Below are 55,422 nucleotides of genomic sequence, written 5' to 3' on the forward strand. Positions count from 1 at the left end.
TGAACTCGGCAAGCGTATCGAATTCGCTGACATCCTTCGCGAACTCGTCGTCCAGTTCAGGCAGTTGTTTGCGTTTGATTTCATGAACTTTCACTTTGAATACGGCTTCTTTGCCAGCCAGTTCTTCCGCATGGTACGTATCCGGGAAAGTGACCGTAACGTCTTTGAAATCGCCGGTAGCCATTCCTACAACTTGATCCTCGAAACCTGGAATAAACGAGTTGCTTCCAAGTTCCAGAGAATAACGTTCTGCTTGCCCGCCTTCGAAAGGCACGCCGTCTACGGAACCGTCAAAGTCGATGACAACCGTATCTCCGTTCTGAGCCGGCTCTTCGTCAACAACGACAAGCTCTGCATGACGCTGTTGCAGACGCTCCAGTTCGCTGTTCAGTTCTTCTTCGCTAACCTCGACGCTAACGGCAGGAACTTCTACGCCTTTGTAATCGCCAAGCTTCACTTCAGGCTTCACCGTAATTCTGGCTTTGAACTTGAAAGGTTGTCCTTTAGCGAATTGCTCAACGTCCACTTCAGGGCGATCCACCGGGAAAATATCCGTTTGGTCGACAGCTTCGCTGTACACTTCAGGCAGCAAGATGTCGATGGCATCCTGATACAAGCTTTCCACGCCAAAACGCGCTTCAAAAATCGGCCGAGGCACTTTACCTTTACGGAAACCAGGTACGTTGGCTCTCTTCGCTACTTTTTGAAAAGCTTTATCCAGTGCGGCGGCGACACGTTCCGCCTCCACTTCAACCTCGAGAACGCCGAGGTTCTTCTCTATTTTTTCCCAAGTTGCTTTCATTTTATGCCTTCCCCTCCAAATTTCACATATACTTTAAATACTGAAACCGAATCGCGACTAAAGCAGCTATTTCGAGGTGTCTTGCACTTGGGTTCCAGTATAGCTGTCTCTATGAACACGATCAGAATAACCATTATATTATAAACAACAAACAATCTTTTTACAAGAGCCGATCCGCAGCCAGGTACCTTCTACATGCCGTGCACGCTTCCCGACGCAACGAATTTACCGAGTGTTCGGCAGATCTGTTCATATCGCAGCCGCAGCCCGTCGGTAATTCCGTACATGGCGCGAATCTCCTCATCGGTTTGACTCCCGGACAAGCTGTCCGCTACCATTTGGTGCAGCGCCGCCGCCCAGATATCGATCACCGCATCCTCTTCGCCTAACAGCGAGCGGTAATCCACCGTTCCGTATAAGGCCATCACAAACTGCGACCATAACTCCTGAGCAAAATAAAAGAGCGTTGGATCATGCACCTGAGTCTGATCACCGACGCGATCAAGGACCGCTTGAATCGCCGGAGGGAAATCCTCTGGTTTCAGCGGGACGCTTTCAATCTCCACCTCGATCCGCTCCCCTCCGCGGGTAAAGACCAGAGTCCCTGTTGTCCCGCGGCGTCGCAGCGTTTGCAGCACCCGGTATTGAAGCAACGGATGCAGTTCCTCCCGGGTGATCCATCCGATCAGCGCATCGTCGATTTCAGGGCGATCCAGGTAAGCCAGCTGTTCCAGAGCCAGGAATGTCTGCTCCGACAACGGTTTGTTCCTTACGGTATGTAAGAGTTTATCCGCATAACCTGCATCTTCGGCCAGTTTAGCTTCCGCGAGCCGGCGGGCCAGCATCTCCTCGGTCTCCTCCTCATCCTCGAAGTCTTGCCGGTTCGCCGCACCGTCCTTCAGCGCGGGAAATGCGCCGATCAGCCAGTCCAGCAAAGCCTGCCATTCCTCGTAATGCCGGGGATCCTCGCCCTGGCACTGCAGCAGGAATTGCAGAAGTTCCACGGCCTCGGCGTATCTTTCCGTCTCGAGCATGCGGGTCAGTTCGATTTGATAATAGTCAAGCGTCTTAGGAAACAAGACAATGTTGTCTTTGTCATCGGGTCGTAAACTGCTGATAAGGGCACCTCCTTTTCTCCGAGTAGCAATTAATTGAGATTATAGCATAGTCCTCCGTGAAGGCAAAAACCTCGGTTCGGAAGGCCGATCCTCCGTGCAGAGAATGGCTTCCAAGCGCTCCTGCCAAAATTATCTTGCAGGTTATTGATCCCTCCGGCCTCCTATGATATAATATTTTTTGCTTGTGTTTTTCATATTTGAGGTGTCCCAGTAGCTCAGCTGGATAGAGCAACGGCCTTCTAAGCCGTCGGTCGGGGGTTCGAATCCCTCCTGGGACGTAACTAGAAAACACTCTCCATCTGGAGAGTGTTTTTTGCGTTTGCAGGGGGGGCGACGGACCCCGGTTGCGGCAGCGACGAAGCGAAGCCGCTCGCGCCATGGCGCGGAGGGGCGGGAGCTCGAGCTGCGAGCGTACCCCTAGTAGGGAAAGCAGCTCCTCCGAGAGGTTTGCGACATGCCCTCGATGTGAAGCGTACGGACGAAATCTATTCGAAATTTCGTCTATATTCAAGCTACAATACCGTATTTCGTAAATTCTATTCGATATTTCATATAGATTATGGACCTACAGCCTCCAAAAGGCCTAATATGTATGAAATTTCATATACATTCCGCCAATCGTACCGTAATCCGCAAATTCTATTTGGTTTTTCGCATATAATTTCGAACGACACCCCTTCCGTCCACTCCCCTGCCTCCCCCGTTACCCTACCGTTTATTTACCTTAGTTAAGTACATATCCCAGCTACCGGCAGCTATTCACCATTGTCCGGGTATAATCTCTGAAGAAGCTCAACCGACTGCCGGATCAACTTACGCAGCACGTCCACCTCTATGTCGGCAACTTGATGGATATACACACACCCCTTCCCTTGGGAGTGCTTCCCAAGGGATTCGAGCAAGGACTCACGATCTGGATCGTCCGGTGCGAGATATAAGCTGAACTTCGCCTTCCGAGGCGAAAATCCCACCAACGGCGCATCCCCCTCATGACCGGAGGTGTATTTATAATGGTAGGAGCCGAATCCGATGATGCTGGTGCCCCACATTTTTGCCGGATACCCGGTCGTTTCCGTAAAGAGATCCAGCAGCCGGTAGGCATCTTCCTTCTTCTTGGCAACGGCCACCCCTTCAATGAACTCGATGACACTGCGATCGTTTTCTTTCGTCTTCAACTCATACATTCCGCGACCTCCTTCAACTTGTTCAACTCTGCACCCTGTAGCTTCTGGCATAAGCAAGCCTCTGCAAGCCTACCTGAACTCATTTACTCCATCTCCCTGGCTTCTTCAACCCGTCTCAGCCATTCGTGTATTAACGTGTTAAACGCGGCTTCTTGTTCAATCTGTAAATTATGCCCCGCCCGATCCAGGACGGCAAACGTCCCCCGCGGATACAGCTCCAACAGGCGAAGCGCATCCGCATAGCCCACCGTAGCGTCCTGTCGGCCGAGCAGGAATAGCGAAGGGGCACCGAACTCCTCCCGGTCAATCGGGAAAGAAAACCCGTACCGCGACCGAATCTTGTCCAAGAAAACCGCATCCGCCAGACGACAACCAGACACAATCTCCTTGGCATACCGCGTCCAGGTACGTGGATCCAAAACCACTCCCATCGCGCGAAAATCTTCGTATTCCTCAGGCTGTAGCTGAAAAACTAATGCGGGGTCCTCGTACATGACTTGATGCATCGGCAGTTCCCGCCGGTCATTCTCCGGCACGATCATCGGACAAATGAACGCGGCTCCCTCCACCCGTTCGGGCTTACGTGCAATGATTCCCCTCGTCAAGTATCCGCCATACGACTCACCGGCTACCGCAAACCGCGATTCCGGAACCAGCTTATCGATTAACTCCAATACCGCCTCCAGCATCCCGTCCGTACTCTCGATATCCGCATAATCGCGAGAGCAGCCCATCCCCGGCAAATCCAGGTAGATTCGCCGCCAACCCGCCCGCTCCTCAAATATCGGCTCCATACAACCGCTCATCAACCGATGATCGGGTGTAAACCCGTGAATCAGCACGATCGGCCGCCCCGAACCGATCTCTTCATAATACAACTCCGCTTGGCTAACTTTGCAATAAGGCATTCCATCCCACTCTCCTTTTGCTTCTTCTCCTTCCACCATAAACCGAATGCATGTTCTTGCATAGACCTAAATCCCCATTTTTATCCACTCGGGTCATCCTTTGCTTTCATCCATTTCATATAGATCCGGGCGTTGAATCCGGCCTGCTTTCGGAACCAGCGCTGCGGCTTTCGCCGAAATTCGACGTAACCCAACTTCTCGTACAGCCGAATCGCAGCGACATTGGTGTCGACGACTTCCAGAATATAGTCCTCATATCCCAAATGGGATACAAGCTCGTCGTTCAACCGGCTGGCCACCCCACGCCCCTGGGCCTCCTTCGCTGTGGCGACCGCCTCGAAATAACACTGCCGATCGGCCAGATCCAGCGGCCTCTCCAACTCTTGCCGAACTAAGCCATAAAACAAGGTCCCCCTAAGCCAACCAAGCTCGCGCCGGAGCACCGCCCGGTTAAACCGAAAAGCACGTTTCCGTCCCGCGGAATAAGCGAAGATGCCCAGCACCGCCCCCTTTTCCAGCGCAACGAAAAACTGTTCCTTGACCATCGCATGCATCAGCGCCTTCGCCAGCTTACTAGGGTCCGCAGAGAAATAGCGCAGAGAGTCGTAAAAACCCTCCACAAAAATATCGGCCGCCTGCCTGACTTCCTCGTCCCCCAGCTCCGCTAAGTTCGATATCACGAAGTCCCCCATCAATTCCGAGCCTCCTACGTTTTTTTCTACTATATAATGGGGAGGCATGCCTGTAGAACCTTCTGGAGGATGAAGTGACGCTACTTCCCGGAACGGATTTAGACAAAACAGAGCACCGATCCCGCTGGACCGATGCTCCCGCAACCGCCAATCCCTGTTGGCAGCAACATATTAATATTGAAGATTGGCAATCGCCGATTTCAGGATTTCACAGGAATGTGCAAATTGGCGTTGCTCCTCCCACGTTAAATTCAACTCCAGGACCTCTTCAATCCCCCGATCGCCGATGATGGCAGGCACCCCGGCGCAGACGCCCGTCTGCCCGTATTCGCCCTCCAACACGGCGGAGACGGCGATGATTTTATGCTCATCGTTCAGGATGGAGCGCACGATATAAGCCAGCGCATTGCCGATCCCAAACTGCGTGTTGCCTTTTCGCGTAAAAATCTCCCAACCCGCGTCCTTGGTCTTCTGTGCGATTTCATCCAAATTCACGTGGCGGAAACGTTCCTTATGCTGCTCCAAAATGTGCAGAAGCGGCTTCCCGCCGATCGTGACATGCGACCAGGCGACAAACTGCGATTCACCATGCTCGCCCATCGCGTACCCGTTCACACTGCGGGGATCAATCGAAAACACCTCTGACAGCAGCGTTTTTAGCCGCGCCGAATCGATGGATGTCCCCGTACCGATCACGCGGTTCCGCGGAAACCCCGATACCTCGCGTACGATGTACGTCACCAGATCCACCGGATTGGCAGCCACAACGAAGACGCCGTCAAATCCTCCCCCAACGATACGGCTGACGATGTCACGCGTGATTTTCTCCGCCTCTTCCAGCACATCCAGCCGCGTTTGTCCCGGCTTCGGGTTAGCTCCCGCCGTCAGCACAACCACGTCCATGTCGCCGCAATCCTCCAGCCGGCCGGCCGAAACCTTCGTACGAGTTGGCGTAAAATCCATGCAGTGCGATAAATCCAACGCATGCGCCATCGCACGGTCATATGTCCGGTCAATCATCATAATCTCATCGCAGATCGATTGGTTGATCATCGAATAAGCGCAAGCCGTGCCTACCAACCCGGACCCGACGATCGTCACCTTTCTTGCCTTTTTGGCCATTCCGCCGCCTCCTCATCCTTGCCGTTCTCTATATCCTACGCCTAAATTATATCCGCAAACCGCAAACCCGCATATTAGGGACAGCACACAAAAGGAGGGCCGAGGTTAGCCGGCAGTACGAGTTGTTATCGACTTATTAATACGAGTCCCACGGTAAGTTGAATATGCTTCTGAAAAAATCTCAACAACTCGATCGCAGAAAAAAATACCCGCCTCCTAAACACTCCTTTGAAAAGAGTTCAGGATGCGGGTAGCTGTTGATGGTCGAATCAACTAGCTCTTCATCCGCGGGTCCAGCGCATCGCGCAAACCGTCGCCCATCAGATTGAAGGCCAGAACGGTAAGCATAATCGAGATCCCCGGGAAGACGACCGTCCACGGTGCGGTGGCGATAAACTGCCGTGAGTCAGACAGCATCTTGCCCCATTCCGGCGTTGGCGGCTGTGCGCCCAGACCGAGGAAGCCGAGCGCGGCCGCTTCGATGATCGCCGTAGCGATCCCAAGCGTACCTTGTACGATAATCGGCGTCAAGCTGTTGGGGAGGATGTGCCGCAGCAGAATCGCGCTGTTCTTCATCCCGATCGCCCGGGCCGCGGTGATATACTCCTCGTTCTTCAGACTCAGCACCTTCGCCCGAACCAGCCGTCCATACGTCGGAATATTGACGATAGCGATGGCGAGCAGTGCGTTCTGCAGGGAAGGCCCGAGGATAGCTACGATCGCAATCGCCAGCAGAATGCTCGGGAACGCCAGCAGAATATCGAACAGGCGCGAGATCACCATATCGATCCATTTGCCGTAAAACCCCGCCAAAATCCCCAACAGCGTGCCCAGGATGATCGATCCCACAACGGAAAAAGTACCGACCCACAAGGAGATGCGGGCCCCGTACAGCACGCGGGTAAACAGGTCGCGTCCGAGATCGTCGGTTCCAAACCAATGGGACGAGGACGGAGCTTTCAACCGGTCACGCAAGACCTGTGTGTCGTATTCATATGGAGCGATGACCGGAGCCAGCAGCGCGATCAGAATGAAGAAGCCGATCATGACGAGGCCGACCATCGCGATTTTATTTTTGCGGAACGCTCTCCACGCATCCCGCCAAGGTCCGGAAACCTTCTCGGCCGGGATGGAGGTACTTCCGTTTGATGTTGCCGTCGTAGCTTGTGCCATGGTTTCCCTCCTTTACCGGTAACGAATGCGCGGATCTACCGCTGCGTACAGCAAATCCACGATCAGATTGATGAGGACGAACAGGAAAGCAATGATCAGAATTCCGGATTGAATGACCGGATAATCGCGCGAGCTGATCGCCTCGTAAATGTACCGTCCCACGCCAGGCCAGGCGAAGATCGTTTCAGTCAGGACCGCGCCGCCAAGCAACGCGCCCGTTTGCAGACCGATCACCGTCAGCACCGGGATGAACGCATTCTTCAGCGCGTGCTTATACACGACGATGAATTGCGATAGTCCCTTGGCCTTCGCGGTCCGGACGAAATCCGAGTTCATGACCTCAAGCATGCTGGAGCGCGTCATCCGGGCGATGACCGCCATCGGAATCGTGCCCAGCGCCACGCTTGGCAAGATCAAATGCTTGCACACCGTCCACAACTGATCCCATCGGCCCGCGATGAGGCTGTCGATCAGATACAGGTTGGTGACCGCTTCTACCGGATCCCGCTGATTCATCCGCCCGATCGAAGGCAGCCAATGGAGTTTAAGCGAGAAAATCCACTGCTCCATAAGGCCAAGCCAGAAGATCGGCATCGACACCCCGATGAGCGCGATGAGCATGCAGATATAATCGAACCAAGAGTTTTGCTTCCAGGCGCTGATAATCCCGGCGTTCACGCCGAAGAAAATCGCAAATGCCATGGCCGCCACGGTGAGTTCCGCCGTTGCCGCCAGATACGGAGTGATTTCCTGGGCAATCGGCACTCTCGTGCGGATCGATTGCCCCAAATCACCTTTCAGCAAATCCCCCATGTACGTGAAATACTGCTGATACCACGGATTGTTCAGGCCGAGTTGCTCGCGAAGCGCCTCTTTGGACTGCTCCGTCGCTTTCTGCCCCAGAATCGTTTCCGCAGGATCACCGGGAATCGCATGAATAATGGAAAACACGATAATCGTCATGCCGATCAGGACAGGAACCATGATGAGTATTCGTTTCAAAATATAAGCTTTCAAGATGAGGTTCACCTGCCAGAGGCGTTAAAGATACCGCCTGTTATTCGAAATAGATGTTGCTATAGTACTCCGTCCCCGTCGGCGCCGGAACATAACCCTTCAAGTTTGCCTTAGCTGCCAGAAGCGGGGTCGTGTGCACGAGCGGGATCCATGGGGCGTCGGCTTTGATGATCTCTTGAGCTTGTTTATACAACTCTTCGCGTTTCGGCTGATCGGTTTCTTTTTGCGCCGCAATCAACAGTTCATGCAGTTCGTCATTCGCATAGTAGCTGTAGTTGTTGGACGGAATCGCGTCTTTGTCCAGCAGCGTGTACAGGAAGTTGTCAGGGTCCCCATTATCGCCGGTCCAGCCAAGCATATACAGATCGTCTTTCTCGCCGGCTTGCGCATCATCCAGATAAGTAGCCCACTCCGGAGACTGGATGACCACCTTCACGCCAACCGCTTCAAAGTTCTGTTGAATAACCTCGGCGACCTTCTTGCCATCCGGCATATAAGGACGGGATACCGGCATCGCATAGAAGACATATTCACCCGGCAAGCCGTTCGGATAACCCGCTTCCGCCAGCAGCGCCTTCGCCTTCTCAGGATCAAACTCGTAATCGCTGATGCTGTCATTGTAGCCCCACAGGGACGGCGGCATCGGGTTCTTGGCCGGTTCTGCCTGCCCTGCGAAGAAAGCGTCGATGATCGCTTGCTTGTCGACCGCATAGTTCAGCGCTTGTCTCACTTTCACGTTGTTAAACGGTTCTTTCTTTGTGTTGAAGCCAACGTAGCCGACGTTGTTGGAAGGACGCTCGATCTTTTGCAGATCCGTATTCGCTTCCAGCGTCGCCAGATCATCCGGGCTCAAATCTTCCATCAAATCGATCTCCCCGCTTTGCAAAGCGTTAAATCGCGCGGAGTTGTCAGGAATGGAACGGACAATCACCTTGTTCAGCTTCGGAAGACCTTCCTTCCAGTAGTTCGCATTTTTCTCCAGCGTGATGGAGTCGTTGCGTTTCCACTCTTTGAACACGAATGGACCTGTGCCAACCGGTTCGTTCTTGAAGTTCTCTTTCTTCTCCTGAATGGCCGTTGGGGATGCGATCCCGAAAGAGGTCATGGCCAGGTTTTGCAAGAAAGGAGCTTGCGGTTGGTTCAGCGTAAATTGTACGGTGCTTGGATCAACGGCTTTTACTTCTTTAATGACGCGTTTGCCGTCCGGACCAAACATGGAATCGTAGTAATCGAAGGAATCGCCTTCGAATTTGAATTCGCTGCTGGGATCGTTCCAGCGGTTGAAGTTAAATGCGACCGCGTCGGCATTGAAATCGGTGCCGTCATGGAACTTCACGCCTTGACGCAGCTTGAACGTGTATGTCAACCCGTCGTCGGATACCGTCCAGCTCTCAGCCAGCGAGCCCTGAACCTCTGTGGTTCCTTCCTTGTACTCCAGCAAAGAATCGAACACTTGGTGTGCGATTTTCAGCGATTCACCGTCCGTGACGATCGCCGGATCCAGCGATGCAGAGTCCCCGCCGCGGCCAACGATCAGAGTATCTTGGGAAGATCCGGCCGGAGCGCTCGCCTCCGTGTTGGTTCCCGCATTGGTTCCGTCGGAGTTGCTGCCGCCGGCATTGTTGTTGCCTCCGCAGCCCGTAAGAGCAACGGCCGCACTAAGCATCGTGACTAAAACGACACTGCTCCATCTTTTTGTTTTCATTTTCTGGCTCCCTTCTGAATCACGATATATAATTCCTTGTTTATTTGAAGCCGGGCACATAACCCGAGCTATAAACCTTAAGAGGCCGTTCAAACCGCGATCTTCCGATCACGATCACGAGGACAAGCTCGCGCTTCCTGCGGCTTTCGCGTCCGTAAACAGATGGCAGGCCGTCAAATGGCCCGCATCGGTCTCGGCCAGCTCAGGGCGATGCGTCCGGCAGACGTCCATCGCCATCGGACACCGCGTGTGAAACGCGCAGCCGACCGGCGCATTGGCCGGGCTGGGCACTTCGCCCTGCAGGATGATCCGCTCCGCCTTCTTGTCCGGATCAGGCTCCGGGACAGCGGACAGCAACGCCTGCGTGTACGGATGCTGCGGTGCGGAGTACAGCGTGTGCTTGTCGGCGATCTCAACGATCCGCCCGAGGTACATCACGGCGACCCGGTCGCAGATATGCTTCACCACACTCAAATCATGGGCGATAAAAATGTACGTCAAGCCGAATTCCTCCTGCAGATCCTGCAGTAGGTTAATGACCTGCGACTGGATGGACACGTCGAGCGCCGAGACCGGCTCGTCGGCGACGATCAGCTTCGGCTGGAGCGAGAGCGCCCTGGCGATGCCGATCCGCTGGCGCTGCCCGCCGGAGAATTGATGCGGATAACGCTGCAGATGGCTTTGCGTCAAGCCAACGACATCGATCAGCCGATCGATCATCGCCCGGCGTTCCTTCGCATTGCCCACGCCGTGCACGATCAGCGGTTCCTCGAGAATTCGCTGCACGGTATGCCGCGGATCCAGCGAGGAGAACGGATCCTGAAATACAATCTGCATATCCCTGCGCTTCCGGCGCAGCGCTTCGGGGGACAAGGCGGTAATATCCTCCCCCTCGAACAACACCTTTCCGCCGGTTGGCTCGATCAGCCGGAGCAAGGAACGGCCGGTGGTTGATTTCCCGCAGCCGCTTTCCCCTACCAAGCCAAACGTTTCGCCTTTGCGTACCGTAAACGAGATGTCATCCACCGCTTTGACAAATTGCTGAGACTGGCCGAACCATCCGCCTCCGATAGGGTAATATTTTGTCAGATGTTCGACTTGCAGTAAGGGTTCATTCATACGACTTCCTCCCGTGGTGTTTCATGGAGCCAGCACCGGCAGCTATGCGCCGCTTCATATTCCCTGAGCTCGGGCAGTTGTTCCCGACAGATCGGCAGCGCGTACGAACACCGTTCGGCAAATCGGCAGCCTTTCATCTCCGTGTTCAGGATGGGCACATTGCCCGGAATGGAGAACAAGCGCTTGCGTTCTTCGTCCATTCGCGGCACCGATTGGATTAACCCTTGCGTGTACGGGTGCATCGGATTCTTGAAGATATCCCGCACGCTGCCTTCCTCTACGACTTTACCGGCATACATCACCGCAACCCGATGACACATCTCGGCAACAACACCAAGGTCGTGCGTAATCATCATCACGGCAGTGCCGTTCTCTTCGTTCAAGCGCCGGATCAGGTCCAGAATCTGCGCCTGGATCGTTACGTCGAGTGCCGTAGTCGGTTCATCGGCAATCAACAGCTCTGGGTTGCAGGAGATCGCCATAGCGATCATCACCCGCTGCCGCATCCCTCCGGACAATTGGTGCGGATGTTCATCGATGATAGCTTCGGGCCTAGGGATGCCCACTTTCTTCAGCATGTCGATCGTATGCTCCCGCGCTTCCTTCTTGCTAAGCCCTCGGTGCAGCCGAACCGTTTCCCCGATCTGTTGGCCAACAGTAAACAATGGATTCAATGACGTCATTGGCTCCTGAAAAATCATCGAGATGGAGTTGCCGCGGATCGATCGCATTTCCCGTTCCTTCATCGGGACGATGTCCTGACCCTTAAATAAAATCGAACCGCCCGTGATTTTACCGGGAGGCTGCGGAACAAGCTTCAAGATCGACAAGGAGGTTACGCTCTTGCCGCAGCCCGATTCCCCAACGACCCCAAGCACCTCTCCGGGATTGACATACAGGTTCACGCCGTCCACCGCAGGGATTTCGCCTCGATCCGTAAAAAAGTGGGTATGCAAATCCTTAATCTGCAAAATGGGTTGAATCATGTTACAGCCTCTTTTCCTGAAAAAATGGAATCTCGCCGCATTGGGCGAATCGCTTGCTTCCAACCGACCGTTCGACAATGTCCGTCAATAGTAGACATATGTACAGCCACGCTATCTTGCTGTGATTTGCTAAAGCGATGTGTTGTAATTAAACTCTATAATTCATCTCTTCAATACGGACAAATGTATATTGCCGCTTCCTTACTGCAACCAATTAAAGTGTGAACTTAAACGGAAGGATGGTTTAAACGATGTAGGATAGATCACATTTTTCTGTCGATTTTTCACTAAAATTTGACGATTATTCGAACTATGGTCAATTGAAGTGTTAGTTTAACTGACACCAAAAACAAAATGGGTTGTTTGATAAGTTACTTTACAGCATTTTTACCGGATAGACAATAGAAATTTTATTCATGTCAGGTCTATGAAAGCTATTCCGGGTGCGGATGATGTCAGTTTGAGATTGGGCGAGCATATGGAGTAGAATGGAAGTAATCGTGATCAAATTTAGGGTGAGAGGTGATGTTATGAGTTCTGAGCTTAAAGGCATCTACGATATCGAAGTCCGTACCATTACAGGCGAAACGACGACACTTGCGCCTTACCGCGGCCAGGTGCTGCTCCTTGTCAATACGGCCAGCGCCTGCGGGTTGACTCCGCATTATGCAGGTTTGCAGCGCCTGTACAGTGAATACAAAGAGCAGGGCTTCGCTGTCCTTGGCTTTCCCTGCAATCAGTTCGCCGAGCAGGAGCCCGGGACTGAGGCGGAGATCCAGGCGTTTTGCGAAACGAATTATCAAGTCACCTTCCCCCTGTTCGCCAAAATCGACGTAAACGGGGAGAACGCCCATCCGTTATACCGGTACTTGCGGGAGCACACGCCATCTCCTTACGACACCGGGGATATCGAATGGAACTTCGTGAAATTCCTCGTGGATCGGGAAGGTACCATCGTCAAAAGATACAGCGCCCGCACTGAACCTGCGGAGATCGAGGCGGATATTCGCGAACTGCTGGAGAGCGCTGCACCGGGTCGCTAAAGTGCATACCGCAATTAAGCCGCAAGGGGCTTAGGTCTCCCTGCGGCTTTTTGCTTTGTCCACTGCGGGTGGAAGCATCTCTTAAAAAAATTCGCTGCAGAGGGACGGAACCCGTGATCTTTTCGACAACTTCCGCTATAATCTGACTTATGACAACGACAAGAAGAACCGAGCCATTCCGTTACACCCGCAACCTCCGATCGAAGCATCGATCGAAATCCTGTCCATCGACGGGCAGGTGCTGTCCTGCAAGCCTGCTCAAATCGACGTGATGGATATCAACAAATCCGGTTGCCAGATTCGTACCGAGCTGAATTTACATGCGGCCTCTCACGCGATCCGCATCCTTCTGCATGTGCGCTTGACCGAAGAGATTCACACCTATCCCGGGGAAATCCGCTGGCAAGGGGAATCGGAGCCCTCGTATCATCATTACGGTGTCCATCTGGAACTTACCGACCAGGAGAAGGAGAACCTGAACATCGAGCTGAGAGGAATGGCGGCAGCCCGAAAAATCATCGTCAAATAATAGAATCAAGCCCCGACCAGGTAATTCTTGGCGGGGCTTGATTCTTATTCGGGTTGGCGTTATAATATTTCTTGCTTAGCTTTCGCGGGTGTAGTTCAATGGTAGAACGCCAGCTTCCCAAGCTTGAGGCGAGGGTTCGATTCCCTTCACCCGCTCCATAACCATTTTTAACCTCCCAACCCTTTGTTGACAAAGGGTTTTTTTGATTTATTCGGAAGCCGAACTGCCGAGAATCCCGGACCTATTTAGATCTTGCCCAAGTCTTCACCGCGCAGATCATCTCGTGTTTTGGAGCCCTTTCACCAAATACCAGGCGACCCTGAATGTTATATACACTCGCCCCAAACTTGGCCGCCACCGCCGCCACGCCCCCCGGCCAATCCGCCGCTGCAGATGACCTCGTTGTATGATTCCGCGCTCGATTTGTTCACTATCCCCCCCTATGGACCTCATTTCCCCCATCCACCCCCTTGCTTCCTCAAAAACTTAAATGAACCCGTCTGAAAATTTCAGAAATCGTTATTGCGGTACATATTTTAACGATATGTGTTACTATAAGTTACATAAAACATACTTTTGCAAAATTTTCATTACATCAGGAGGGGATGCGTATGGCCATACAAACTTCGGAATTGCTCCAGCTGCCGTTGCTAAGAAATATGAAGCTGCTGGGAGGCAAAAAAGGACTGAACCGGGTAGTGACGTGGCCGTACATTGGCGGCGAGGACTTCTCGCTAGAGTGGACGCGCGGCGGCGAAATACTGTTTCTCATAAACGCCGGGGGCCGCGAGGAATCCAGTGGATTGCGAAAATTGCTGGCCGATTGCGCCTCCAGAAACCTGGCCGGGTTGATTCTGCTTCATCCGCCGGATAACATCTCAGTCAAGACCGAACTGGCGCAATTGGCGGACAAATTAGACTTCCCCCTTCTGGAGCTGTCCGGGAACATAAAACCAACCGAAATCATGAGGGAAATCGGCGACGTCATTGTAAAGCAACAAAATGAACGCCGGCATCTCTACGATATGATTTATGAAATTTTATACGGAGCGCACGCCAACGTCGCAGCTGTCGAGAGACAGGCGGCGTTTTTCGGATATGATTTGAGCTCGGCGCATCAGGTTTGCGTGATCCGGGCAATCAACTTCGAGCACGTCGCCTTAAGCTCCGGGTATGTGGAAGACGATGCGCGGGCTGAATTCAAAAGCTATTTCAATCAAGTCGCATTAAACGCTGCCGCGCAATACATCCAGAACGTCATGGCTATACCGAAAGGCGGCAACGAAGCGGTCCTGTTGATTCCACTCAAACAAAACCACGATGAAAAAATGCGAATGAAGCAAATGGAAAATTTTTGCGAGCACATCATGAACATGTTTATCGGCCTAAAAGTCAAAGCCGGAATAGGCGGCGTCTCGGAAGTGGTATGGGAATGCAGAAAAAGTCTGAAAGAAGCGGAGCAGGCGTTGCAAATCGCCGTGAACACGGAAAACACCCGAATCGTAACAAAATTCGAGGACTTGGGCATGTTTCGGGTTTTATACAAATTTCCCGATATCTCCGTGTTGGATGAGTATGTCCAGTCTCAACTAGGACCTTTGCTGCAATACGACCACGTCAACAACGGCGAACTAGTGAAGACGCTCCAGACCTATTACGAATGCAAGCTAAACCTGAATCAAACCGCCAAGGAACTGTTCATCCATCGCAATTCGCTAATGTACCGGTTCAAAAAAATTGAAGAACTGATCGGCAAAAAACCGGACGATACCACAGCATATCAATCGCTCTTCTTCTCTATATTGCTCTATCGCTTTATAAATGTGCAAGGTGAACGATAACTCCCCGAACATTCTGTGCAATCCGTATGATGATTAGATGCCTCACCGTCCAATATACTAGTTATGTAAGGAAACCTTTCTATTCAAGTAGATAAAATAAAACATCATAAGTGAGGTAATCTAACAATGCAGGCTTATTTTGATGGGGTTCCAAAAACGTTGAAGGACGGCATTTTTCATGATCTTTTTCTCGATCCAACCAAAACGGCTGTAATTACCATTGACATGCATGACGGCCATCTGGCCGACGACCCGGAGTGCCCGTCGCCGGCGCCGCGGGGAAGGGAAATTATCGAGCCGATCAATCGCTTCACCGAAGTGTGCCGGACGCTGAACATCCCCGTTATCCACGTGCGTTCCGTGCTGCGCAAGGACGGCTCGGACGACATTCGCGGATATAAAAGCGCGTGGCGGATCTTATCGGAAATGCGCGATCAACCGCTGCCGTTCGCGGACCATCACGCACTGGAAGGAACCAAGTGGACGCGCTTCTCGGTGCAGGTGGAGGAAGAGGATTACACCGTGGATAGTAAAAAGCGGCTAAGCGCTTTTTATTCTACGGATCTTGAGCTGCTGTTGCGCAACCTCCGAAAGGAAACGATCGTCTTGACCGGGGCCCTGACCGACTGCTGCGTCTTGAACACAGCGTGCGATGGAGCAAACCGGGATTTCCGAGTCGTCGTTCCGCAGGATTTATGCCGAGGATATCTCGAGTTGGAACAATCGGCCTTGCAGATTATTTCCAGGTACTTTGGGCTTGTGGTGGATTCGGAAGCTTTAATCAATCAGTGGAAAAAATGAGATTTGAGGAGTGGGATGAGAAATGACCAGACAAAAAGCGAATGAAAAAAAAGGAAGTCGCGTTTCATTATGGTTGGCGGGCATGGCCATCGTTATCGGCTTGGCCGGCTGCTCCTCCGGTTCGGGCAACGAATCCGGCCCCGCGCCGGCAGATTCCGGCCAGGAGGTCGAAGTCTTGACGGTCGGGATCGGAAACGTCATTCCTCCGCAATTTTACGTCGACGAAAACGGCGAGCTTACCGGTTACGATCATGAAGTTCTGCAAAAGATCGATGAAAAGCTGCCGCAATTTGAATTCAAATACGAGCAGCTTGAGCTGGCGGCAACTTTAGTCGCCCTAGAATCCGGCAAGATTCAAATCGCCGACTGGCAGTTCGGCAAAACGGCGGAGCGGGAAGAGAAATTCCTCTACCCGGACGAGCCCTACGATATCGGTGTACTCAAGCTCATCACCCGTAAAGACAACCTGGAACTCAATACACTCGAAGATATGGCGGGAAAGAAGATGGCGCAAATGCCGACGTCCAGCTTTTACACCTACCTGAAGAAGTTTAACGAAGAACATCCGGGCCAAAAAATCGACGTACAAACGGTCGACAGCTTGCCCGTGGCGGATGCGATGAAAATGGTCGAATCGGGCCGTATCGACGGCACCCTGGCTCTCGCCGGCACTTACAATAAGCTGAATGAGGAACTGCAGTTGGATACCCGTTTAGGCGGCACCATCGATGCGTATCCGGTGTATCAGATCCTCCCCAAAGACCGCCCGGACATCAAGGAAGCCATCGACGGGGCGCTGAAAGAATTGCGTGAAGACGGCACGCTTTCCGAGTTGTCGAAAAAATGGTACGGGCTGGACAACTTTGCCGAATACGAATCGTTCACAAGCGGCCAATCGTCATCCAACCAATCCTTTGGCGGGTAAATCTTGAAGCGGCGCACCGGAGAGATCCGCGCCGGTAAGGAGGGGCTTCATGGAAAAGTTTTTCGACGTTGAATTTATGCTGCGCTCTATTCCCAAAGTGATCGAGGCGCTCCCCGTCACCCTTTTACTGCTGGTACTGTGCATGATTTTCGGCTTGTTGTTAGGCGGTCTGCTGACTTGGATGAAATTAAAGGGCCATCGGTCGCTGCAAACGGCAACGGGGGTTTACGTCTCATTTATGAGGGGAACCCCTCCTCTCGTTCAGCTGTTTTTGATTTATTACGGATTGCCGAACCTGCTGGCGCAATTAGGGCTTAATGTTAGCAGCTGGGATAAATTAGTTTTTGCAATTATTGCTTTTACTTTAAGCAACGCCGCTTATCTGTCCGAAACGATGCGTTCCGCTTATTTGGCCGTTCCGGCGGGGCAGCATGAAGCAGCGCAAAGCGTCGGAATGACAGGGTTCCAGTCGTTTCGCCGAATTATTTTGCCGCAGGCGCTCGCGGTAGCGATTCCCAATCTCGGAAACAGCTTGCTGATCGTTTTTAAGGATTCCTCCCTGGTCTTCAGCATCGGCATCGTAGAACTGTTAGGCAAAGCGAAGCTGATCAGCGCGGCGGGATACGGAGCCAAAAACTTGGAAGTATTCGTCGCTGCAGCGTTCGTCTACTGGATTTCCTGCATGATACTGGAGTACGGAACGGGCCTGTTGGAGAAACGTTACAAACGCAAGATGGGGCTGTCCGTATAGCTGACCCGGACGAAAGGGAAGTGAAATGCAAATGGACTTTTACCTGGAGCAATTTTGGAAGTTGTTGTCGGCAGCGCCGATTACACTGCTGCTCAGTGTCACCGCCATGTTTTTCGGCATGATTATCGCTATGTTTTGCGCGCTTGTGCTGATTTACAAAATACCGGTGATCCGAAGATGGGTGACCTTGTATTTATCGGTCATGCGGGGGACGCCGCTGTTGGTTCATCTGTTCATCGCCTATTACGGCATTCCGAAGCTCGTCGACGCGATAGCCGAAGCGACGGGGCTTCCGCTCTCGGTGAACGGAGTACACCCGATCGTCTTCGCGATCATTGCGCTAAGTCTTGAACGTTCGGCCTATCTGACCGAAGCGATTCGGTCCGCCCTGCTATCCGTGCCGAAGGGGCAGATGGAAGCGGCCTATTCCGTCGGCATGACGACGAGCGAAGCCTATCTTCGGGTTGTGTTCCCCCAGGCGTTCGTCGTGGCGATACCGAATTTGGGCAACTTATTTCTCGGGGGAGTCAAAGGGTCTTCGCTCGCATCAGTGGTGGCCGTGGTCGAAATGATGAACATGGCCAATATCGAGGCGACCGACTCCTATAGGTTCATGGAAATCTATGCGATCGTCTCGCTGATCTACTGGGGCATGTGCATTGCCTTTGAACAGTTGTTTGCCAGAATGGAGAAACGGATGGGGCATTTCCGAAAATCACTGCGTTAATCACCGGAAAAGGAGATGCGTTATGTTGCCTGATATTTGGGATGACGATGAACTAAAACAATGCGAAAAATACTTAATCGGTCTGCGCCGCCACTTTCACCGCTTCCCGGAGCTGGGGGGACAAGAAAAAGAAACCTGCGCGAAAATCGCCGGCGAGCTGGAGCAAATGGGGATTCGTGTTCGCCGGGTCGGCCACGCCGGCCTCATCGGCGAACTGACGGGCGCGCTTCCAGGCAAAACGCTCGTTCTGCGCAGCGACATGGACGCCATCCCCGTTCAGGAAAGCTCCTTCAATCTGCTGCGGGAGAAACTCGTAATTTCCGAACGCGAAGGCGTCGCCCATCTCTGCGGACACGACGGGCATATGGCGATGCTGCTTGGCGCGGCCAGGCTTCTGTCGCAGCGGAAGAACCGGATCAAAGGACGGATCTTGTTCTGCTTTGAGGAAGGCGCGGAGAAGGTGATCGGGCTGCAGGCGATGATGGACGCGCTCGCGGGAGAGAAGGTCGACGGCGCCTGGGGGATATACCTCGAGTCTTCCCTGCCGTCCGGCGGCTTTGCGGTGGAAGCAGGCGCACGGCTGGCCGGCGCCATCGGGTTTCAGATCACGGTTACCGGCGAAGGCGGGCACGGTTCACGTCCAGACAAAACGGTCAACCCGATCGATTGCTGTGCGCAAATCGTGGGCGACATCCAAGGCATGATCGCGCGAGAAATCAATCCTTACGAGAATGTGGTTCTGTCCTTCGGCAAAATCGAAGGCGGAAGCACATCCAACATGATTCCTGATACCTGCTCGATGTCGGGAACGATGCGTTTTTTTGACCGGAATGTCGGTTTGCATCTGCAAAACTCGTTCGGGCGCTGGGTCGAGCATATCGTCACCGCTCACCGCTGTCAGATCAGCATCGACTATTTCGGACGCGGCATGCCCGTGGTCAACCGTCCCGAGGATGCCGCGCGGGCCCGGGAAGCGATCCTCAAAGTGGTGCCGGAAGCCAAAAGCAACTACAGTTTACCGCCGCAAATGCGTTCGGACACGTTCGGGACTTATATCGACGAGTTCTCCGGCGTGTTTGTGTTATTGGGGATCGATAATCCGAAGCTCGGCACAGGGGCGGACGGCTACACGCGAAAATACGACCTGGATGAATCCTGTCTCATCAAAGGGACATTAGCCACCTTGGAATATGCAAAGCTGTTTTTGGACTGGGAATAACGATTACCTGTTGGAGAAAGAGGAGGGCCATTATGACGACAGAGCCAATGGTGCAGCTGAGCAACATCCACAAATCTTTTGGCGCGCTTCATATTTTGAAGGGGGTAAACTTGAATGTCGGCAAGGGAGAGGTCGTGGTTATCCTCGGTCCCAGCGGATCGGGCAAAACTACCCTGCTCCGCACCATTAACTTCCTGGAAAACGCCGACGAGGGCAGCGTTACGGTCAACGGTTTTACCGTGAAATGCCACCATCCCCACAAAAGGGATGTGCTCACTTTGCGCCGCAAAACAGCGATGGTGTTCCAGAATTACAATTTGTTTCAAAACAAAACGGTGCTGGAAAACGTCATGGAGGCGCTGGTCACCGTAAAAAAAATGAAGCGCGAAGAAGCGGAAGCCCAGAGCCGGGACGTACTGGAGAAGGTTGGCCTCAAGGAAAAGGCGGACTTTTACCCGACGCAAATTTCCGGCGGACAGCAGCAGCGCGCCGGTATCGCGCGGGCGCTAATTCTAAACCCGGACGTAATATTGTTCGATGAACCAACGTCCGCTTTGGATCCGGAACTCGTGGGAGAAGTGCTTGCGACGATCAAGGCGGTCGCGAGCACGGGAATTACGATGATCGTCGTGACCCATGAAATTTCGTTCGCTCGCGAGGTCGCCTCCCGCGTCGTGTTCATGGACGGCGGCAATATCATCGAAGAAGGAGGAACGGAAGAGATTCTCACGAATCCGCGGGAAGAGCGCACCAAACAGTTTTTAAAAAGAATCACTTCATGAGCCGATGGTGTATGAACTACCGGGGCCCGTTTCCGTTAATCGGATATTCAGAAGGAGCCAGTTATGAGCTTAATTTCAGCCTACAATGAGATTATTACCTTATTTTTCATCATGTTGATCGGCTTTGCCGTGATCAAATACAAAATCGTAACGGATACCTTCCGCAGCGATTTAAGCAATTTTCTTTTTTACGTCAGCATCCCGTGCACGATGATCCGCTCGATGAACCAGGAATTTTCACAGGACAAACTGCATGACGTGCTGATCATGGTCGGCATGAGCGCAGCCTTCCTCGTTTTCGGATATGCGCTCCGCTGGTTCGGGTTAAAGCTCCTTGGCGAAACGGATGTCAGGCGCAAAACGGTTTATGAATTCACTTTCGTCATCACCAATTACGGCTTCATGGGCTGGCCGGTGTGTTACGCCCTGTTCGGCGATGATGGCATGTTCTATTCGGCCATTTTTGCGATCCCGATTAACATCGTGTTTTATATCCTTGGCGGCCTCATCTTTTCCAAAATCAACGGCGACAAAGGAACGATGAGCTGGCGTATTTTGTTGACTCCGCCGAACATCGCCACTTTAATCGGCATCCTGCTCTTTTTGTTTTCCGTGAAAATCCCCGGAATTTTCTCCGGCGTCATCGATTTGATGTCGGCGACGACCACGCCGTTGGCGATGGCGGTGGCAGGGATGATGCTGGCCGCATTTAGCCTGAAAAAGGTGTTTACCAATCCGAAAGCATTTGTGTTCGCCGGCCTGCGCTTGCTGGCCCTGCCCCTGCTGTTCTTTGTTTTGCTTAAAATATTGGGTTTCGGCGGACTGGTTCTCGCCATTCCTGTTATTATCGCCGCGATGCCGACTCCGCCCAATCTGACGATACTGACGGAGCAATACAAAGCCGATTCGTATTTGGCGGCGCAGCTTATTTTTATTACGACATTGGTATCCGTGCTTACAATCCCGGCCATCGCCGCCGTGGTCGGATCCGGTCTATGACAAAAACACCCTCCATCAGGAGAGTGTTTCCCGCTACGTCCCAGGAGGGATTCGAACCCCCGACCGACGGCTTAGAAGGCCGTTGCTCTATCCAGCTGAGCTACTGGGACATCTCAAATATGAAAAAAAAGGATGCGTTAATTATTATAGCGCATCCTTTTTTATTTTTCAAAGCGCTTTTTGGCACAAAATCGGCGTTTTGCCTTCTCAATGAGGCAGTTGCTCCAACCGGGCGGCAATCTGCTCCTTAGCGAGCAGATTTTGCAGGAACGCCTTCCGCTGGGCCTCCGGTTCTGGCCAGCCCCGATCCCCGAACTGGTCCTCCGCCACCTCGGCGAACGCTTGATGCATACTATTGTCGTACCAGTCGATTTCCAAATCGGCATCGCTGCGGACCATCCGAATGATCTCATACCCGTTCCCGTCTTGCTTGCGGGCGATGTAAACAAATAGATCGGGGTCGCCCACCGCGCCCGGATATACCTGGATGACCGCACAGGGCCGCTCTTGATATTCGTCCATCCGCCGGTATTCAGCGTCCTTGATATAATATGTCACAGGCCATGCTCCTCTCGATGGATTCCCGGACCGGGCCGTTACAGCTGCGCTACTAATCCCGAGCGCTCCATTTGCTCCCGGGTCTCCGCCGTGCCGAGCCGGTAGATTTCACGGTACAATGCATTCAGATGGCTCTCGTAGCTGCGGTTTACGTCCCCCTCCGGCGTATCCGGCCAAGGGTACGTATAAGCGAGAAAGCCGCTTTCCTCCTTCTCTCCCAACTGCTCAAGCATCTGGCTTAGCGTATCCGCCTCCTGCCGCGTTGCCTCAACCTCCCATTCGTACGCCGCCGCCCCGGGATTATCCAGCAGCGAACGCCCTTGAACCGAGATGTAGTAAGGCTTCTTTTCCATGTCCATCCCTCCTTCCAATCGCTTGCTTCACCTCGCGCTTTGCCGCGTTCAAGCCATAGTTTTCCATAATGGACAGACATTTTATGCCCTGGTTCGGCATAATTTGTTAATACTTTTCACCCGGTCGGCAAGCGGGACTGTAAAAGCAATGCGGAGAGGAGATAGCCATAATGTGCGGAATAACCGGCTTTATCGAATGGAACCGGGATTTGACTCAAGAATCGGAACTCGTGTTATCCATGACGTCCTGTCTGGAAAAACGGGGACCCGATGCCCAGGGAACATGGATTTCTGGCCCGTGTGCTTTCGGACATCGGCGCCTTAGCGTCATGGACCCCGAAAATGGGGCGCAGCCGATGATCATCCATGAAGACGATGCGGTGTTCACGATTGTATATAATGGGGAAATTTATAACGCTCCGGAGCTGAAGGCTGAACTGCAGCGGAGGGGCCGCACGTTTCGCACCAACTGCGATACGGAGGTGCTGTTGCAATCGTATATCGAGTGGGGGCCGGATTGCGTGTACCGGCTGAACGGCATTTTTGCCTTCGCGATTTGGGACAGCGTTCGGGAGCATGTCTTCTTCGCCCGGGACCGCCTCGGAGTAAAACCGTTGTTCTACAGCGAGATCGACGGCACCTTGATCTTCGGCTCCGAGCCGAAAGCGATTCTGCGTCATCCCAAAGTCGAACCCGTCGTTGGGCCCGAAGGCCTCGCCGAGATCTTCGTGATCGGTCCGGCGCGAACGCCGGGCCATGGCGTATACAAGGACGTAAAGGAGCTCCGCCCGGGCCATGTGATGATCTTCAGCCGCAGCGGACTTCGCAAATACGCATATTGGAAGCTGGAAGCCGAGCCCCATACGGACAATGTGGAGGAAACGGCGGCAACCATTCGCAAGCTGCTGCAGGATACGATGGATCGTCAGCTTATTTCCGATGTGCCGGTATGCACCCTGCTGTCCGGCGGTCTGGACTCCAGCGCCCTGACAGCGCTGGCCGTCGATTACTACAAGCGGACCGGCCAGGGGCAAGTCCATACGTATTCCATCGATTACGTCGATAACGACAAGCATTTCCAAGCCCACAGCTACCAACCCGGCGCGGACGGTCCATGGATTCAGCGCATGGTCGAGGAATTGAAGACGGATCATCACGCGATTCAGTTCGATACTCCCGAGCTGGTCTCAGCGCTGCCGGATTCCACGATCGCCCGCGACCTGCCGGGGATGGCGGACGTTGACGCTTCGCTGCTGCTCTTTTGCCGGGAAATTAAAAAGGGGGCCACCGTCGCCATCTCCGGAGAAGCTGCGGATGAAGTCTTCGGCGGATACCCGTGGTTCCACCGCGAGGAGCTGCTTAACTCGGGAACGTTCCCATGGTCGGTGGCGACCGGGCTTCGCGCCGATTTACTGTCTCCGGAAATCCGCGAATGGATCAAACCGGAGCAGTATATTGCCGATCGTTACAGCGAAGCGGTAGGGGAGACGCCGAAGCTGGAAGGAGAGACGGGGGAACGGGCCCGAATGCGGGTGATGTCGTACCTGAACATCACTCGATTTATGCCCACGCTGCTCGACCGCAAGGACCGCATGAGCATGGCTGCGGGGCTCGAAGTCCGCGTTCCTTACTGCGACCATCGTCTGGTGCAATACGTCTGGAACATCCCGTGGGAGATCAAAACGACGGGGAACCGGGAGAAGGGGATTTTACGCAAGGCGCTTGAAGGCATTCTGCCCGAGGATGTGCTGTATCGCAAAAAAAGCCCTTACCCCAAAACACATAATCCGAACTATCTTACCGCGGTCCGCGATCAGATGGTAAAAATACTCGACGATCCGACCTCGCCGATCTTGCCGTTGATCGATGCCGGCAAAATTCGCGCCATTGCCGCATCCAAGGAATCGTCTTCCAACCTGCCCTGGTTCGGCCAACTGATGAGCGGCCCGCAGCTGTTTGCTTATTTGTCGCAAGTAAACTTCTGGTTAAGTACGTATAACGTCAAAATTCAATAATCCTACAGAAAAACCTGCCGCTAATTTTGATGAGCTGCAGGTTTTTCCGTTATTTCTCCGTATATCCGGCCGGACTACTTCCCTGCGGCCGTCCCGCTGAGCTTGTCCGCGAGCGCCCGCAGCGCCGCGCCGCGATGGCTGACGGCCTGCTTCTCTTCCATCGTGAGCTCGGCGAACGTCTTGTCGTAAGCCGGCAGATAGAACAACGGGTCGTACCCGAATCCGCCGCCCCCCGCCGGATCGGAGGTGATCCAGCCTTCGACCTCGCCGGAGGCTTCGATAAACTCCCCCTTCGCCGGTTCGTACAAGGCCAAATGGCAGACAAACCGCGCCGTGCTCAGCAGCGGCTGCTCCGTATCCTCACCCAGCCGCCGTTTCTCCAGCTCGACGAGCAGCTTCTCATTATTGTCCTCGTCACTGGCGACTTCGCCGGCATAACGTGCCGAATAGACGCCCGGCGCACCGTCCAGCTGATCGACGCAAAGTCCCGAATCGTCAGCCAGCACGGGCCGGCCAAGGGCGTCACCGACGGTTTTGGCTTTTTTTCGGGCGTTCTCCGCAAACGTCGTCCCATCCTCCACAACCTCCGGGACATCCGGATAGTCGGCCAGGCTCCGGACTTCCTTGCCCAGCGGCGCCAAAGCATGGGCGAACTCCCGTACCTTCCCGGCATTGCGGGTCGCAACGATGATCACCGGTCCTTCGATCATGCTTACACCGCCGATCCGGACTGCCTGCTGCCGATCTGCAGCGCGATGGGGCCAAGCGCCTCACGCTGCTGTTCGATCATCTCCCGGATCCCTTTCTCGGCGATCGCCAATAAGCCGTCCAACTCCGTGCGAGAGAACGGATTCTCCTCGCCGGTCCCCTGAACCTCAACGAATTGGCCCCGGCCGGTCATCACAACGTTCATGTCCACCTTGGCTTTGGAATCCTCCTCATAATTGAGATCCAGCAGCGTATCCTCCCCGACGATCCCTACGCTGACGGAGGCCAGGAAATCGGTGATCGGAAACTTCGGCAACGCATGCTTCTGGGCGATCTTGTGCATCGCCAGGGCCATGGCCACGAACGCTCCGGTAATCGACGTGGTCCGCGTTCCGCCGTCCGCCTGCAGCACATCGCAGTCGATCGTGATCGAGCGTTCGCCCAACGCCTGCAGGTCGACGACCGAACGCAGCGCGCGGCCGATCAGACGCTGAATTTCCATCGTCCGGCCGCTTAGCTTGCCGCGGGCCGATTCCCGCTGGTTGCGCGTTTGGGTCGCGCGAGGGAGCATCGCATATTCGGCCGTCACCCAGCCCTTGCCCTGGCCTTTCATAAACATCGGAACCTTCTCCTCGACGGTTGCCGTACACATTACCTTCGTATCTCCAACCTCAATATATACGGAACCCTCCGCATATTTATTAATATTTACGCTTAAATTCATCGGCCGGCGCTCGTCCGCCTGACGTCCGTTGCTTCTCATCCTCACTGCCTCCTACGATTTCTTGCTGTCTGTATGCTTTTCCTATTCTACCAAAGTGTGGGCACAAAAGCATCTTTCCATTCGGCCAAAAAAAGAACCCTGCACCTCGCAGGGTTCTCGGTTGTTCGGCGGTTCAGCATGTCGCGGAGATACACCGTTACAGTGGAATTTCGTTGATGGTCTCGGGCCGCATCACCGGTTCGCTGTAGGTCTGGTTGTCCAGGCCAACAACTTCCTTTTGCCCGTTCAGCCAAATGCGTACCTTGCTGTCATCCTGGTTCTCCGTGACTGTCAGCACCAGCGATTGCAGCATTTGCGCCGGCAGCTTCTCCCCGGCTTCGAACATATCGTCGGTCAGCGCGACGGTAACAACCCCGTCTTTCGAGACCTCGACGCTGTCCAGCTTGGTGTTGTCGGTCACAACGCGCTCCAGCCCATCGCCCTGCTGGGGTCCCTTGAGCAGCTCGCCAATCGCCGATTTCACGCGATCGCCGTCAGCCGGCACGAACCGGGTCACCGGCACGAAGTACTGAACGCCATCCGGGGTCGCCGCCGAGAAATAGACGATCACCGGGCTCAGTTGGGACAAGCCGGATTCCCCTTTCAACTCGAGATTGATGCCAAAGCTGCGGCTGAGCGGCCGATCCAGCGGCGTGCCGTTCACCGGCATCTCGTTCAGCTTCTCCCCGTCCACCCAGAGTTGAACCTTCTCCACATCCGGCGTTTCCGTGAGCGTCCAGGTCAATGCCTCGAGGATTTTGCGTTCGTCTGCAGCTTCGTAGCCGGCGAATGCCTTATTGAACTCGACGACGGCCAGCTTCTCGTCTTGTTTGACCGTGACCGCCTTCACCTCGCTGCCCGCCGGAAGAATCCCGCTGAACCCGGCCGGGAGCATGCCGGCATACTTGCCGTCCTTCACCAGCATCTCCAGCATTCGGTTCAGCTTCAGCGAGGCCTCGCCTTCGGGCAAATGCAGGGCAACCGGGGCCAACTTGCCTTGCTCGTTCACCAAATACACCGTAGACAGGGCTTCCTCCGGGTTAAAGCTTGTCTGTTCTACAGCGTCAAGTCCCTCCAGCATCCGGGTTTCCATATCGGTAGGCGGAGGATCGATTTGGGCGGCGCTTCCCCCAAACATGCCGCAGCCCGACAGCAGCAGCGGGAGCGAGATTGCTCCGGCGGCAGCGGTATTTCGCATTCGGCGGTTCCATTTCATTTTAGCTCGTGCCTCCCTGAGTTTTTCATTTAGCTAAGGTTTGTATTACTATATATACGAGACCTGTCCTGAAAAATAACTATATTTTTCCGGGAACTGGACAAACTGCTTCATATCTTGTCGATTCAACTAAATCAAGAGGAGTAGAGCGTATGGGGATGGAACAACCGAAAGCCAAAGTGCCTTATAGTCTGAACAGTAAGAAAGTTGCCGACGCCACCAAGGAGTGGCTGCATAAACGCGGCGTCACTACGGAGCAAATCGCCGAACTCGTTCTGTTTCTGCAGCAGAAATACTACCCGAACCTGACGATGGAAGAGTGCATTCATAACGTGGAGCAGGTGCTGACGAAACGCGAGGTGCAAAATGCGGTGCTGACCGGCATTCAGCTTGATATTCTGGCGGAGCAGGGGATGCTGATCCCCGAACTGCAGGACATGATCGCCAATGACGAAGGATTGTATGGGGTTGATGAAATATTGGCTTTCTCGATCGTTAACGTATACGGAAGCATCGGCTTCACCAACTACGGCTATGTCGACAAGCTGAAACCCGGTATATTGGAGCAGTTGAACGACAAGTCGCTGGGGCCGTGCAACACCTTCCTGGACGATATCGTCGGCGCCATCGCAGCCTCGGCCAGCAGCCGGATCGCGCACCGCAAACAAGCGGAACGGGAAAAGGAACGCGGCGAGGAGACGCTGGATTCCGAACGGTAAACAATCCGCAAAACAAGAAGGGCGGCAAACGATGCCGCCCTTCTTGTCCATTCAAGATCCCCGTGCGAAACAGATGACTTCATCTTCGCCATCTCCTGGCGCCTGCTCTTCGGCTCTCCCTTGCCGAACCAGTTCCACCAAGTGCGCCAGCGTCTCCGACATCGCAAAGCGCATTTGGTGTATGCCCAGCTCGGTGCCGAACAAGGCGGCGCAGACCTCGAAAGCGGTCTGCGGCCGCTCCCGCAGCAAGCCTTCGATGCGCAGAAGCCGCTCCTCGTGATGCTGAAGCAGCAGTCGCACCCGCTCCGCAAAATAATCAAACGGTCGGCGATGTCCCGGGTAAGCGGTCGCAACTTCATAAGCGCTCAGTTTCACGAGCGAATCGAGGAACGACTGCAGCGGCTGCGGGTCGCTGCCGGGCAGGAAGCTGACATTAGGGGAGATTTGCGGCAGCACCGCATCCCCGCAAAACAACAGCTTCCGCTCGGGATCATAAAACGACAGATGCCCCGGGGCATGTCCTGCCGTTTCAATTGGCCGCCAGGCTCGTCCCCCCATCCGGATCGGTTCTCCCTCGCGGAGGAACGTCACCTCGGGAGCAGGGGTCACCTGGTTGACAAAGCCGTGCAGATGACTCGGCAGCTGGCCATGCCAAGACTGCGGCATCCCGTGCCGCCGGAACAATTCGGGCAGCGCTTCGTGCATACGGCTGTCTTCTCCCCACATCAACCGCGTCTCCTCGTAAGCCCGCGGGGACATGAATACGGCCGCCCCGGTGACCTCCTGCAGGTATCCCGCCAAGCCATAATGATCGGGATGATGATGGGTCAGGACAATTTGAGTTACGTCGCGAGGGGAAATCCGGAGGTCCTGCCAAGCCGCCTGCCACTCCCGTATCGTCTCCTCCGTCCGCGGACCCGGGTCAAGGATGGTAATCCCCTCATCTCCGCGCAGCACGTAGCTGTTCACCTGGCGCAGGGGAGGGGCCATCGAAATGGGGACACGGGCAACGAGTTCCCGATCCCATAGCTGGATGTCCGGCAGCAGCGTCATAGGCGCACCCCCACCAGGATCATGCGCCGGGACGTATCCGGGTCGTAGCGCTCTTCGTTATAATCTCCATGTACGTTCTGCAATTCCAATCCAGCCTCCTTCAGCATGCGACGAAAATCCTCCAACCCGTACAGCTTGATCCGCTCCATGTAATGCCTCGGTACTCCGCCGGGAGCGGTAATGGCGATGTCTTTGAAGACATACCCGTCTTCGATTCGCCGCCGCTCTACAATTCGCTCCCCGTGATCCTCCCGTTCCGATTGCGGTACAAGGCGGGCCTTCACATCAGCGGGATTCAAATAATCGAGGAGGAAACTTCCGCCCGGCTTCAGCACGCGGGCAACTTCCTTCAGCACCTTGATTTGCTCCGCATCCTCCCTAAAATAGCCGAACGATGTAAACAGGTTCACCGCCGCATCAAACGTCTGGTCCAGAAGGGGCAGCCGGCGCATATCGGCCTGGTGCCAGGTGACTCGTCTCTCCGAGTCAAGGCGTCTTGCCTCGCGAAGCAGCACCTCCGACAGATCCACACCGGTCACCTTGTAGCCGGCTTCGGCCAACGCCAGAGAATGGCGTCCCATGCCGCAGCATAAGTCCAGCACCTTCGCTCCGGAAGCCAGATGCAGCCAGCGGATCATCCGCTGCACTTCATGTTTCGCACCCTGCGCATCGCGGTGCTTATACACCAGCAAGTAGTCTTCACCAAAACTGAGCTCATACCATTCCGCCATCTTCTCCTGCCTCCATACCTGCCATTGCTGCCAGATCTGTCACGAACCCTTCATTTTATCCTCATTGTACCGCCAGGCTCCCGGAAACACAAAGTCTTCGTTGAGGCTCCCCCCGTATACGAAAAACCGCCGGGGCTGCTGCCCCGACGGTCCAATTGCGGCTGGAGTTAATTCCGCCTTACTCGGCTTTAGTTGCATCCGTTAACGTATTGGTAATCTTCGCTTTGCTGCGCACATCTTCCAGCCACGTTCCCGACAGGCTGGAGACCTGTTGGGAGACCAGGCCTTTGCGGATCTCGTCCTTCTTCTCCTCCAGCGTAGCGGTGTGAGCTTCCTTCTTGTCAGTGACTTTGATGACCTGGTAGCCTTCGCTGGTCTTCACAGGTTCGCTGACCTCGCCTTTTGCCAGCTTAAAGGCCGCCGTCTCCACCGCTTCCTCCTTCTCGCCGCGAGCGAAGAAATCGGTGTCTCCGCCTTGTTCCTTCGTCGCCGGATCCAGCGACTTGCTCTTCGCCAGCTCTGCGAAGTCCGCGCCTTCGTCTAACTGCTTCACGATATCCTTCGCTTCCTGCTCCGTGGCAACCAGAATAACGGAGGTCCGAACTTGCTCCGGTGTATTAAAGGAGTCTTTGTAAGACTCGAACGTTTGCTTGATCTGCTCGTCCGTCACCTTGATCTGCGGCTCCAGCAGCTTGGTCAGCTTCAGCTCCATCACGACCTGCTTGCGCAAATCGTCCATCGTCATACCGTACTGCACCAAAGCCTGACTCAGCGCCTCTTCCGAGCCAAACTGGGTCTTATAGCTTTCAATTTCAGCGTCGATGTCGGCATCGGTTATCGTAATATTCTTCTTGGCGGCCTCCTGGTTCACGAGCTCCTGGTTGATCAGGTTCGTCAGTGCCTGTTCACCGCCGTTGGCTGCCAGCTCATCATACAGCCGATCCTTCGTAATCTCCACGCCGTTGACCGTAGCCACCGCCTCCGCTTTGGTCGAGACAAACGGCGGTTTGATCAATACGATAATCAGCAAGACGGCCAGAATCAGCGATACGATGGGCCAAACTTTACTGCCGGATTTGGAGGTTTGAACCGCTGCGGCTTCGGGCTCCCCATTCTGGGAGACCATGACCGGCGTCGCATCCTCGTCGGCCCCGGCGTCTTGGGCGATAAAATCCGCATCGTCTGCCGGATCGTATTTCTCCTCTTTCGACTCGCCCGCGCCAGCTTCCGCCGTTACGGCTTGTCCTTCCGAGGTCCGCGTCTCCTCCTCAGCGGCACCGGTTTCGGTCCCGGCGGCCTCCAGCTCTTTTTTTTCTTTGTCTTCCATAAGTCGTTGCGACTCCCTTCTTCTGCAGCATTCATTTTTAATTCAACCGTACTTTCTTGACTTTACCAGAAATCGCAGGTCCTTACCTTAAATATTCCTAAAAAAAGCGTTGCTGAATTTAAGATGAATTTAAGGAAACGCGAGGACCCGCTGGCAACATGCGAACCCCGTCATTCGTGTTCTCGGCAAAAAAGGTGTAGAATATACGGGTAAAACTAGTTCGGGAGGAACGATTCGACGATGGATTATCAAGCCTATTTTTCTACAAACCGCGAACAACACTTAAATGAACTTGGCGAATTGCTGCGAATTCCCAGCGTTTCCGCCTTGTCTGAACACAAAGGCGACGTGCTGAAGGCGGCCGAATGGATCGCCGAAGCCTTGCGCCGGGCCGGCATGGAATCGGTGGAGGTTCATCCAACCGCCGGGCACCCGGTCGTTTATGCCGAACATTTGCATGCTCCAGGCAAACCGACGGTATTGGTTTACGGTCATTACGACGTCCAACCGGTGGATCCGCTGAATCTGTGGGACACGCCGCCTTTCGAGCCGTCCATTCGGGACGGTAAGCTGTACGCCCGCGGGGCGACGGACGATAAGGGCCAAGTATTTATGCATATTAAGGCCGTTGAAGCGATTTTGAAGCAGGAGAAAGAACTGCCGATAAATATCAAGTTCTGCATCGAAGGGGAAGAGGAAGTGACCAGTCCGAACCTGCCTTCCTTCCTGGAAGCCAATCAGGAGAAGCTGGCCGCAGACGTGATTCTGATCTCCGACACCGCGTTGATGGCGCCGGGCAAGCCGGCGATCTGCATCGGTCTTCGCGGCTTGTGCGCCATGGAGGTCTCGGTCTACACCGCCAACACCGATCTGCACTCCGGAACGTATGGCGGCGGCGTGCCTAACGCGCTGCACGCGCTTGTTGCACTGCTCGCTTCCCTGCATGACGAACAGGGACGGGTAACGGTGGAAGGCTTCTACGAAGGCGTTCATCAGCTGTCCGCGCTGGAGCGTGAGGAGTTCGTCAAGCAGCAATTCGACGAGGAGAAGCTGAAGCGCGATCTCGGCTTGAGCGAGCTGTACGGCGAAGCGGGTTACTCCTTCGTCGAACGCACAGGAGCCCGGCCAACGCTGGAATTGAACGGGGTCTACGGCGGATTCCAAGGGGAAGGGACCAAGACGGTATTGCCGAAGGAAGCCCACGCCAAAATCACCTGCCGCCTCGTCGGCGACCAGGACCCGCAAGCCACGATCGACCGCATTGAGCGTCATCTGCGCCAGCACCTGCAGCCAGGAGCGACGCTCAAAGTCAAAGCAACCGAGAAAGCTCGGGCCTTCACGTGCAATCCGGAAGATCCGATGCTGCAAAAGGCGGCCGACGCCTATGAAGCCGTGTACGGCACCCGGGCGCTGTTCACCAAGGACGGCGGTTCGATTCCGATCGTCGAAACCTTGTCCCGCGTCTTGTCGGCCCCGGCCGTGATGATGGGTTTTGGACTGCCGGACGAGAACCTGCACGCACCTAATGAGCATTTCAACCTGGAGAACTTCGATAAAGGGCTGCTGACGATCGTTCATTATTTGAAGTCGCTGTAGAGCTTATTGCCTACCCCTAATTTGTATGAAATTTCGAATACATTCCGCCAATGTCGCCGAAATCACCCGAATGTATTCGATTTTTCAAATCCAAATTGTCTTGAAGGACCCAAAGTACCGTAATATATTCGATTTTTCATACATAATTGCGCGCGTTGCCCGTACACTCCCCTAATATGTATGAAATTTCGAATACATTCTGCCAAAACCCGCCCCTAGGGCGGTTTTTTTATTGCATTCCTCCATAAATTCGAATAATATAGAACAGTAATGTTGTTCTATATTTATAGAACTTATAATATTCGGAGCTCAGTCCGTCTATTAGGAGAGGAACGTGAAAGCGCAATGGACTATCAACTTGAAGTGGATTTTGCACCCGTTTACGAATGTGTGGCCAGCCTAACGGCTTTTTTCGCGAAACAAAATCATGGCGCCATGGATGCCGGGAAATGGTGGGTTAAAGAAGTTCAGGAGTTATTTGCCCCCGCGACGCTGCAGAACATGCGGGCCTCTCTCAAACAGTTGGATGATTTCAGCCTGTCCCCGTACATCTGGAATTGTCCGGGTTCGCGTGATGTCGCCGATTTTGTGGAATGGTTCGCCGGGTTGTCGACAGGGGAGCTGTACGAAATATCAGCGGCCTGCAGTCAATCCGTCCCCGCCAATCTCACGGAGCTCCGCGATGCGGCTTGTGAAGTTTTGCAGGAATGGAACCTGCGGTACTTCTCCCGGATCGATCCCTGGATCCTCGAGGGTTTGCAGCAGGAGGCGTGCGCCCTGAGAGCCCGATTGGCCGAACGGAGCAGCATGGAGATTTATGAAATGGCTACGAACGGGATGCGATTGTACCCAGGGGACACCTTAAACCGGGTCGTGCTTATTCCCCAATATCATGCTCGTCCCTTAGTCACTTCCAGCATCTTCGAGACGATGATCTTCACCCATTATTCCTGCGACCTGTTTCCGCCGACTCCCGGGTACCCCGCCCCCGGATTGCTTCGCTTAACCCGGGCGCTGTCGGATGAAACCCGGCTGCGCATTCTCCGCCTGCTGGCCGGGAAGCAGATGACGTTTACCGAAATCGCCCGCGACATCGCCATATCCAAAAGTACGATCCATTACCATCTGATCGCGCTTCGGGCGGCAGGACTCGTAATCGTGCATTACCGGGGGAAAGGGTCTGAGTTTAAGTCGGTCGAATACAGCCTGCGCCGCGAAGCGTTAAACGGCTTGAACAGCCAAATGGACAGCTACTTCGAGAGCGCTGCGCCTTCCGGCGTCAACCTGGGGGAATAAGGGGATGGCTGCCTCGAAACGTCGCGCTTATTACGGGCTCCTGTCCACGATTGCCTTGAGCGGCTTTGGGGATGCGTTTGGCTTGCTTGCGATGGAGTGGTTGGTGTACGAAATCACCGGCTCAAAACTGGCGATGGGAGCACTCGCTCTCTCTTCCGGCATCCCGGAGCTGGTGATTCGGCTGCTCGGTTCGCCGCTCTCCGACAGACTGCCCCGCAATCGCCTGATGGCTGGTCTCGCCAGCGTACGATTGATCGCCATCCTTCTGCCTTGGTTAGCCGGCATGACCGGGCATCTGCAGTTATGGCAGTTATTCCTGGCTGCCGGGCTTAGCGGCTCGTGCTCGGCCCTGTTCATGCCAACCGCCATGGCTCTCGTGCCGGAAGCCGCCGGTTCGCGCAAATTAACCCGTGCTTTCGCTATGATTGACGGTTGCCGGAACGCGGCGGCCTTGGCCGGTCCGGCGATCGCAGGCGGCGTCGTAGCCGGGTTTGGATCGCTCCCCGCGCTGGGGATCAACGCGGCGTGTTACCTGGCGGCGATCGCTATGCTGCTGTTATTGCCGAAGAGTACGCACCGAAATGAAGCTCCGTCCGCTTCCATCGCGGCTTACTTGCGAGAAATCGGCGAAGGCTTTTCGTTTTACAGGCAAGTCCCGGCTATGTTCGCCGTCATGGTGATGGTTTCGATCAGCAACATGTGTCAAGGTGCCATCTGGACGATGATGGTTCCGTTCGTCAGCGAGATCCTGCAACGTGACGCGGCGACCATGGGGACCTTCACGACAGCTACTGCATTGGGGTCCCTGGCGGGGCTTGCCCTGATTTCCTGGCTGGGGGATATCCGCCAGCGACGGCGGGTCATGGTCTTGAGTCTGGCCGCGATAGGGGGCTTCAACGCCATCCTCGGCTTGACCCAGAGCTATCCCGTGGCTCTCGTCGCACTGTTTGCCTCGGGCATTTTCGGCCCCTTCTTCGGTTCGCTGAGTTCTTCGCTGCACGGCAAGCTCGTTCCCGGCCGCTTGCAAGGGCGCGTCAATGCGAATCGGTTCCTGATCGGCGGCGCCTTGTATCCTGTCGGGACATTCGCCGGGAGTATCGTCGCCGAGCATTATGGCGTGCAGATGATGTTTCTGGCGGCAGGATTGCTCCCGATCTTCAGCTCTTGCGTCATGCTGCTCCTCCCTGGGCTTCGACAGCTTGATGGGGAGTTATCCGAACTCCGCACCCCCTTCCAGTCCGTCCCTGCGGCCGTTTCGGATCAGAGCCAGGTTCACCTGGATGCTTGACCTCCGCAGCTGCCTGAGGGCAGCCCGGAGGTTGTTCCCCCTGATTTCGCGCGACGGAGCATTCAAAACAAAAAAACCTCCTCTCTCCCCCTTACGGGATGAAAAAGAAGGCTTGCGGCTTTCTGCGCGTGCGCAGTCCACCGTCAGATTTTCAGCTCCCCAAGCTTGATCAGCTCGACAACCGCCTGCGCGCGACCTTTGACATTCAACTTTTGCATGACGTTCGTGATGTGTTTTCAAGCACGCACAGTTAAACGTATGTCTGGACGTCTACCTCTCCATCCTTATTAACTTCGATTCTCTTGACCATTTGCATAAGCAACATGCGTGTTTTCTCAACATCATCGTATGTTTTCATTTCAGTCAGCTCTTTTAGATACTGTTTAGTTTCTCGAATGACTTTCTCGCGATCGAGGCTCCTGCGTTCGTTCGCCTCAATGATAGCCAAGCGATGCTCCGAATCCGAGATATCTTTTTCATATTGGCCTTTTTCGAACTCATACTGAGCATCGTCAATTTCGCCCAACATATGCTGGCGTCGTACCTCAAACAAAAGTTTCCGGTTTTCCTCAATCCGTTTTTCAAGCTTTCGCTTGTCCTTCTCCGTGTTGCTTTCAGGCAACTGCGAATTTATTTCAGAAGCGCCCTCTTCCTCCAACACTCGAATTGATTCCCGGACCCTCTCCAAAATGTCCTTAATTAGCTCGTCCCGAAATTCATAATACGGGAGCCATTTTCCGTTGGAACATCCAATTTCTCCAGTTCTACGTCGCCGCGAACACATCAGGTACCGATAATCTTTACCGTTCTTATTTTTGGTTTTGGACCCCATCGAAACCATGGCCGTACCGCACTCTGCGCAGAAGATGAATTTTGAAAAGACATTAACAAAGGATCTTCTCCCACCGCGGGTCCCTCCGCCTCTAAGTAAACGAATCTCCTGGGCGCGGTCAAATACCTCCTTTGAGATGATTGCTTCATGCGTTTGGAAAGGAGTCTTTTGCCATTCTGATTTAGGTTTCATTACGAGTTTCTTCCCTCTGTCCATGAGGTCAGACAAGTCATTGTATGCTACCTCTGTTGTATGACGGCCATAGACAGTGTATCCGGTATAATTCTCGTTTTGGAGAATGCGTTGCACTGAAGTTAATCCCCAGACACCGCCACGATATGACGGGATTGGGGTGTTCTTCTCGTTATCTCCGTTCAGGTAATTTACGATGTTCTTCTCGCCATTCCCATTGAGGTAAAGTTCAAAAATCTTCTTCACGATCTCCGCCTGCTCTGGAATGACCTCCAGCGTCTTTCTGCCATCAACAACCACTTTTCGATAACCGTAAGGAGGAATAGATCCTATGTAATTCCCCTTGGCCGCTGATTGCCGGATTCCTCTTCGCGACGATTGGCTAATATCGCCACTTGTATTTTGGTTGACAACTGACTTGATCCCAAACAGCAGCTCGTCGTCCTTCACGGCCGAATCGTAGCCGTCCTCAATGGACACAACTCTGATTTTCAAAGCATTGACAAGAATCCGTTTAAGCGAGATGGCATCCAGAGCATCCCGGCTAAAACGCGAGAGAGAGGCGAACCAGATTGATCTGATTTCGCCTCTTTTCGCATCGGCTATCATTTTCTGTACATCTTCCCGAGCCACAATGCTTGTCGCTGTGTCTCGATCTTCGTACACTTTTGAAATTGTTATATTCTCCCGACTTGCACGCTCACGAATGAAAGCTTCTTGGTGCTCTGGGCTATCCTTCTGCGAATCTTTTAACGTGGATACACGGACATATGCTCTATCATCTTTCATGACCATTACGCATTTCCCCCGAAATGTATTTATGCAAAACATCATCCACATTGTACGCTACAGCCCCGTTATTTTCTAGTGCTTTCATGATCGCTCTTTTGGCAAAGGCTCGAATGATTTCATCTGATTTTTCCTGATCACACACCTTGTGATACCTAATCGTGAAGGATTTTTTGCTTTTCCCCATGTTTGCATCACCCACTATTAGGGTATGAGAAGGGGCTTGGTTAACTTGCCCCTTCTCATTTCTCGTTCCCCGTTTTCTCCACTATCAAATCCAGATTGGAGGCTAACTTGAAGAAGGCTTTCCAGCGAATCTTGTCATACTTTCCGGAGCTGATCGGCGGCTGGAACACAAAATTGTACACGTGCTGATCGGTGATGTAGTCGTGTTCCTTGGTCAAATATCGTTCCTCGATCAGAAACCGTTCCATCCGGGGCATCCGGCGGACAACTCTCTCGATCCGCTCGCAATACTTTCTCCGTTGAATCTGCTTATCTACGTTGTGGACAGCAATATCCCCTGTCTGGTCGCTGGTAGTACCTGTGTAACCTCGGGGAGATAAGCTGTAGCTTGCCGTCGTGCTCGCCTCCCGCTCCTCCTCATCTTCCGTGAGAAATTTATAATATCTGTATTGTTCCAGCGCGCGCTCCACGGCCTCCTGCGTCTTGCTTCGATCGATTTCCGGGAGAAAGCTTAATTGCTCCAAACGCGCTCACCTCCATCGTAGGGGATACCCCGGCCGAAGCCGGGGCGGGCAATCAATACGGCAAAACATCCGATTCGGAATCAACTCCAGCCATAGGGTCATCTTCTTCGCCGAAATCAAGTTTTGCCTGGTTAGGATCATCCACCTCAACCGTTCCGTCCGGGTTGATTTTCCCTCTCAAACCTTCGCGATACTTCTTCTGATGTTCTTCGAACTCTTCCAGCGTTTCATCCGATTCGGTGATCGTCAACACGACATCATGACCAGCTTTTTTGTAAAATTCAAATGATTTCTCCGCCGACGAATCGCCCTTTACCTCGAAGTCGAGGACTGTCTTTTTGGCATCTTTGGAGGATTTCTTGAACTCAGCAGTAAGCTGCTGCTCAACCCCCTCGATGCTCAGAATGACCACAGATCGTGTCATCTCGGTAAGCTCTGGCTTGTGCTCATCGTCACCCTTAATGTAAAATTGCACTTGCTCCTTTTTCGAATCCTTCGTTTGTTTGTTGAAGCATGCTTTGATTGTGATAGACATTCTAATTTCCCCTCTCTATGAATTCGTAATGATAATTGCGATTGCTACGATCGCCGCACAGCAGATCATGGCCAGGTTTTGCGCGAACGATTTATTACGGTCTCCCTCGGCGATTACACCGAAAAAAGATATACCGGCGATAATGGATAAAAAGATGATCACCTTAATACTCGCCTCCCCGTTTCCGGTACTTCCGGGACTTAGAGGATAGCTGCGGAGCTGTGGTGTTAAGCTGACTTTCAATGATCTTCTTAGGAGGCGGCCCGTCCGCTCCAATCTTCTTGCAGTGCTCCGCGATCTGCTCCGGCGTCCAAAACTCCCGCTTAACACCCTTGTCCAGCATACGGATCACCTACCTTGATCTCATTCACAATCGATCTAAGCTCACGCGCTATTTCGTTCCCACCCCAGCGAAGTTGATCGCTAATGCGACTTTCTAAGTTCGATATTAGTTGTGCTCGATAGGCTATCAGTTGTCCGATCTCCTGCTTGTTCCGTTGGAACCGCGTCTCCTCGGAATGATATCGACATGCCCAACGCGCTGCACAATCAATGGCCTGACTAAGCTGTCCCTGCAGAGAGGCGATCAGCTCCTCTTTTTCGGCAAGCTCACACATCGGACAGGAGTGATTGCCGCTCCCCTCACCTGTCGTAGGATCTATGTCCTGATGATCTGCAGCGAATGCAAATCCGCACACCGGGCATTCCCAAACCTCAGCTAAAGCACTCATGGCTGATCACCTCAATACCCATTAGACTGCCGCTCATGGTTGACGGCGTTCTTGGCGGCGTAGGCGTCGGCGATCTGTTCGAATGTAAAACCAAGACGTTGTTCACCGAGCGAATAGAAGACTGCCAGGGCTCCGCGGAAAAAATTTCTTTGCTGCTTTTTGAAGTCCTCAGGCCACTCATATAAAAATTCGTGTCCCATGATCATCCCGACATTGTGCAAAAGCTCAGTAAACAAAACTGTTGTTTCCCCTTCGATCGTATCGTCCGGGATGTAAAGATCATCCGCTGGAAGATCGAGCTGCCGCGCGATGCTCAGGAAGAAGTGCAGGCAATCGACGTATTCTTCAAGCAGCGGATATTTTACATGCTCAAACGCGTCACCCGTTCCGTCCTCCTTATCCCGAAAAGCAATGGTCCGTTTTTCGTATCTCGGCTCCCGATCATTACTCCAATGCTTAAACCCACGCCATTCGTTCGCTAGCTCTCCGATCTCTACCTGCAAGGCCAGTACCGTGTTCGGCAGCAAGTCCTGACCTTCCAGCCCTTTCTCCTTGATAATCCGGGCATCGAGTTGCTTTTGCATTTCGTACATTTGTTTAATCGTAAGCATTTCTATCAACCCTTTCGCGACCTATAATTTCGAATCGGCCTGTTCAAATTCCACATCAGACACCATAACTTCTTTCAATTTGCCCCCGACTTTCACAACAGCTACAGGGAAAGCTACGACACCTCCACTATGACCACCCATTCTTACTGATGGTTCTATTACCGTTGATCTTTGGAAAACCCCAACCAACAGAGCCTCTTGCCGACCTTTTGGAGTTATGATTGAAACTCTTTCCACCGGTATCACCCCTCTACGCTGTTTTTTCGATATGCCACAAATCCCTTTCCGAAACACTTTTTACACATTTCTTTATCTTGGATGTATCCAATCCCTGGTATATAGATGCTGGACCCCAACATATATCCCAAACCGTTACACCTCTTGCACTTTTTCATTTCGCTCACCTTCCGGCGCTATATTTTCGAAATGTGCAGTTACGACTTTTCCTTCCGAGCCAGCGCGATAGCTTGATTTAATCGTGTCATCGTACGTTCGTTTCCTCCTGGACTATCTGGATGAGCCTTTTTAGCTGCACTTCTATACGCCCGTTCAATCGATGGCAAATCATCCGAAGGGTCTACGCCAAGTACCATCCACCATTGGTCTCCCGATGATGCACCAGCCTGTTCGGGAAGCGCTTGAAAGCCTTGATATATTCGATTCATCATTTCACTGCTGCCCCAACGTTCGATGCCTCTTATTGCCTCTATGGTTTTCCGAATCGCTTGCATGTTGTCTTCGATCCGATCCCATCGATCACAAGCGAACACTTGCGGATGACCATTCAACTGAAAATATACGGCTACTCCTTTATCATCTGGGCTTCTATAACGTGCATAGGGAAGCCCATCTTGACGTAGGGGAATATTTGTCGAGAGAATCACTTGCTTACCGCCTAAAAGGCGGATCTCGTCAATCAAACCATCCCGAGCCGAAGCCATGTTTGTATCAAACCTCGATGATTTTGGACTCCTCGTTCTCGGCCATCCTTCTGGCCAATGAAGAGGGTATGCTTCAATAGTCATTTCATCATCCACCCTTCCTGCGCTATATGGGTCTACACGGCACTTACGCCGTAACGCCGATACAGATCGACGAAATGTCTGAAGCTTACCATCTTGCTCGTTCCGTCGCTTTTATGGATGTAGATCCGGTCCTCCTGCTCGTTGATCACATCGACGATCCATGTGATCGGCAGATTATTGAGAAACTGGAACGTATAGCTTTCGCCAGGACGTACGATTAGAGCTGACGCGTTATTGGTCTTTTCCACGGTTTTATTCCTCCTCCACATCATCATCCAAACGGACCCCAACCGTACATTTCTCTGGATGTTTTCGTGCTTCAAGCCGGCGTTTAGCCGTTGGCATCGTGAGCCAGTAAATGTATTTTGGAGTAACCCCGAGCTTTGCCGCGCATTCTTCTGCCGTTCCCATAGCCAGCAAATCATCGCCCTTATATACTGCAAACTCCGGTTTACCTTTCATTGCTCCCTTCCCTCCCTAATTGCTCTAAATGTGTTGATAAAACATCAAAACAACGTCATCTGCTCCACCTGCTGCGGCACCCGCGCCAACGCGAAGCGATCCCAATTCGCCGCCGGCCATGCCCCGGCCCCGTCCGGATGTCGGAAGTACACTACCTCCTGCCCATCCGGGATCACGGCTCGGGTGATGAAGCGGGCCGGACCATCAAGTATGGTGATCAAATCGTGCGTCCAGTCACCGGGCGGAGCTGCCTGGATACCAGCCAGCAGCGTCATACATTCGTCGTGGGTGAGGATCTGCATCATCTTTGCCTCCTCATAATGACAACTGCAGCTGTCCTACGGCCGGCTTGTACCGTTCGAATGTGAGCTGCCGTCCAGATCCGGTACACAATTCCGGAAGATTCGCCCGGACCAGCGCCTCCGCGAATGGCGGCGGTACTGCATTCCCGCAGCGGGCGACCTGCGCGCTCTTCGGATACCGCACGCCGTCGGCATCCACATCGATGATGTAGTTTAGCGGAAATCCCTGAGCCGCAAACAGCTCATGAGGCTCCAGCATCCGCATACCGATGTCAACGATCTGGTAGTCGACTCCCTCGATGGTAACTAGACCAAATCGATCCTTTGTAGTGATCGTGTGCAGTGGCTCATCCAGTTGATGTCCGTTGTCGGCCGACCCGTAATACTTGAGCAAGAATGCTCTGACCTCCCCGACATGCATACCGCCGGCTGTGATCGTTGGCATCGGTTCAGTGACCGGCTGGCCGTCCTGGCAGGTTCCGCGCAGTTTGACCAAGTGCGAGGTAACCAGCCCGTACCTGTTGCTAGTGTCTTGGGTCAACAACGGACGTTTCATCGTTTGCCCCCGGGCGCTGTCGTCATAGGAGTGGTATTGCGTCAAAAATGCTGCAACCATACCCAGCGCGTGGGCGGCTCCTGCAGGGCGGCTCGCGCCCGCGCCGGATGTTACCGTGTGTAATGGTTCATCGACACCGTGCCCCGTCGCTCCCCCTCGGAATTTCGTAATATGGGGGGTAATTAGCATATGGTGGCCGCCTGTCGTCACCGTCCTCAGTGGGGCATTTGGTGAGCTGCCCGGGTGCCTCGTAGTATTGACCCCAAGGACAGGAGTCACTATTCCCCATCCATTTTTCGCTGTCACGGTCTGGAGAGGTTCGTCCAGCACTTGGCCACGAAATTGCTCGCCGAGGTGATTTACCTTAATGATGAATGGCTTAGGGTTGTCAATCACGTACCGCTGAATGCCTCGGGCGATCCGGCGCATCGTATTCTCCGCCAGCGGCTTCTTCCGCTCAAAAATACTCGGACACGGGATTGACCAGTCGATGATCTCCGCTGCCGTCCGCCAAGGTTTAAGCTTGCCAGCCTTGACCTCCTCGCTCTCTGGATCTCCATGCGTTGGTTTCGGCCATACGATCGGGCGGCCGTCGCAGCGAGCAACAATAAATAGACGCTTACGGATGGTAGGCGCGCCGTAGTCGCAGGCCCGCAGCTCCCGACTTTCCACGATGTATCCAAGGCTCTCAAGCTGTGATTTCCATTGTTCGTAGGTCTGGCCTTTCTTGCTCTTTACCGGGCGGCCCTTTCTCACAGGGCCCCAAGTCTTGAACTCCTCCACATTTTCAAGGATGATAACCCGGGGGCGAACCTTACCGGCCCATTTGAGAACGATCCACGCAAGACCCCGGATCTTCTTTTCAACGGGCTTTCCGCCCTTAGCTTTCGAAAAGTGCTTGCAATCCGGAGAAAACCACGCCAGCCCCACTGGTCTCCCACTGGTCACCTCCCGGGGATCAACATCCCAAACTGATTCGCAGTAGTGCTCCGTCTCCGGGTGATTCGCTCGGTGCATGGCGATCGCTGCAGGGTCATGATTGATCGCGATATCTACGCTGCGGCCGATTGCCAACTCGATCCCCGTTGAGGCGCCGCCTCCACCGGCAAAATTATCAACAATGAGCTCTTGCATGCTCCCCCTCCTTCAAAATAAGAACTGTTGTTCTGCTAAATGGATGTGACCGTCCGCCGCCGCAGGCTTCCCGCGCCGTTTGTTCGTTTTGGGTTTGGTTTTCTTGGGCTTCTTGACCGTGCTCGGGTCGATGATCGCCATTATGACTTCCTGCTGGTATGGCGGGTAATCGCCGAGATTCTCCTCGATGCATTTAACATCGTGCACGGCCTCGGCTATCTTCGCCAAGACATAGGCGTCGGCTATGTTGTCGGTTGGTGGCTTGTATCCCCATCGCAGCTCAACCTGTTCCATGACCAGCTTTTTGACTGCTTTCCCGGTAAGTCGCCGCTTCTTACCTGGCCTATCCGGATCAGGCTCCCACTCGGAAACATCCACGAATTTCTTAAGTTGGATCGGCCGTGGGGAGATGAATGCTCCAACTTTCCTGTCAGTCGCCATCCGGGCCGCCCAGTTGCATCCGCTGGAAACTTTGTTCGTGTCCTGGGCATCTAACGCGAAGCCCTCAATAGCCACTAGATCATCCTGATATAGATGCCGCCAAATCTCATCATGCAAGGTACGGATCATGTGCGGAGTGTCCGATTTTACACCGGTTAATTCCTTCGCCCGAAGAATGTTTCCCTTTTCGTCAAGGGCGACAAAGCCGGTATTCGTCGCCGGGTCGATTCCTACAAACCGCGTCATACACCCGTTCGATACGGCAGGATCAAATTGAGTTTGTCAATGCTGCCGCCCCCCTGTGGCCGGATGATGATTGGGCTCATAGGTCCCGTAAATCCGATGTGTAGATGATCGCTGTCCGTGGCCTTCAGCGCATCCAGCATGTATTTCGAGTTGAACGCGATCCGGATCGGGTCGCCGGTAAATTTGTCAGCGTCAATCTGCTCGACCACCTTGCCGACCCCATCAGATGTTGACTCAATCCGCACCGTTCCCTCCGCATCAACCTCCAACCGGACGATGTTGGTCTTTACTTCCCGGGCCAGCAGGTGCGCCCGGTCGATCGAGTCCGCGAATGCTTTCGCGCTAACTTCTAACTCAGCTTGATACGTGGTCGGAATGATCTTCGACGTATCCGGGTAGCTACCATCGAGCAGGCGGGAGAAGAAGCTAACCCGTCCAGCGCGGAACAACACTTGACTGCTGCCAACAGAGATTTGCACCTCTTCATCGTCGCTAATGATCTTGGTAAGATCATTCAGCGTCCGGGCCGTAATGACCACGTTGTGGAAACTGATCTCCTGGTCAGCAGCTCCATCAACTGCAACGCGGGCCAGCCGGTGTCGATCTGTCGCGGTCAGCTGCAGCCGGCCATCAGATAACTCCCAAAGGACCCCGGTCAGAATTGGGGAGGTTTCGTTGGTGGAAACCGCGAACGTTGTTGACCTGATCAGTTCCTTGAGCTCGTCTCCTTGCAGCGATAACGTCGGGTCCTCGTCCCCAATCGGTGTCGCCGGGAACTCCTCCGGATCCATTCCGACCAGATTCAGCTTCGTTTTACCTGAAGTGATCAGCGTGGCGAATCCTGGTTGAACCTCGATGTCCACCGTCTCCTTTGGCAACTTCTTGATGATCTCGACGAAGAACTTGGCCGGGAGGACAACGCTACCAGCTTCGAGCACCGTCACAGCCCCATCCTCCGCCGGGATCTCTGCTCGGATTGTGGTGTCTATGTCGCTGGCCGTGAGCTTGACACCCTCTGTCTGATAAACGTCCAGTTTTACGCCTGTTAGGATCGGTACAGTGGCCCTGCCACTGATCGCCTTAGACACATGCTGCAGGGCCTCATGAAGCTCTTGCTTTGAGATTGTGATCTTCATCTGAGCGGTGCCTCCCATCCTTTTAAGATTGCTTCATATTCCCGGTAGCCGTGAATCTTTCCAGAATAGCTGCTCCAGAGATCGTCCAAATAGCTTTTGATAGCGCAACAACCGTAGAACACATAGCAATTTCGGAGATTATCGACAGTGTTATAGGTAACATGGATAAATTCTTCCCCAAGCAGTTGTTCTGCCTCACCATATCCTCCGTCCCACCATTGCCCGTAACAGTGTTCTATCTCACCGTTTTCTAGTTGAAGATCAAACTTATGGCCTCCAAAGGCGTAAAATCCTGGAGTTGGCCAATCGTAGTGATAGCACTGCACGAATGTACATGAGTCGTCTAAACCTATGATCAGTTTGCCGTGCTTGTAATATTTGAATTTGACAGGTTTGTCCAGAACATAAGCAATTCCGTCATTGAATTTTACGATCGCTTCAACGTTGTACATTTCACACCTTCCTTTCTCAATCGTCATCATCCAGCCAAGCCGAGATGCCTGTTTTTCGCGGTTCCGGCTCACTTGGCGAGGCTGCTACAGGAGGTTTCGCCGCCGTTTCCGCCGCGGGTGCGGTTTCAGGCGGTGATGTTGGAGGCGGATCGGTCTCGAGGAAATCATGAGCCGGATCATACTCACCTTCAAACTCCTGAAACTCCCATCCGAGTATGCGGAATTGCTCGCGCAGTCCCGGGTATTTTTGTACCATCCTGCCACGCCGGTAACGCTCAATCAGTTCACATGTGCGGTCGTAGATCGCCATTTTCCGCTTACGTTCCTCCGGTGTCATTCCACTAAGTGGGTCATCCAATTCGGCCGCAAGCTTGAATTTTTCGTATTCGGCCTTGCGAAATACCTCATCGTTTTCGATTTCTCGTCTGCTCATACTCCTGCACCTTCTCCCGCAGCCTTGCTTTATCATCCTCGCTAAGATTCGTAAACCGCCCGTTCTTCCGGTTGAAAAACATCTGAATCATTCCTGTCCCAATCTTCCGGCCCTTCGCTACTATCAGCTCGATTATGCCTTTCCAAGGGGTATCCGGGTAATAGTAGTCATCTCGATACAGGAAGATGATCACGTCAGCATCAAATTCGATGTTCCCAGATTCCCGGAGGTCGGACATCATCGGGCGCTTGTCGTTTCGTTCTTCGCATTTGCGGCCAACCGAGCTGATTGCGACTACCGGGATGTCAAAGGTGCGAGCCATCTTCTTCAGCTGTTTGGAGACGTAATTCACCCGATCGGCGGTCTGGCTGAACTTCTTCTCTGTTTCGATCAGCTGCAGGTAATCGATATAGACGATCAAGTTGGCATGCTTCTTCTTCATCGCTTTCGTTTGGCGCCAGATGTATTCGACGGTCATTCCGGGCGTATCGTCGATGTAGATGGGAAGTTGATCTAGTATTTCAAGCGCTTTGCTGTAACTGTCCCAATCGTTCTCAGTTAAGCGCCCCTTCTGAACCTTCTTCGCGTCGATGCCGCTGATATCGCAAATGTATCGCTCAGCCACATCCTTTGCCGGCATCTCGCCGGAGAACAACACTGTTGTCCAACCGGACATTGCTGCCGATTTCGAATCATTGACCACGAATGCTGTTTTACCGATACTTGGCCGCGCTCCTATGATGGTAAGGTCCTGTTTCTGATGACCGCCCCCCATCTCATTCAGCTCGACACTCGTCGTCCTAGCCCCGTTCATTCCGCTTCTGGATCCGCGGGCCATAATCTCCTTGTGGTGGCCTTCCAAAACATCTGGAATCCACTTCATTCCGTCCACTGTTCCCTGATTTTTGAGCTCCTGCAGACGTTCCATCTGCTCCTTGATCCGACTCAGATCAACGTCACCGCCTGACAGAGCCGCTTGCAGAGCTGCCGCCGCTTGCCGTTGGATGCTTGCCTCACGCACAATCCGCTGGTACTGGTCGAAATTCGCTGTACTCGGGACAGAGTTTCTCAGACGCATTAAGTACGAGACTCCCCCGATTTTTTCAAGGTTCTTTCCCCAATGCTCCGCCAGAACCAACGGATCGAACGGGTCTTTCACGCCCGGCCTTTCTGCTAGATTTTCGTACGCCCAGCGAAGGGCATTCATTACGGTCCCGTTTGGCCCTTCCGGATCAAAATCATCCGGTGACAAGTAACAATCGTCCATCAGCTCGGACTTCTTGAGGAGCGCCCCCAACACCGCCTGTTCTGCATCAAGACTCATTGCCGTTCACCCTCCGTTTCTTCACAAGGCGCTCGAGCCGTTCGCGGATATGATCCGGCATGGGCACAGCCTGTTCGATGTAAGCTTGAAGGGCAAGCTGTTCTTGTTGTTCTTCGAGCCGCACTAGGTCGTAATATGAACGTTCCTCTTCCGGATCCTGAACAATCTCTGAGATCGTGGGAGCATATTTACTCGTCCGGATGTGATGAGCCAGTCGCTGCTGGGCAGTGGTGTAATCGATATCCTGTAACATCGTGTGCCACAGCCGGGTGCCGGCCTCCGTAACCTCAAAGAAGGGATAAGCGGTCTTGATCATCATAAGAAACTTCGCCGCATCCGTTTGCTTCACGAGCCGCCCCCTCCTCATAGAACTGATTTAGGATGTCGAGCTCTTCTTTATTCCGCTGAGCCATTGGTTTAAAACGCGCCTTGGATCTCTCCATGTCTTTCTTGATCCAAACGCGTAGGGTTTTGTAGTGGTCCTTCTTATGCTGAGATGGCTTTTTGTTGGATTGCCATTCATCGAGTGCTTCGATGGTATCATCCACTCGCTGCTTTCCAAATTCTGCACACAGCTTCTCGTATTGCTCGAGAGTAAGAAATACGGTATCGTGAAATTTAAGTTTTTTTGGAGATTCAGACATATATATATCTCCTTTCTTTATATATTTTCTTTTTTCTTTCTTGGGGGGAGAATTGTCTACCACTATTGGGGGAGAATTGTCTACCATTATGGTGGAGGATTGTCCACCACTAGCTTTTTTACTTAATGGTGGAGAATTGTCTACCGGTAGCCACTCCTCATAATTCTTGTTGAAGGAGAGGGACCGTGGTCTTGGCCCCTTCCCTTCTTTGGTAACAAGAACGACTCTCCTCTCAATCAGCTTGTTCAATTCTTCCTTCACTCCGGATAGATCAGCACCGACAGCTTTTGCGATAAATCCAGTTGCCAGTTGATGTTCTTTCCGTTTGAATCCGTAGGTGTACCGCCATATAACCAGGATGATTGCATATTGAGTTCCGTTGAATTTGTGTAGTGCAGCTTGTTCTAACAATTCATTCGCAAGCTGAGTGTAACCATCCTCAAGTTGCGGGTTTGCCATACCTCCTCACCAACGTTCAGGTTAATTGCTTTGCATGCTCAACGATCCGGTCGGCGAGCTGTTGGATTTCCGCTTCGTAACCGGCATCAGTTTCAGATGAGTTGTACCACTCATCAATTAAAGCCGCGACCTTTTCCTTCAGACGATCCTCCGCCGTTTTCTCAATGGTGTAGCCATTGACCAAAACCTCCAAAAGCACCTGCCTGCCTCGCACGGATGCGAATTCCACTAACTGATTAGGAAACTCCCCTCTATCCGGGTCCATTGTGCTTTCGTACATATCTGCTGCTGTCCATCCCATCTTGCTCAGGGTTTCAATGGCGTTAGCTACACGACGCGGCACTTCAATCTTCCTCCGCATCTGGTTCAATTCATTTTGCAAATCCACGATATTCTGGGCGTACTTGGCCAGATCATCGATAGCCTTATCTCGTTGCTTCAGGATCTCGGTGTACTCGGCTTCGGTGTAGGTGCGCTCCTCAGGTAAAACAAACGCGCATTTGAAGGGAATTATAGTCCCGGAGTAACCTCCACCAATGATCTGAAAATCCGGATATAAATCAAGGAGAGCGCCATCCCGATTAAGTCTCCTAGCCCCATGAATGCTACCTACAGGTGGAAATCCTGAACCTGTCTTAACAATTTTGATTTTCACCACGCTAAACCACCTCCAGAAAATAATCTCGTTTATTGATAAATCCTTTCTCGAATAACGCCATTCGTACTGCCTGCGATGCAAGCTCCGGCGTGTTGTTCGTGCTGCTCAAATGGGTCAGGTAAATCCGTTCTCCGCTGCCTTTGACCAGCTTCTGCAGCGCTGCCGCCGTTTGCTCGTTGCTCAGGTGACCTCGGTGCGGGTCGGCGATCCGGTCCTTGAGGTAATCATCATAAGGACCATTAAGCAGCATGTCAGAGTCATGGTTTGCCTCGATGATGTAGATGTTGCCTTCCATCATCTCCAGCATGTCGTCATCGATGTGACCTGTATCAAATACCACGCACGCGCGGTTCCCAATGTCGTCCTCCACCGCGTACCCGACCGGCTCGTAGGTGTTGTGATAGGTCCGAAAGGGGCGGACCGTCAGTTCACCAATCCGAACGGGCTCGTACTTGCCCCAGCGCGTTTCCAGCACCCGGCGCAGCTCATCATCCACACCGGAGATACCTTTCCATTCGCCATCCGTGGCCCAGACCGGGATGCGGTACTTCTTAGCCAGTGTCAGTCCGCGGATATGATCGCCGTGAGCGTGGGTGATAAAGACGGCCTGAATATCCGTCGCGGCGTTGATACCCCGGGCCAGTAGCCGCTTTTCCAGGTCTCGCTTCCATTTGCCAGCGTCGATCAGGATGCCGGTTCCGCCGCTTTGAAGGTGAATGCAGTTGCCTGATGACCCTGTCGCGAGGATCTCGACTTTCATATCGCTCTCCCCCTCTTGATTCGTTCCTGCCAGCTTCGGTCAAATTCGCATCCCTTTGCCGGCCATTCGTAATACCTGCGGCCCAGCACAAAGGAGACAAACAGATCAGTTTCGGCCTCGTAATACACTCCGTTCAGCACTTCCCCGGCCGGATCAGGAGACGCATTAAGATCAGCACCGCCAAATAGGTCTAGTTGTTCAACCTCACAGCGGGAGTTCATCTTGCTCAGCCTGCAGCTTCTCGGCAATATGGAGGTCCATCACCTTCAGGAGAGCCTTCACTTCTTCAAGCGTCGGCGTTTCGCTTTTGAATTTGCCGTACTGGTCGGTGTATTCTTGCATAGCTTCAGGCGTTGTGATCCCCAATGCGACAAAGTTCTTTTTCATCTGGACCTTGCATTTTTTCAGTTCAGCTTCATCGTCTGGATTCGCCGCATTCTCTGGTTCAGCGGGAGGCGGCGTTTTAGTGACTGCTGCAGTAGCGTTCGCTTCAGCGGTGATATCGCGGCGCTGTGGTTCCGATTCATTCAACGTGGAACCATTTCCGGGAACTTCATCCTCGTTGATGTCAATTCCAAATTGACCCTTCAAAGCCCGCTTCGCTACGTGCTTTTTGAACATGTCGGCCGTGTACTTGGTCCACATCGTCTTTTGGTTCTGAATTGGGCTATTTAAGAAGTGTTCGACTTCGCTCCAGTCCATCAGCACGGTGAATGGAGGGAAACCTTTACGGTACGCGATCGCATATGCCCCGATAATTTTCCCGCGCGGAAAACCTATTTCATGTTCCACGATGGTCCATTCATCTTCACGCTCGCCTGTTTTTTCGTTATATACCGTGGACTTTTTGGCTTTGAACGTGTCGTTCTCGCATACTACCTGGGCGTCATACCCACCGTATCCTTCGTGCTGTTTAGCGAGGTAAGCAACACCCTCGATTCCGATCTGGAGCGACATCTTGCCTTGGTAAACGATGGCGTAAATATGGTTTAAAAACGGATTGAGTCCAGAAGCATATGCTGTTCGTAAGAACAACTGGAACTGTGAATCAGTAGTCCCTACCGCGAGGGTGTTCTTCATCGTTTCAATGTCTTCAACGCTCCAGTTTCCGACGGTTGCTAATTGATTGGTACCTGCCATATGGTTTCGTCCTCCTAAAGGAAAAGAGTTTTAGTTGTATTCGTGAAACGGTGGACCAGCTCAAGCCGATCATCGAGTGCCTTGAAAACGAGCCAGTTATCGGGATTAAAACCTGCTTCTCTAATGATTATTTTCTGGCGCCTGGTTGGGTTCTTTCCATTCTTCATGGTGTTCACCCCTGCGAGTAGAACTTTTTAACAGGTGTTCCGTTCGCCTTTGCCAGGTCCTTACGTTCGCGCCGGGAAAGGATCGGCCCATGGAACTCTTCTTTGATAGCAGTTGCGGCAACCGACGGGCCTAAGCTACCGGGCTTGTACGCCTTATCCCGCTTCGCCTCCTGTTTGAACTGACGAAACACTTTTTGCTGCACATGCAGTCTAGCTGCTGTAATTTGCTTTTCAATGGATTTATTCATCATGGGATAGGTCCTCCGTTTCGATTGTGAGATTTTGATTTTCAACCGCACGGGCCGTGATAAGTTGCCCGTATACAGCCACTCTGCCGGTGTACTCCCCGATTCCATCAATGAAGGTCGGAACAATCAGACCGGATTGCTTGTACAACACTTCCGTGAGCTCCAGACCAGCAGCGATCTTCTCACCGGTTGAGAGAGTTGCGTAATCCTTGCCGTCCATTTGGATCGAAAAGTCCGGCTCGTACTCGCCCGTGGTTTTGACATATTTGAAAAGCCGAATTTTTAGCCGATCGAATAGAGACTGAACTTTCTCAGCTTGTAGTTCGGCCTCCTTGGCCCGGTACGCCTTGATCGCGTCCAGGATAAAGATGGATTCCTTGAGGGCTGCCAGTGTTTCGTCCTCGGCCTTCTTCGCTGCTTCGACTTCTGCCTTGAGACCTTGTCGGGATTTGTCTGCGCGGATCATATCCTCCAGAGCATCCCGCTTCCGTTCAAGCTCACGCATACTCTCCCATAGTTCGGAGACGTCAACCGGTTCGATGGCGACCAACTGTCCCTCAAGTTCCTTACGTTTAGCGACCAGTTCCGCATGCTCAGCTCGCAGTTCTTCTTTGCGTTTCTCCTTGGCGTCGGTTGCCGCTTGGCGGGCTACGTCATCAAACGGACGCCGACAAGTCGGGCAAGCTTCATTGATCGGCTCGTTATAAACTTTCATATAACGGTCTTTTGCAGATTCTACTTCCTTCTGGGCCGCCATAAGTTCTGCCTGAAGCTCAGCACGTTTGTCATTGATCCCCTTCGCTCCTTCGATCTGCTTGTTAATCTGCTGAATTTGATCTAGCAGCGATTTTGATTCAGTATTTGCGGCCTCAATGTCATCCGGCGCCTCCGGCAGGCGGTCAAGTTGTTCGCGAAGCGTTTTGGTACGGCTCTGATCGGCGATAAGTTGCTTTTCGAGCTTTGATTTCAAGCCGCCGGTGCCACCATGGATTTTTTGGAGATCGTCAAGCGAGTGTTTTTTTGTCAGCTCGTCCAGTTTCGCCGCGGCTGGGTTGAGTGGGATGTCCTTCTGCTTCTGTTCCAGATTCGTCCGGCTCATTTCGGCCAATACTTCGGACTTTGCCGGCGGAGTAGAATACTTGAGAATTTGTTCCCGTTGTTTAGTCCAGTGCTGGGTGAAAAAATAACCCGGGTTATAAAGTGATAGGAACGTTTCTTTTTCAAACAAATCGGCCACTGCAGCCTCGAACTCTTTTGCCTTAGTCGGGACATCGTTAATGTAAAAATGATTGGTGCCCTTCTCGTTGATCTCCCGGGCGATTGTCATTTCGACACCGTCCACTGTTAGATTCAACTCCGCATATACTCGGTTAAACTCATAGGTGGTTGGGGCTGGATTAAACCGATTCCCCCAGATATCAGTGCCGAAGAAGATCCAAGCTGGAGCTTCCCCGAAGGTCGTCTTGCCTTCACCGTTTTTACCGGACAGCCGAGTGATATCGCCATATTGTTCTTTCAGCTCCCGGATCCCGGCGAAGTTTTGAAGTTCAAGCCGGATGAATCTAATTTGCTTTGCCATTTGCTATCCTCGCTTTCCGTGATATATTGGTCTTGGGTATTTTCTTATTGATCCGCTCCTACAGGGCGGCTTTTTTTCTGTCTACCTTTACGCCGTATTTTTGTTCGAGCTTTTCCAGCTCGCTGATCAGGTGTGCCCGGATCTCCGGGTTTTCCTCGGTTTGCAACCAGTCCAGAACGAATAGGTAGTTGTTAAGGTCAATCCGGACAACAGTCGGCTGCCGCTCGTAAATGCTCTTTATGAGAGCGGTTGGTATTTGTGGTGTTTCGAGCATCGGCATCCTCCTACAACTCCGCGAGCTCTTGTTCGAGCAGCTTGATCTCTTCTTCGATTTCTTTCAGGATTGCTGCCTTTGCCTTTTCAAAGAGTCGCTGATGGACCTGACTACTAATCTGAGGGCCGTTGTGATGGTGGTTGCAAATTTGGATGTAAGACGACTTGCCTTCGCTATATTCAAGGAAGTGCTTCAATTCCTTGATTTTCCCCTTCAATTCCCGGGCTTTATCAACCCGCTCACCCATGTATTGCAGCGTTTGATCATCCATGCCTTTCCCTCGCTTTCGCTTGATTTTCAGGCTCGAAAACCCGATTTGGGCAAAAAAATAAATAGGCTTAGCGAAAATCAGTCATTTTCGCAGTCCTCGCAGAGTCGTGGATAACCCAGCTCTTCGCCGTCGATCATCATCCCGCAGCACTCACAAAGCAGACCATCAAGCACCATTTCAGCAGCTTCTCCCATCGCCTTCCTCACCTCCTTTCAAGTCCTGCTCAAGCTGCTCGTCGCGCTCCCGCTTGTAGGCGGCCAGTTCGTCCTCCTGCGGCGTACGGCGCCCCTGCTCGCCATATAGCTGCTGAGAGAAACGGTCAAGGTCTACGCCAGCCATGGGACCCACACCCCACGCTGCACCCGGCCCACGAAATCCTCAAACGTGATGCCGTAGCGTACATGGATTTTGAAATACTCGAAGTAGACGCCAAGCTTTTCCACTGGATCATCCGGCATGTGCTACATCCTCCCCCCATGAGCCGGTCAGTAGCCGACGATACCTCCGATACTGCCCGCGAGCGTGTAAGGCGATAAGCGGCCTGCCGCAAACCTTCATACGTGACTCCAAATCCAGAAAGAAGGCCATTAGCTCACGCAACTGCTGCTGGGTTTTCACGTGTACTTCGCCTCCATCTCGTCGAGCTTCGCGGCAAAGTGCTGGACCAAGTCCATGTTGCCAACGACCTGCCCCGCGTATGCCGCTTCTTTGTAGCCGTCGATCTTGTGGACCAAATCGGTGTTTATCCGTAAGCAATGCATCATCTCGCTTGCCTCAAAAACGTTCAACGTCCCATCCTGCATTTTTCTAAACAATTCAGCCATCCGGCGGTGCACCGGGTGGATCATAATTGGCATGTGGTCACGCCCTTTCGTTTGGTTTTGATTCGTTTTCAGTTTTCAAAGAGCAAAGAGAATCACTGAACGAGTCCGTCTCTGGATATTTCAATCGTTTTCGCCTCTAGAAAGTCCAAGAATTCCTCTTCCAGACCTTTGTGCTCGATAAACATGAGACCTGCCATTTTGGCGATGTCGTCGGCGTATATGTCCTCCATATCGCCCTCAACCACTTCGAGCCGCCGAGACAAATTAGTCAAGATTCTGTTCTGATGCTCAACAAAGTCGGTAACGATCTTTTTGAATCTGTCTACGTCTGCTTGCGTTGCCAGAGAACCAGGTTTCAGTGCTTGTAATGCTTCCAGCAGCGGGATAACTTGCGACTTTTCGCTCATAATCACTCCTCCCCCTTACACTTGCTGTACAGGCTGTGAAAGAAATTTATTGATGAAATACAGTTGCCCTTTGCCAGTTACCTTCGGCGTCTTGTTCACTGTCACATGGCCGTCAGAATGGCTGATACAGGTTTCTTTGATCTCGAACAACCCCAACTCCATCGACCGCTGTGTGGGCATGTTGTAATCTGTACCGCGTCGGCTGATCAAATAGCCGTTTTCTCTCATCCAAGCGAATAATCTGTTCTGCCCCATATCAACACCGTTTTGTTTGATCAGTTTGGCGAGCTCCCCAACAAGAATACTGTTCTTACTTGCTGTCACCGATTTTGCAAAGAGTACTAGCGGTCGGTCAGATTCGACTTTTTGGACCAACTTATCCCGCTCCTCATTTGCTTGCTTGAGGCGTTGAGCCAAATCGATGATTGTGTCTGGATTAAGGAGTACCTCCTCGATTTTTGCAGGCGTCATGTAGGCGCCATGCTGTCTGATCGCTGGGAGTACTTCCGACGTGACCCATTTTCGAAACGCACGTGCTTCCGGTTTGCGACTTTCAAGAATCACGTCGTACAGGCCGTCTTCGTTGATGATGGTGGTTTGTTGTACGCCTCCTGCTGTTTGAAGGGGGTAAGTTGAACTTACATCCTCTGGCAGTCGATCCTTTACCATGCGCGGATTGCTCAATTCAAGAACCTGGCATACATCTTTCAGTACGAACCATGGTTCGCCGTTTTTCTCAATTGTTCGAATCTGTGCGCCGTTGAAATTGAAAATTTGCGGTTTGTTCATTTGCTCCCATCCCCTTTCTCGCTTTGCCTCTAAGGTGCATATACATTTGTTTGCGCGTTCTTGCTTACCGAATCAGAACATTCTTTGCGATTATCTTGTAAATTCTGTGCAACATCGGTGTCAAAAAAAATTTCCCGTACATCACGATTGAAAACTTTGGCAATCCTAATAGATACCTCTACTGAGGTGCTGGCCCCATTCTCGATTGCAGAAATCGTTGCGCGT

At 53.0% G+C, this 55,422-nt stretch carries 67 protein-coding genes, 3 tRNA genes and 1 pseudogene (2 of these 71 running past the window's edge); 17 read left to right on the top strand and 54 right to left on the bottom strand.

What is annotated here, in order from left to right; translation table 11 throughout:
- On the bottom strand, positions 1-802 hold the 5' portion of the coding sequence (tig, locus tag BN3795_RS02250; RefSeq protein WP_068783129.1) for a trigger factor. 620 nt of this gene lie to the left of the window's left edge; 802 of the gene's 1,422 nt are visible here — the first part of the coding sequence; its start codon is at positions 800-802; its stop codon lies beyond the left edge, outside the window.
- A 191-nt stretch (positions 803-993) separates the two neighbouring features.
- Positions 994-1,836, bottom strand: a complete 843-nt coding sequence (locus BN3795_RS02255; RefSeq protein WP_232729839.1) for a hypothetical protein — start codon at positions 1,834-1,836, stop codon at positions 994-996.
- A gap of 288 nt (positions 1,837-2,124) precedes the next feature.
- Here BN3795_RS02255 and BN3795_RS02260 point away from each other — a divergent pair.
- Positions 2,125-2,198: transfer RNA gene (locus BN3795_RS02260), tRNA-Arg, on the top strand.
- Between the two features lie 477 nt (positions 2,199-2,675).
- On the opposite strand, the gene BN3795_RS02265 is transcribed toward BN3795_RS02260, so the two are convergent.
- From BN3795_RS02265 to BN3795_RS02305, 9 genes are all read right to left on the bottom strand, one after another.
- The gene (locus tag BN3795_RS02265) at positions 2,676-3,104 is read right to left on the bottom strand and encodes a DUF1801 domain-containing protein (protein WP_068783131.1); all 429 of its coding nucleotides are present in this window, start codon (positions 3,102-3,104) and stop codon (positions 2,676-2,678) included.
- An 83-nt stretch (positions 3,105-3,187) separates the two neighbouring features.
- Positions 3,188-4,012 carry an alpha/beta fold hydrolase gene (locus BN3795_RS02270; protein ID WP_068783132.1) on the bottom strand — a complete coding sequence of 275 codons (825 nt, stop codon included), beginning with the start codon at positions 4,010-4,012 and terminating at the stop codon, positions 3,188-3,190.
- 80 nt (positions 4,013-4,092) lie between these two features.
- Entirely contained in the window at positions 4,093-4,704 is a 612-nt protein-coding gene (locus BN3795_RS02275) for a GNAT family N-acetyltransferase (RefSeq protein ID WP_068783133.1), read from the bottom strand.
- 171 nt (positions 4,705-4,875) lie between these two features.
- Complete coding sequence (locus BN3795_RS02280) at positions 4,876-5,826, bottom strand: L-lactate dehydrogenase (protein ID WP_068783134.1); 951 nt, start codon at positions 5,824-5,826, stop codon at positions 4,876-4,878.
- Positions 5,827-6,099: 273 nt separating this feature from the next.
- Positions 6,100-6,999 carry a nickel transporter permease gene (gene nikC, locus BN3795_RS02285; protein WP_068783135.1) on the bottom strand — a complete coding sequence of 300 codons (900 nt, stop codon included), beginning with the start codon at positions 6,997-6,999 and terminating at the stop codon, positions 6,100-6,102.
- Positions 7,000-7,011: 12 nt separating this feature from the next.
- Positions 7,012-8,016: an ABC transporter permease gene (locus BN3795_RS02290; RefSeq protein ID WP_068783136.1), complete on the bottom strand. Its 1,005-nt coding sequence runs from the start codon at positions 8,014-8,016 to the stop codon at positions 7,012-7,014.
- A 40-nt stretch (positions 8,017-8,056) separates the two neighbouring features.
- Positions 8,057-9,721, bottom strand: a complete 1,665-nt coding sequence (locus tag BN3795_RS02295; RefSeq protein ID WP_068783137.1) for an ABC transporter substrate-binding protein — start codon at positions 9,719-9,721, stop codon at positions 8,057-8,059.
- 114 nt (positions 9,722-9,835) lie between these two features.
- Positions 9,836-10,840 carry an ABC transporter ATP-binding protein gene (locus tag BN3795_RS02300; RefSeq protein ID WP_068783138.1) on the bottom strand — a complete coding sequence of 335 codons (1,005 nt, stop codon included), beginning with the start codon at positions 10,838-10,840 and terminating at the stop codon, positions 9,836-9,838.
- Positions 10,837-11,826, bottom strand: a complete 990-nt coding sequence (locus tag BN3795_RS02305; protein WP_068783139.1) for an ABC transporter ATP-binding protein — start codon at positions 11,824-11,826, stop codon at positions 10,837-10,839. Before BN3795_RS02305 ends, BN3795_RS02300 begins: the two co-directional genes overlap by 4 nt.
- Positions 11,827-12,356: 530 nt before the next feature.
- Between BN3795_RS02305 and BN3795_RS02310 the strand changes: the two genes are divergently transcribed.
- The 11 genes from BN3795_RS02310 to BN3795_RS02360 all read left to right on the top strand — a co-directional run bounded on the left by BN3795_RS02310 (position 12,357) and on the right by BN3795_RS02360 (position 21,443).
- Positions 12,357-12,869, top strand: coding sequence for a glutathione peroxidase (locus BN3795_RS02310; RefSeq protein WP_068783140.1), 513 nt, complete (start codon positions 12,357-12,359; stop codon positions 12,867-12,869).
- 238 nt (positions 12,870-13,107) lie between these two features.
- Positions 13,108-13,398 (top strand): PilZ domain-containing protein, encoded by a 291-nt coding sequence (locus BN3795_RS24845; RefSeq protein ID WP_198524623.1) that lies wholly within the window; start codon positions 13,108-13,110, stop codon positions 13,396-13,398.
- An 84-nt stretch (positions 13,399-13,482) separates the two neighbouring features.
- Positions 13,483-13,556: transfer RNA gene (locus BN3795_RS02320), tRNA-Gly, on the top strand.
- Positions 13,557-14,009: 453 nt separating this feature from the next.
- Positions 14,010-15,239: a PucR family transcriptional regulator gene (locus BN3795_RS02325; protein WP_068783142.1), complete on the top strand. Its 1,230-nt coding sequence runs from the start codon at positions 14,010-14,012 to the stop codon at positions 15,237-15,239.
- A 126-nt stretch (positions 15,240-15,365) separates the two neighbouring features.
- Positions 15,366-16,040, top strand: a complete 675-nt coding sequence (locus BN3795_RS02330; RefSeq protein ID WP_068783143.1) for a cysteine hydrolase family protein — start codon at positions 15,366-15,368, stop codon at positions 16,038-16,040.
- A gap of 22 nt (positions 16,041-16,062) precedes the next feature.
- Positions 16,063-16,965 (top strand): transporter substrate-binding domain-containing protein, encoded by a 903-nt coding sequence (locus BN3795_RS02335; protein ID WP_068783144.1) that lies wholly within the window; start codon positions 16,063-16,065, stop codon positions 16,963-16,965.
- 49 nt (positions 16,966-17,014) lie between these two features.
- Entirely contained in the window at positions 17,015-17,716 is a 702-nt protein-coding gene (locus tag BN3795_RS02340; protein ID WP_068783145.1) for an amino acid ABC transporter permease, read from the top strand.
- 31 nt (positions 17,717-17,747) lie between these two features.
- Complete coding sequence (locus tag BN3795_RS02345) at positions 17,748-18,443, top strand: amino acid ABC transporter permease (protein WP_178075821.1); 696 nt, start codon at positions 17,748-17,750, stop codon at positions 18,441-18,443.
- Positions 18,444-18,465: 22 nt separating this feature from the next.
- Complete coding sequence (locus BN3795_RS02350) at positions 18,466-19,662, top strand: M20 metallopeptidase family protein (RefSeq protein WP_068783147.1); 1,197 nt, start codon at positions 18,466-18,468, stop codon at positions 19,660-19,662.
- Between the two features lie 47 nt (positions 19,663-19,709).
- Positions 19,710-20,444, top strand: coding sequence for an amino acid ABC transporter ATP-binding protein (locus BN3795_RS02355; RefSeq protein WP_068783272.1), 735 nt, complete (start codon positions 19,710-19,712; stop codon positions 20,442-20,444).
- Between the two features lie 63 nt (positions 20,445-20,507).
- Positions 20,508-21,443, top strand: coding sequence for an AEC family transporter (locus tag BN3795_RS02360; RefSeq protein WP_068783148.1), 936 nt, complete (start codon positions 20,508-20,510; stop codon positions 21,441-21,443).
- A gap of 36 nt (positions 21,444-21,479) precedes the next feature.
- Here the strand turns inward: BN3795_RS02360 and BN3795_RS02365 are convergent.
- The 3 genes from BN3795_RS02365 to BN3795_RS02375 form a co-directional block, all read right to left on the bottom strand.
- Positions 21,480-21,553 (bottom strand) — tRNA-Arg (locus BN3795_RS02365).
- 97 nt (positions 21,554-21,650) lie between these two features.
- Positions 21,651-22,001: a hypothetical protein gene (locus BN3795_RS02370; protein ID WP_232729833.1), complete on the bottom strand. Its 351-nt coding sequence runs from the start codon at positions 21,999-22,001 to the stop codon at positions 21,651-21,653.
- Between the two features lie 38 nt (positions 22,002-22,039).
- Positions 22,040-22,354: a hypothetical protein gene (locus BN3795_RS02375; protein ID WP_068783149.1), complete on the bottom strand. Its 315-nt coding sequence runs from the start codon at positions 22,352-22,354 to the stop codon at positions 22,040-22,042.
- Positions 22,355-22,524: 170 nt separating this feature from the next.
- Between BN3795_RS02375 and asnB the strand changes: the two genes are divergently transcribed.
- Positions 22,525-24,369, top strand: a complete 1,845-nt coding sequence (gene asnB, locus BN3795_RS02380; RefSeq protein ID WP_068783150.1) for an asparagine synthase (glutamine-hydrolyzing) — start codon at positions 22,525-22,527, stop codon at positions 24,367-24,369.
- Between the two features lie 74 nt (positions 24,370-24,443).
- Here the strand turns inward: asnB and BN3795_RS02385 are convergent, their stop codons facing one another.
- The 3 genes from BN3795_RS02385 to BN3795_RS02395 all read right to left on the bottom strand — a co-directional run bounded on the left by BN3795_RS02385 (position 24,444) and on the right by BN3795_RS02395 (position 27,056).
- On the bottom strand, positions 24,444-25,079 hold the full coding sequence (locus BN3795_RS02385; RefSeq protein ID WP_068783151.1) for an XTP/dITP diphosphatase: 636 nt from the start codon (positions 25,077-25,079) through the stop codon (positions 24,444-24,446).
- A gap of 2 nt (positions 25,080-25,081) precedes the next feature.
- A complete protein-coding gene (rph, locus tag BN3795_RS02390) occupies positions 25,082-25,840 on the bottom strand; it encodes a ribonuclease PH (RefSeq protein ID WP_068783152.1) in 759 nt (252 codons plus the stop codon).
- Between the two features lie 157 nt (positions 25,841-25,997).
- The gene (locus tag BN3795_RS02395; RefSeq protein WP_068783153.1) at positions 25,998-27,056 is read right to left on the bottom strand and encodes a GerMN domain-containing protein; all 1,059 of its coding nucleotides are present in this window, start codon (positions 27,054-27,056) and stop codon (positions 25,998-26,000) included.
- Between the two features lie 152 nt (positions 27,057-27,208).
- On the opposite strand from BN3795_RS02395, the gene BN3795_RS02400 reads away from it, so the two are divergent.
- Positions 27,209-27,775 (top strand): phosphatidylglycerophosphatase A family protein, encoded by a 567-nt coding sequence (locus tag BN3795_RS02400; protein ID WP_408634996.1) that lies wholly within the window; start codon positions 27,209-27,211, stop codon positions 27,773-27,775.
- A 51-nt stretch (positions 27,776-27,826) separates the two neighbouring features.
- On the opposite strand, the gene BN3795_RS02405 is transcribed toward BN3795_RS02400, so the two are convergent.
- The 3 genes from BN3795_RS02405 to BN3795_RS02415 form a co-directional block, all read right to left on the bottom strand.
- The gene (locus tag BN3795_RS02405) at positions 27,827-28,828 is read right to left on the bottom strand and encodes an MBL fold metallo-hydrolase (protein ID WP_068783154.1); all 1,002 of its coding nucleotides are present in this window, start codon (positions 28,826-28,828) and stop codon (positions 27,827-27,829) included.
- Positions 28,825-29,559: a class I SAM-dependent methyltransferase gene (locus BN3795_RS02410; protein ID WP_068783155.1), complete on the bottom strand. Its 735-nt coding sequence runs from the start codon at positions 29,557-29,559 to the stop codon at positions 28,825-28,827. Before BN3795_RS02410 ends, BN3795_RS02405 begins: the two co-directional genes overlap by 4 nt.
- A gap of 178 nt (positions 29,560-29,737) precedes the next feature.
- Positions 29,738-30,886, bottom strand: coding sequence for a peptidylprolyl isomerase (locus BN3795_RS02415; RefSeq protein ID WP_068783156.1), 1,149 nt, complete (start codon positions 30,884-30,886; stop codon positions 29,738-29,740).
- Positions 30,887-31,126: 240 nt separating this feature from the next.
- On the opposite strand from BN3795_RS02415, the gene BN3795_RS02420 reads away from it, so the two are divergent.
- The 3 genes from BN3795_RS02420 to BN3795_RS02430 all read left to right on the top strand — a co-directional run bounded on the left by BN3795_RS02420 (position 31,127) and on the right by BN3795_RS02430 (position 35,066).
- Positions 31,127-32,482, top strand: a complete 1,356-nt coding sequence (locus tag BN3795_RS02420; RefSeq protein ID WP_068783157.1) for a dipeptidase — start codon at positions 31,127-31,129, stop codon at positions 32,480-32,482.
- A gap of 345 nt (positions 32,483-32,827) precedes the next feature.
- Entirely contained in the window at positions 32,828-33,778 is a 951-nt protein-coding gene (locus tag BN3795_RS02425) for an ArsR/SmtB family transcription factor (protein ID WP_068783158.1), read from the top strand.
- 4 nt (positions 33,779-33,782) lie between these two features.
- Complete coding sequence (locus BN3795_RS02430; RefSeq protein ID WP_068783159.1) at positions 33,783-35,066, top strand: MFS transporter; 1,284 nt, start codon at positions 33,783-33,785, stop codon at positions 35,064-35,066.
- Positions 35,067-35,209: 143 nt separating this feature from the next.
- Here BN3795_RS02430 and BN3795_RS25790 read toward each other — a convergent pair.
- The 34 genes and pseudogenes from BN3795_RS25790 to BN3795_RS02585 all read right to left on the bottom strand — a co-directional run.
- Positions 35,210-35,299: pseudogene (locus tag BN3795_RS25790) on the bottom strand (helix-turn-helix domain-containing protein); the annotation flags it as partial.
- A gap of 17 nt (positions 35,300-35,316) precedes the next feature.
- Entirely contained in the window at positions 35,317-36,885 is a 1,569-nt protein-coding gene (locus BN3795_RS02435; protein ID WP_110944959.1) for a recombinase family protein, read from the bottom strand.
- Complete coding sequence (locus tag BN3795_RS02440) at positions 36,869-37,066, bottom strand: hypothetical protein (RefSeq protein WP_068783160.1); 198 nt, start codon at positions 37,064-37,066, stop codon at positions 36,869-36,871. Before BN3795_RS02440 ends, BN3795_RS02435 begins: the two co-directional genes overlap by 17 nt.
- 55 nt (positions 37,067-37,121) lie before the next feature.
- The gene (locus tag BN3795_RS02445) at positions 37,122-37,589 is read right to left on the bottom strand and encodes an ArpU family phage packaging/lysis transcriptional regulator (RefSeq protein ID WP_068783161.1); all 468 of its coding nucleotides are present in this window, start codon (positions 37,587-37,589) and stop codon (positions 37,122-37,124) included.
- A 52-nt stretch (positions 37,590-37,641) separates the two neighbouring features.
- On the bottom strand, positions 37,642-38,124 hold the full coding sequence (locus tag BN3795_RS02450) for a hypothetical protein (RefSeq protein ID WP_068783162.1): 483 nt from the start codon (positions 38,122-38,124) through the stop codon (positions 37,642-37,644).
- Between the two features lie 15 nt (positions 38,125-38,139).
- Positions 38,140-38,286 carry a hypothetical protein gene (locus BN3795_RS25420; protein WP_198524624.1) on the bottom strand — a complete coding sequence of 49 codons (147 nt, stop codon included), beginning with the start codon at positions 38,284-38,286 and terminating at the stop codon, positions 38,140-38,142.
- A 1-nt stretch (position 38,287) separates the two neighbouring features.
- The gene (locus BN3795_RS02455; RefSeq protein WP_068783163.1) at positions 38,288-38,467 is read right to left on the bottom strand and encodes a hypothetical protein; all 180 of its coding nucleotides are present in this window, start codon (positions 38,465-38,467) and stop codon (positions 38,288-38,290) included.
- Between the two features lie 399 nt (positions 38,468-38,866).
- On the bottom strand, positions 38,867-39,448 hold the full coding sequence (locus BN3795_RS02465; protein WP_232729834.1) for a dUTP diphosphatase: 582 nt from the start codon (positions 39,446-39,448) through the stop codon (positions 38,867-38,869).
- Positions 39,449-39,900: 452 nt separating this feature from the next.
- Entirely contained in the window at positions 39,901-40,491 is a 591-nt protein-coding gene (locus BN3795_RS02470; protein WP_110944960.1) for a J domain-containing protein, read from the bottom strand.
- Positions 40,492-40,523: 32 nt separating this feature from the next.
- Positions 40,524-40,739 (bottom strand): hypothetical protein, encoded by a 216-nt coding sequence (locus tag BN3795_RS02475; protein WP_068783167.1) that lies wholly within the window; start codon positions 40,737-40,739, stop codon positions 40,524-40,526.
- 4 nt (positions 40,740-40,743) lie between these two features.
- Entirely contained in the window at positions 40,744-40,953 is a 210-nt protein-coding gene (locus BN3795_RS02480) for a hypothetical protein (RefSeq protein ID WP_068783168.1), read from the bottom strand.
- Between the two features lie 44 nt (positions 40,954-40,997).
- A complete protein-coding gene (locus BN3795_RS02485; RefSeq protein ID WP_198524625.1) occupies positions 40,998-41,258 on the bottom strand; it encodes a hypothetical protein in 261 nt (86 codons plus the stop codon).
- Between the two features lie 10 nt (positions 41,259-41,268).
- Complete coding sequence (locus BN3795_RS02490) at positions 41,269-42,945, bottom strand: DNA cytosine methyltransferase (RefSeq protein ID WP_068783170.1); 1,677 nt, start codon at positions 42,943-42,945, stop codon at positions 41,269-41,271.
- A 12-nt stretch (positions 42,946-42,957) separates the two neighbouring features.
- The gene (locus tag BN3795_RS02495; RefSeq protein WP_068783171.1) at positions 42,958-43,632 is read right to left on the bottom strand and encodes a hypothetical protein; all 675 of its coding nucleotides are present in this window, start codon (positions 43,630-43,632) and stop codon (positions 42,958-42,960) included.
- Positions 43,629-44,768: a DNA polymerase III subunit beta gene (gene dnaN / locus BN3795_RS02500; protein WP_068783172.1), complete on the bottom strand. Its 1,140-nt coding sequence runs from the start codon at positions 44,766-44,768 to the stop codon at positions 43,629-43,631. The genes BN3795_RS02495 and dnaN overlap by 4 nt, the downstream gene beginning before the upstream one ends.
- Positions 44,765-45,220 (bottom strand): hypothetical protein, encoded by a 456-nt coding sequence (locus tag BN3795_RS02505; RefSeq protein WP_068783173.1) that lies wholly within the window; start codon positions 45,218-45,220, stop codon positions 44,765-44,767. The genes dnaN and BN3795_RS02505 overlap by 4 nt, the downstream gene beginning before the upstream one ends.
- A gap of 16 nt (positions 45,221-45,236) precedes the next feature.
- Positions 45,237-45,653, bottom strand: coding sequence for a hypothetical protein (locus BN3795_RS02510; RefSeq protein ID WP_068783174.1), 417 nt, complete (start codon positions 45,651-45,653; stop codon positions 45,237-45,239).
- Complete coding sequence (locus tag BN3795_RS02515; RefSeq protein WP_068783175.1) at positions 45,625-46,977, bottom strand: replicative DNA helicase; 1,353 nt, start codon at positions 46,975-46,977, stop codon at positions 45,625-45,627. The genes BN3795_RS02510 and BN3795_RS02515 overlap by 29 nt, the downstream gene beginning before the upstream one ends.
- Positions 46,967-47,326, bottom strand: a complete 360-nt coding sequence (locus BN3795_RS02520; protein WP_068783176.1) for a replicative helicase loader/inhibitor — start codon at positions 47,324-47,326, stop codon at positions 46,967-46,969. The genes BN3795_RS02515 and BN3795_RS02520 overlap by 11 nt, the downstream gene beginning before the upstream one ends.
- The gene (locus BN3795_RS02525; protein ID WP_068783177.1) at positions 47,265-48,080 is read right to left on the bottom strand and encodes a replication protein; all 816 of its coding nucleotides are present in this window, start codon (positions 48,078-48,080) and stop codon (positions 47,265-47,267) included. The genes BN3795_RS02520 and BN3795_RS02525 overlap by 62 nt, the downstream gene beginning before the upstream one ends.
- Positions 48,081-48,096: 16 nt before the next feature.
- Positions 48,097-48,738 carry a hypothetical protein gene (locus BN3795_RS02530; protein ID WP_068783178.1) on the bottom strand — a complete coding sequence of 214 codons (642 nt, stop codon included), beginning with the start codon at positions 48,736-48,738 and terminating at the stop codon, positions 48,097-48,099.
- 1 nt (position 48,739) lies between these two features.
- Complete coding sequence (locus tag BN3795_RS02535; protein WP_068783179.1) at positions 48,740-49,498, bottom strand: MBL fold metallo-hydrolase; 759 nt, start codon at positions 49,496-49,498, stop codon at positions 48,740-48,742.
- Positions 49,499-49,702: 204 nt separating this feature from the next.
- Entirely contained in the window at positions 49,703-50,638 is a 936-nt protein-coding gene (locus BN3795_RS02545; RefSeq protein WP_068783181.1) for a RecT family recombinase, read from the bottom strand.
- A gap of 14 nt (positions 50,639-50,652) precedes the next feature.
- The gene (locus BN3795_RS26205) at positions 50,653-50,805 is read right to left on the bottom strand and encodes a DUF6906 family protein (RefSeq protein WP_408634997.1); all 153 of its coding nucleotides are present in this window, start codon (positions 50,803-50,805) and stop codon (positions 50,653-50,655) included.
- 5 nt (positions 50,806-50,810) lie between these two features.
- A complete protein-coding gene (locus tag BN3795_RS02550; RefSeq protein WP_068783182.1) occupies positions 50,811-51,056 on the bottom strand; it encodes a hypothetical protein in 246 nt (81 codons plus the stop codon).
- Positions 51,046-52,632, bottom strand: coding sequence for an ATPase (locus BN3795_RS02555; RefSeq protein ID WP_068783183.1), 1,587 nt, complete (start codon positions 52,630-52,632; stop codon positions 51,046-51,048). Before BN3795_RS02555 ends, BN3795_RS02550 begins: the two co-directional genes overlap by 11 nt.
- Positions 52,633-52,690: 58 nt before the next feature.
- Positions 52,691-52,906: a hypothetical protein gene (locus BN3795_RS02560; RefSeq protein ID WP_068783184.1), complete on the bottom strand. Its 216-nt coding sequence runs from the start codon at positions 52,904-52,906 to the stop codon at positions 52,691-52,693.
- Positions 52,907-52,916: 10 nt separating this feature from the next.
- Positions 52,917-53,177, bottom strand: a complete 261-nt coding sequence (locus BN3795_RS02565; protein ID WP_068783185.1) for a hypothetical protein — start codon at positions 53,175-53,177, stop codon at positions 52,917-52,919.
- Positions 53,178-53,354: 177 nt separating this feature from the next.
- Positions 53,355-53,516, bottom strand: a complete 162-nt coding sequence (locus tag BN3795_RS25425; protein ID WP_198524626.1) for a hypothetical protein — start codon at positions 53,514-53,516, stop codon at positions 53,355-53,357.
- The gene (locus BN3795_RS26050; protein ID WP_269800204.1) at positions 53,504-53,635 is read right to left on the bottom strand and encodes a hypothetical protein; all 132 of its coding nucleotides are present in this window, start codon (positions 53,633-53,635) and stop codon (positions 53,504-53,506) included. The genes BN3795_RS25425 and BN3795_RS26050 overlap by 13 nt, the downstream gene beginning before the upstream one ends.
- 156 nt (positions 53,636-53,791) lie before the next feature.
- Complete coding sequence (locus BN3795_RS02570) at positions 53,792-54,034, bottom strand: DUF7667 family protein (protein ID WP_068783186.1); 243 nt, start codon at positions 54,032-54,034, stop codon at positions 53,792-53,794.
- A 59-nt stretch (positions 54,035-54,093) separates the two neighbouring features.
- Complete coding sequence (locus BN3795_RS02575) at positions 54,094-54,408, bottom strand: hypothetical protein (RefSeq protein ID WP_068783187.1); 315 nt, start codon at positions 54,406-54,408, stop codon at positions 54,094-54,096.
- 15 nt (positions 54,409-54,423) lie between these two features.
- On the bottom strand, positions 54,424-55,197 hold the full coding sequence (locus tag BN3795_RS02580; RefSeq protein ID WP_068783188.1) for a phage antirepressor: 774 nt from the start codon (positions 55,195-55,197) through the stop codon (positions 54,424-54,426).
- A 29-nt stretch (positions 55,198-55,226) separates the two neighbouring features.
- Positions 55,227-55,422: the 3' portion of a helix-turn-helix transcriptional regulator gene (locus tag BN3795_RS02585; protein WP_110944962.1), read on the bottom strand. The gene runs 83 nt beyond the window's last position; the window shows 196 of its 279 coding nt (coding positions 84-279); the start codon falls outside the window, past its right edge; the stop codon is at positions 55,227-55,229.

Origin of the sequence: Paenibacillus phocaeensis (genome assembly GCF_900021165.1) — a bacterium.
Lineage (GTDB): Bacteria > Bacillota > Bacilli > Paenibacillales > Paenibacillaceae > Fontibacillus > Fontibacillus phocaensis.

Coding starts and splice junctions, on each gene's coding strand:
- BN3795_RS02255 (WP_232729839.1), bottom strand. CDS start 1,836: ATGCTCGAGACGGAAAGATACGCCGAGGCCGTGGAACTTCTGCAATTC.
- BN3795_RS02265 (WP_068783131.1), bottom strand. CDS start 3,104: ATGTATGAGTTGAAGACGAAAGAAAACGATCGCAGTGTCATCGAGTTC.
- BN3795_RS02270 (WP_068783132.1), bottom strand. CDS start 4,012: ATGCCTTATTGCAAAGTTAGCCAAGCGGAGTTGTATTATGAAGAGATC.
- BN3795_RS02275 (WP_068783133.1), bottom strand. CDS start 4,704: ATGGGGGACTTCGTGATATCGAACTTAGCGGAGCTGGGGGACGAGGAA.
- BN3795_RS02280 (WP_068783134.1), bottom strand. CDS start 5,826: ATGGCCAAAAAGGCAAGAAAGGTGACGATCGTCGGGTCCGGGTTGGTA.
- nikC (WP_068783135.1), bottom strand. CDS start 6,999: ATGGCACAAGCTACGACGGCAACATCAAACGGAAGTACCTCCATCCCG.
- BN3795_RS02295 (WP_068783137.1), bottom strand. CDS start 9,721: ATGAAAACAAAAAGATGGAGCAGTGTCGTTTTAGTCACGATGCTTAGT.
- BN3795_RS02300 (WP_068783138.1), bottom strand. CDS start 10,840: ATGAATGAACCCTTACTGCAAGTCGAACATCTGACAAAATATTACCCT.
- BN3795_RS02305 (WP_068783139.1), bottom strand. CDS start 11,826: ATGATTCAACCCATTTTGCAGATTAAGGATTTGCATACCCACTTTTTT.
- BN3795_RS02310 (WP_068783140.1), top strand. CDS start 12,357: ATGAGTTCTGAGCTTAAAGGCATCTACGATATCGAAGTCCGTACCATT.
- BN3795_RS02325 (WP_068783142.1), top strand. CDS start 14,010: ATGGCCATACAAACTTCGGAATTGCTCCAGCTGCCGTTGCTAAGAAAT.
- BN3795_RS02330 (WP_068783143.1), top strand. CDS start 15,366: ATGCAGGCTTATTTTGATGGGGTTCCAAAAACGTTGAAGGACGGCATT.
- BN3795_RS02335 (WP_068783144.1), top strand. CDS start 16,063: ATGACCAGACAAAAAGCGAATGAAAAAAAAGGAAGTCGCGTTTCATTA.
- BN3795_RS02340 (WP_068783145.1), top strand. CDS start 17,015: ATGGAAAAGTTTTTCGACGTTGAATTTATGCTGCGCTCTATTCCCAAA.
- BN3795_RS02345 (WP_178075821.1), top strand. CDS start 17,748: ATGGACTTTTACCTGGAGCAATTTTGGAAGTTGTTGTCGGCAGCGCCG.
- BN3795_RS02350 (WP_068783147.1), top strand. CDS start 18,466: ATGTTGCCTGATATTTGGGATGACGATGAACTAAAACAATGCGAAAAA.
- BN3795_RS02355 (WP_068783272.1), top strand. CDS start 19,710: ATGGTGCAGCTGAGCAACATCCACAAATCTTTTGGCGCGCTTCATATT.
- BN3795_RS02360 (WP_068783148.1), top strand. CDS start 20,508: ATGAGCTTAATTTCAGCCTACAATGAGATTATTACCTTATTTTTCATC.
- BN3795_RS02375 (WP_068783149.1), bottom strand. CDS start 22,354: ATGGAAAAGAAGCCTTACTACATCTCGGTTCAAGGGCGTTCGCTGCTG.
- asnB (WP_068783150.1), top strand. CDS start 22,525: ATGTGCGGAATAACCGGCTTTATCGAATGGAACCGGGATTTGACTCAA.
- BN3795_RS02385 (WP_068783151.1), bottom strand. CDS start 25,079: ATGATCGAAGGACCGGTGATCATCGTTGCGACCCGCAATGCCGGGAAG.
- rph (WP_068783152.1), bottom strand. CDS start 25,840: ATGAGAAGCAACGGACGTCAGGCGGACGAGCGCCGGCCGATGAATTTA.
- BN3795_RS02395 (WP_068783153.1), bottom strand. CDS start 27,056: ATGAAATGGAACCGCCGAATGCGAAATACCGCTGCCGCCGGAGCAATC.
- BN3795_RS02400 (WP_408634996.1), top strand. CDS start 27,209: ATGGGGATGGAACAACCGAAAGCCAAAGTGCCTTATAGTCTGAACAGT.
- BN3795_RS02405 (WP_068783154.1), bottom strand. CDS start 28,828: ATGACGCTGCTGCCGGACATCCAGCTATGGGATCGGGAACTCGTTGCC.
- BN3795_RS02410 (WP_068783155.1), bottom strand. CDS start 29,559: ATGGCGGAATGGTATGAGCTCAGTTTTGGTGAAGACTACTTGCTGGTG.
- BN3795_RS02415 (WP_068783156.1), bottom strand. CDS start 30,886: ATGGAAGACAAAGAAAAAAAAGAGCTGGAGGCCGCCGGGACCGAAACC.
- BN3795_RS02420 (WP_068783157.1), top strand. CDS start 31,127: ATGGATTATCAAGCCTATTTTTCTACAAACCGCGAACAACACTTAAAT.
- BN3795_RS02425 (WP_068783158.1), top strand. CDS start 32,828: ATGGACTATCAACTTGAAGTGGATTTTGCACCCGTTTACGAATGTGTG.
- BN3795_RS02430 (WP_068783159.1), top strand. CDS start 33,783: ATGGCTGCCTCGAAACGTCGCGCTTATTACGGGCTCCTGTCCACGATT.
- BN3795_RS02435 (WP_110944959.1), bottom strand. CDS start 36,885: ATGGTCATGAAAGATGATAGAGCATATGTCCGTGTATCCACGTTAAAA.
- BN3795_RS02440 (WP_068783160.1), bottom strand. CDS start 37,066: ATGGGGAAAAGCAAAAAATCCTTCACGATTAGGTATCACAAGGTGTGT.
- BN3795_RS02450 (WP_068783162.1), bottom strand. CDS start 38,124: ATGTCTATCACAATCAAAGCATGCTTCAACAAACAAACGAAGGATTCG.
- BN3795_RS02455 (WP_068783163.1), bottom strand. CDS start 38,467: ATGCTGGACAAGGGTGTTAAGCGGGAGTTTTGGACGCCGGAGCAGATC.
- BN3795_RS02465 (WP_232729834.1), bottom strand. CDS start 39,448: ATGTACGAAATGCAAAAGCAACTCGATGCCCGGATTATCAAGGAGAAA.
- BN3795_RS02470 (WP_110944960.1), bottom strand. CDS start 40,491: ATGACTATTGAAGCATACCCTCTTCATTGGCCAGAAGGATGGCCGAGA.
- BN3795_RS02480 (WP_068783168.1), bottom strand. CDS start 40,953: ATGAAAGGTAAACCGGAGTTTGCAGTATATAAGGGCGATGATTTGCTG.
- BN3795_RS02485 (WP_198524625.1), bottom strand. CDS start 41,258: ATGATGCAGATCCTCACCCACGACGAATGTATGACGCTGCTGGCTGGT.
- BN3795_RS02490 (WP_068783170.1), bottom strand. CDS start 42,945: ATGCAAGAGCTCATTGTTGATAATTTTGCCGGTGGAGGCGGCGCCTCA.
- BN3795_RS02495 (WP_068783171.1), bottom strand. CDS start 43,632: ATGACGCGGTTTGTAGGAATCGACCCGGCGACGAATACCGGCTTTGTC.
- dnaN (WP_068783172.1), bottom strand. CDS start 44,768: ATGAAGATCACAATCTCAAAGCAAGAGCTTCATGAGGCCCTGCAGCAT.
- BN3795_RS02505 (WP_068783173.1), bottom strand. CDS start 45,220: ATGTACAACGTTGAAGCGATCGTAAAATTCAATGACGGAATTGCTTAT.
- BN3795_RS02510 (WP_068783174.1), bottom strand. CDS start 45,653: ATGAGCAGACGAGAAATCGAAAACGATGAGGTATTTCGCAAGGCCGAA.
- BN3795_RS02515 (WP_068783175.1), bottom strand. CDS start 46,977: ATGAGTCTTGATGCAGAACAGGCGGTGTTGGGGGCGCTCCTCAAGAAG.
- BN3795_RS02525 (WP_068783177.1), bottom strand. CDS start 48,080: ATGGCAAACCCGCAACTTGAGGATGGTTACACTCAGCTTGCGAATGAA.
- BN3795_RS02535 (WP_068783179.1), bottom strand. CDS start 49,498: ATGAAAGTCGAGATCCTCGCGACAGGGTCATCAGGCAACTGCATTCAC.
- BN3795_RS02545 (WP_068783181.1), bottom strand. CDS start 50,638: ATGGCAGGTACCAATCAATTAGCAACCGTCGGAAACTGGAGCGTTGAA.
- BN3795_RS26205 (WP_408634997.1), bottom strand. CDS start 50,805: ATGAAGAATGGAAAGAACCCAACCAGGCGCCAGAAAATAATCATTAGA.
- BN3795_RS02550 (WP_068783182.1), bottom strand. CDS start 51,056: ATGATGAATAAATCCATTGAAAAGCAAATTACAGCAGCTAGACTGCAT.
- BN3795_RS02555 (WP_068783183.1), bottom strand. CDS start 52,632: ATGGCAAAGCAAATTAGATTCATCCGGCTTGAACTTCAAAACTTCGCC.
- BN3795_RS02560 (WP_068783184.1), bottom strand. CDS start 52,906: ATGCTCGAAACACCACAAATACCAACCGCTCTCATAAAGAGCATTTAC.
- BN3795_RS02565 (WP_068783185.1), bottom strand. CDS start 53,177: ATGGATGATCAAACGCTGCAATACATGGGTGAGCGGGTTGATAAAGCC.
- BN3795_RS25425 (WP_198524626.1), bottom strand. CDS start 53,516: ATGGCTGGCGTAGACCTTGACCGTTTCTCTCAGCAGCTATATGGCGAG.
- BN3795_RS26050 (WP_269800204.1), bottom strand. CDS start 53,635: ATGCCGGATGATCCAGTGGAAAAGCTTGGCGTCTACTTCGAGTATTTC.
- BN3795_RS02570 (WP_068783186.1), bottom strand. CDS start 54,034: ATGCCAATTATGATCCACCCGGTGCACCGCCGGATGGCTGAATTGTTT.
- BN3795_RS02575 (WP_068783187.1), bottom strand. CDS start 54,408: ATGAGCGAAAAGTCGCAAGTTATCCCGCTGCTGGAAGCATTACAAGCA.
- BN3795_RS02580 (WP_068783188.1), bottom strand. CDS start 55,197: ATGAACAAACCGCAAATTTTCAATTTCAACGGCGCACAGATTCGAACA.